The organism is Pontibacter toksunensis (assembly GCF_042686245.1).
Lineage (GTDB): Bacteria > Bacteroidota > Bacteroidia > Cytophagales > Hymenobacteraceae > Pontibacter > Pontibacter toksunensis.
Map to the genome: position 1 here is coordinate 115,344 of NZ_JBHUOX010000004.1, position 57,671 is coordinate 173,014.

Consider the following 57,671-nt stretch of genomic DNA (forward strand, 5'->3'; position numbering starts at 1 on the left):
ACTAGCGTTATCAAGTGATTCAAAAACATCAACTTGTCTGCTGGGCTGTAGTAATGACTTAGTTTACTATTAAGGTCTAACCTGAAATCGGTATTAGAATACTGTATTCTTACAGCTGCATGTGCTAAATTTTCGGCTACTTTTAAAATTACTCTGCTCATGGTTACCCGGTAACACGCTTTAAAAAAATATTAAGAAAATATGGACCTCTCTGTTGAGACACAGCCAGGAAGAAGGGGTAATTGATTTTCGAAGGGTGGGGGTGCCCCCTTTGCTATATCCAGCTCTACACCGACTGATACTTCTTGAAGTTCTCAGCCTGCTCGAATATCTCTTTGAATACTTCGTCTTTTGTTATCGGAGGGTAGTCATTCATAGCCAAGAGCACTATCAAGTCTGCCTTCAATTCCGCTTTGATGTCATCGCGTTGGCTCCAGTCTGTATACTTAGCTTTATCGTCTACTACCTTCTTCACCTCCTTTGCAAGGTGTATCAACTTCTCTTCAGGGTAGGTGAAATCGTACCTGATAGCGATAGCCTTTAGAATATCATAGAAGGCCTTTTCTTCGAAGTCTATACCCATATCTTGGAAGGAGTCTTTCTCCTTTTTCAGGCTGTAGTACAGGTCTATGATTTCATCAGTAAAGTCTTCGAGCACCTCACTTTGCAACACATCATGCTCTTTGCGCTCGTTGTATTTATCTACCAGCGTCTTCAGCTTCTTTGAGAAATCGACACCTTTGGCGCGGTTCACTTTCTTGAACTCTTCTATAGCCTTTGCCAGTAACTGTTGCAGGAGTTTTAGCTTTGTGTTAGGTAGTTTAATCTTGCTGATTTTATTCAGGTAGTCTTCATCGAATATATCGATTTTGCTATTTTTATCATCTCCCAGCTTGAAAATCTCCTCTACACCGTCACTTTGAATAGCCTCTTTTATCATCTCGCGGACCTTCGCGTTCATTTGTGCTGTGTCAGGCGCGTCCCCTTTCGTGAGCTTAAACACTATAGAGCGTACAGCCATGTAAAAATGGATATAATCGCGCTCTAACGGCGTAAACTCCTCGCTGCCACAACTTATATCATACGCGGCCTTTAAGCGCCTCACAAAGCCCATAAAGCGCTTCTCTAAGTCCTGTGTCAGCTGCACATTTTCAGCGGCTTTGTTCAGGCATTCCAGCTGTTCCAGTGGGTGCCCTGAAAAGTAAGGTGCAGCGTCAAACTTATGGAACAGTTTAGCGAGCAAATCCAAGTGATCTTTTACTACTACTACTGATTGAGCAATGTCTTCGAAGTTGGTGCCATCTACTTTAGAGAACTTGTTCAGCGCCAAGTTCATTTGCTTCTTGATACCGATGTAGTCCACTACAAGACCTTTTTGCTTGCCTTCAAAATTGCGGTTTACACGGGAAATGGTCTGTATCAGATTATGTTGCTGTATGGGCTTATCAATATAGATAGTATCCAGGAACGGCACATCGAAACCAGTGAGCCACATATCGACTACAATGGCAATTTTGAAATTAGACTTAGCATTTTTAAACTGACGGTCCAGCTCCTTCCGGTATTCCTTGGAGCCCAATAGGTCATAGAGCTCTTTCTTATCATCCTTGCCACGGGTCATAATCATTTTGATTCGCTCCATGGGCTTGATTTCCTTTTGCTCCTTTTCGGTCAGTTCAGCACCATCTTCGCTGGTTTTCACTTCAGTCCATTCAGGACGTAAGGCAATGATTTCCTGATAAAGGTTGTAGGCAATCGGGCGGCTACTGCATACTATCATAGCCTTACCTTTCACGGTAGCCCCTTCTGATACTCGTTTCTCGTAGTGGTTAACAAAATCCTGTGCCACGGCACGAATACGGTCGGGGTCCCCAATGATGGCGTTCATCTGCGCTGTCGCTCTCTTGCTTTCCTCTATCTGATATTCGTTAGCTCCTTCTTCAGAACAGCGGGCATAGTACGCTTCAATCTCTTTGAGCTTGCTGTTATCAAGTAATACTTTGGCGGCACGTCCTTCATACACGATTCTAACCGTAATTTCGTCTTTCACGGATTCCGTCATAGTGTAGGCATCCACTACGCCCCCGAATACTTCTAACGTAGCATCTATCGGAGTACCAGTAAAGCCCACATAGGTGGCATTTGGGAGTGAGTCGTATAGATACTTGGCAAAGCCGTAGGTACGCTCTACCCCTCTCTCTGTAATCTTTATCTTTTGCTCCCGGTTCACTTGGCTTCTGTGGGCCTCGTCTGATATACAGATAACATTGGTCCTATCTGTGAGCAAGTTTATATCCTCTGTAAACTTATGAATGGTAGTTAGGAATACGCCGCCGCTATTTCTGCCTTGCAGCAACTCCCTCAAATGCTCCCTTGACTCTACACTGATAACGGTGTTATCCCCAATGTACTTCTTGGCGTTGGTAAATTGGCCTGAAAGCTGGTCATCTAAGTCAGTACGGTCGGTAATCAGTACGATGGTAGGATTTGAGAAATACTCACTCCTCATTAACAGACGGGTCAGGAAAAGCATTGTAAAACTCTTCCCACAGCCTGTAGCCCCGAAATAGGTACCTCCTTTACCGTCACCTTGCGGACGTTGGTGCAGCTTTATATTCTCAAATAGTTTGCGGGCCGCGTAGTACTGTGGGTAACGGCATACAATCTTCTCGTTTTTCTTGGAGCTGTCAGGCAGGTAAATAAAATTCTGTATAATATCACGCAGGCGGTGCCTGTTTAGCATACCCTTTACTAAGGTATAAAGCGAGCCTATGCCGTCTGCCTCTTTCTCAAGGCCTTCTGTTTTACGCCATGCATAGTAATACTCGTAAGGGGCAAATAAAGAACCAGCCTTATTGTTTACGCCATCGCTGATGATACAAAAGGCATTGTATTTAAAAAGCTCAGGAATATCGCGGCTATAGCGAACAGTAAGCTGTATATAGGCATCGTGAATAGAACAGTTATCGCTTATTGCGCTCTTAAACTCGAGCACGACTAAAGGCAATCCGTTTATATAAAGAATACCGTCAGGAATACGCTTTTCGTAGCCTTGTATCTCAAGCTGATTGACTATTTTGTATATGTTATTATCCTGCTCAGAATAATCTATAAGCTGAATAAACAGGTCTTTAATGTTACGGTCTTCCCGTTTAAAGATAAAGCCATCAGACACCCGCTGCATAATGGCTTTGTTACTTTCATATAGGTCGAAAGCAGAGTAGTTCTCCAGCTCTTTTATGATTGCATTCACTTCAGAAAGAGTCAACCCATCGGCTGCATAGTGCTCCAGCAAGAAAGCTGTTAAATCTTCTTTAAAAAGGACCTCCGCAGCATCACGCTCTATCAGTTGACCTGAAAGATGGGGAATATCTTCTACTGCTAATAGCTCAATAAAGGCCTGCTCTAATTTCTGTTCAGTGAATTTCATAATACTTCTGCTTTCTCGACATTTGCAGCCTTTGAAATCTTAGATAACAGAAGAACTGAGAGATTTTGCAATGTGTTGTTTTGCTCTTCCATCAAGAATTTTGTGCTGAAAAGTGTTGTCATAACTTTCGCGAATGAATCTTGTAATTCTTTTGAAGGTACAGCACTAATTAAATCATAGAAATCATCACGACTTGTAGAAGGGATGGCTGAACCTGACTCAAGTTCATCTAAATTCAGATGAAGAATTTCATAGTATGCCCACTTTAAATTCAGCTCCACTTTAGGGAGAAGAAAAAATGCAGTATCTATAACGTAAAAAGGAAGGTTTGAAAAATGCACACCTCGATATACACCTTTTCTACCAATAATTATACCTTCAGAATCTACAAGTGGGCGAGTAGTCCAACCAACCTGACCATTTGTTCCATACACAGGAACTCCACCCTTACCATTCTGATAACTCCTTAATCCTTTCCCATATTCTAATGATGAGATTTTGCCCCACTTACAGGCTTTCCAACCTTTAGGAATCTCTTTATCCAACTCAGAATTGTAAAGCATTTCACCTCCACTTGACTTATAAGGTTGACCATTTTCATCAGGAAACTCAAAGTCTACAAACCATTGCTTATATATTGACTGAGCGGTTTCTTCAAGCTTTTGGATTAGTTGCTCGTTTAACTTAATATGGTTAACTATAATGTTATATTCCTTTACAATCTCCCGTTGCTCGTCAATATGTGGAACAGGAAGCTGCATTTCACACAGAGAGTCCCAGCTAAAGCCCCCTCTTACACTGTTGTCTGTGGTAAACCATACATTTCTATCAAACTCTGACCTTCTACACCACATCATCAAATATTCAGGCAGCAGCTCCCCCTCATCAATTACTTCAAAAACAGTGTAGGCGGGAGATACTATCACTCTCTCATCTGCCTGTAACAAACTTATTGGCAGCACCTCGTCACGGCCAACGTGCATCGGATTGTAGGCAAACTGGCCTCTCTCAACAATTTTATACTTTGTTAAGTCAGTACCATTTGTGTTTGCTACTGAAGGCATAACTTCCTTATTGATGTTTATACCTTTCAGCAAGGATACAGATAAGCCCTCATTACGTGTATTAACCTGCTTTATGTATTTACCGAGTGGCTTATAGTTCGATTGCATATCCAAGTTCTTTGAAAACATTCAGCAAATCGTTTTTAGATTGTGCTTCGGCACGAAGCAGGTCTGTAAATTCAATTTTTAGCTGTGCCATTTTTTCATCAAAGTCTATATTCTCATCGCGGTTGATGAACTCAATGTACTTACTTGGCACAAGAGAGTAATCCTTAGCTTGCACATCCTCAATGCTTGCAGAATAACAGAACTCCGCTACATCAGAATAATCCGTTTCAAAACTGTTTTGCTGCCAAGTATGAAACGTATAAGCTACCTTTTGCACCTCCTCAGTTGAGAGCTGAATGAACTTCTTCTCAAATGGAACACCCAGCCTGCGTAAATCCATAAAAAGGATTTCATCTTGACGGTCACGGTAGTTTTTAACCACACCGTTCTGCTCAATAATTCGGGCCTGCTTATTGTTGTTCAAAATCCAAAGGGTAACACTAATATCAGTGGTATAGAACATTCGCATTGGTAGCACCAAGATGGCTTCCACTAATCGATTCTCAATCAGCTTTCTGCGAATCTTGTACTCCTCACCACCACCTGAAAGGGCACCATTAGCCAGGATAAAACCAGCTACACCGTTTGCAGATAGCTTAGATACCATATTCAGAATCCAGCCATAGTTAGCGTTTCCCGTTGGTGGCACATCATACCCACGCCAACGCGGGTCATCTGTCAGTTCATTGGGGCCTCTCCAATCCTTTTGGTTAAAAGGGGGGTTAGCCATAATAAAATCAGCTTTCAGGTCAGGGTGTTGGTCACGGCCGAATGTATCGGCTGGCACCGCTCCCATGTTAGCAGAAATACCCCGTATAGCCAAGTTCATTTTTGCCAGCTTGTAGGTTGTCGCTGTCTGCTCTTGCCCGTAAATAGATACCTCTTTCTTATTGCCGTGATGGCTCTCTATAAACTTGATAGATTGCACAAACATACCACCCGAACCACAGGCAGGGTCATAGATGATACCTTTGTAAGGTTCAATCATTTCAGCTATCAGGTTTACTATACTTTTTGGCGTGTAGAATTCGCCCTTACCCTTTCCTTCTGCCAAGGCAAACTTACCTAAGAAGTATTCATACACTCGACCTACAACATCCTGCTGTTGGTCCTTTAGCGTGTCAATGTTATTAATAGTGTCTACTAAGGCTGCCAGCTTACTCGGCTCCATGTTCAGCCTTGAGAAGTAGTTATCAGGAAGGGCACCTTTTAGCGTAGGGTTCTTTTTCTCTATGGTTGTTAAGGCTGTATCAATGATGATGGCTAAATCATTTTGTTTTGCTTTGCTTATGATATAGCTCCAACGGGTTTCTTCAGGCAAAAAGAAAACGCTATCCTTTGCGTAGAACTCGGTCATCTCGGCAAATTGCTCCAGCCCCTTCTCTATTAATTTCTCCTTGTGATTTTCAAACTTGTCGCTGGCAAACTTCAGGAATATCAAGCTCAATACTACGTGCTTATATTCTGAAGATTCAACGGTGCCCCTTAGTTTATTGGCAGAATCCCACAAGGTCTCTTCCATGCTCTTTTGCTTCTTCGCTGCTGTCTTCTTAGCCATGAATATGTTGTAACTTTAATGTTTATGTAAATATAGGAATGTCTTATATGGAAGGAACTATAAAAATACAGTGCATATTGGTTCTACTGGTTATAATGATCCCAAGCATCATCATCTTCTTCAAAAGCTTCCCTATATGCCATTTCTTCCCAACTGTCATAGCCATAGGCTTCAGGCCCACTTTCTCGGTAACCCTCCTCCCTATCATCCGGCTCTGATGATAGCTTATTTAATTTCTCCCGGTTAATTTCCTTTACTTTCTCCTGAAACTGGTAAGCCTCTCTGTTGATGCACGGGGCATATTCGAATATACCCTCCCCTTTTCTTATGACAGTAAAACCTTTAAAGGCAGCAACCTTGCTCTCCTCCAACAAAGCAAGTTCTTCTGCTGGAATACAGAAACTGCCAACATTATGAATACACCAAGAAATATATTGCGGGTCTCCTCCTATTATATGTTCATTGCCCTTGGTCTTATTGAACTCTATAAGAGAATGGAAGCCCCCTATCTCAGTGCCCAATCTGATATTGCCTATAGTCAGATAACTTTGCAGGTCATCTTCAAGATTATAGCTGATTGGCACACAAATAAGCTCAGGATCGTCAGTACCGCGAGTAGCCTCGCTTTCAATGTAAATATAAGCCTTGATTTCACTTTCAGTCACTATGAATTCATCTGTAAATTCAAGTTTTAAACAGTTGATAGCTCTTTCATAGTGATGTCTTGCTTTTGTATTCAATAGGTGGTTTACATATTCCCTCAGTAAACATCTATCTATATTTAAAGTGCCTTGGTAAACATCTATCAACCTTAACCCCTTATATTTACCAAATTCGAACCTGTCGTTAATATTCATTGATCTTTTTTTAAGAGAGCATGTATGAACACTATTACCTATAAGGCAATATATAATATTAAAAATACAAAATAAAATAAGTTACTTAGCAAACAGAGCAGCAATCGCTGAATCTAAAAGTAGTAGCTACATGTGATGTTCTGTCTTACAACACGCAATGGGGAAGTGGTTGTTCTAAGGGTGGGGTTTGGCGCCGACGAAAAAACACCTTTTTTAACTTCTTATTTTAACTTCTTAAAAAAAAATGGCACAATTTTCAAATTTGGCATCTGACTCAAGCTGCTTTTTGCTGGTTCAGAGCTACCTCTTTCACCTTCCTATCAAGTTCGATAATTAGTGGACTTTCTAATCTCAAGTAGAGGGCTTCTGCGACAGATTTCAACTACACCCTCATCCATGTTGCATTCTGATGATTCCATCTCTCTAATTGCCTTCTGAGGTTAATAATCTGCTTGACCACTCGAGCGCCCCTAATGCTTCTACACCTTTAAGTAATATGTAGATTATAAATTCTTTAGGAGTCCGAATTATTCCTATGTATAAGGCAGGAATTGGGGAAATATTTCTAAGAGGTCAGAGGGGTAGGGGCACCAATTTATTTATGTACTACTATATACGGTGTAGATTTCTACCTCCGCTTTAATATTTTTAATTATCAGTAAATTTGGTGTGACATCAAAAGCGACAATAGAGCCTGTAAATAAAGTGAGATGAAGGATAGAACAAACCTAAAAGAATTTTTATTACTCGTAGAAGCAGGAGAACTTGATAGATTAGCCATATTAGAGTATGTGGACCAAGCTACAGGTAATTACAAGATGGACAGGCTCAAGGCACTTCTGGAGGAAGTACACTACTATACTTTGAACCGTAAGGATCAAGTAGAGGCAAGCTATTCTAACAGAATATTCGAATTGGAAGAGCAATACGTCCAGCAGGGAAAGGAGCTGCCTTTTAAAGCTATTAAATTTCCTAATGGTAGTGAGGAAAAAGTACCTGACACAGACAAATTATTGGACGGTGCCATAACTTGGGATTTATACCCATTATATGAACTTCAGAGAGAAATAATAGCCAAGATAAAAGAGGTAGCACAATATAAAGTACACCAGCAGCAAATAATTACAGAACAGCAACATAAAATCCCCGCTACAGTTACAGAGTTTGACTTTTATTATCTCTTAACAGATGAGGGGAAAAAAATATATCCTATCATACTAGAGCTGTACACAAGTGTAAAACGCAAGAAAGAATATTCAATAATGCTAATCGTATTGAATGAGCTGGGGTATCTAATTGATAAGCATTTTACAGGACAAGAAGAGTTACAGCGAGCCCTTAAAACTACCTTCAAAAATGTTGGCACAAGGCAGCTTCTGTATAAATATATTAGCAACTACAGTGAATCAAACGCAAGTGCACTTGAACGTCAAGAGGTAGTTCGTCACAAACAAAGATTGCTCGATGCTATAAAGAAAAACAGTAGCAAACCCATCTGCAAATAATTAGCAAATTTTGCAAATACACTCTTTCAGACATTTGTACCGAATCAAATGAAAGAGGCGTATGACAGAAAATCCATTTACAGTTATCGAGAAACGTATAGAGCGATTAGAATCTATACTACTGAGAATCGAAGAGCAACTCGATCAAACAGATAAGCAACAATTCACCGGAAGTTTAATGACTATCAAGGAGGCTTCTGCTTTCCTTAACTTATCGAGTGCTACAATTTATAGTAAAACCCGCAACAGAGAAATCCCACACTCTAAAAGAGGAAAAAGGCTATACTTCTCTCAGAAGGAACTTGCCGATTGGGTGAGAGAAGGTTACCAGAGAACTCAGGCTGAAATTGAGACTGATGCATCTGTATTTATGAGGGTCAGCAGAAGAAGAGCTTCCTAATTCTAAATGGATGCACAGACAACAGAGCTCCTACCTCAGCAGTTCTCTTGGATACCTATTAACCTATTACACCACGCTCAGCTGAATGAATTAATAGAAGAACTAAGATTGTACATAGCACTCAAGCTCTACTTTTCTGGCAAAATCAGAGGCAAGAAGAGCATGTTTAAGCCGCTGAAGGAACTGCACGGGGCCAAGAGCCACCATACGTTTGATAAGCGCTTAGAAAGGCTACAACAGCTGAATTGGATAGGCTACAACAGCACCTCAGACTACTATTTTATCAGAAGTTATGAGAGAGTATGCTCGGACCTTGGTATACGCTCAGAGACCTGCGCAGAGTTCGAGACTAAGCACCTTAAACACTTCAGGATATTTGTTTTTGCCGCCATAGTGGGTAAGAAGATCAAATCAATGGAGTATGCAAAAAGAAAAAGGAAGGGAGAGCACAGGCTCGTGCCTAAATATTGGGAGCGCACCAACCCAAGCCTGCCTCTCCCTTTTCCTGACTATGTTGGATTACCTGTTAGCACTTTAGTGGAGATGACAGGCAAGGCCAGGAGTTGGTGCTCTGAACTCAAGAATCTTGCAGAAAAAGTAGGCCTCCTTAAGACGAAGGAGAAGCTTATAACAGTAGACATAGTACCTAAGAACCCTTACATCAGGGAGGGTCTAAAGGAATTATATCCCAATTGTTATGGCAGGTTCAGAACCAAGATCATAAGCAGAGGCAAGTACGCTGGGATGGTCAGAATTCTGGAGCAGCTGCCCGATGAAATCACACCTCTCATTAGATACAGGAAGAGGAGAAGGTAAAACGTGGCATTCTACCGGAACATAGTATTGGGTGTTATAGAGGGGATTTATAGAAGAGTGAACACACAGTGAAAAAACAGTAAAATTAAACAGATTAAAAATTGATTCATTAAAAAAGGAGGTAAAAATGGAGAAAGGAAACAACATGAACCAAGCAGGAAAAGAAAAGCTAGCATCACACAGTATCGCTGGCAAGGCTGCCACAACTACAACAGTACTTGCTGAGAAATTTAGCTACAACCACAATTATCTTATGAAAAAAATCAGCAACCTCGCTTGTAGCACAGAGTTTAAGGAGCAAAATTTTCACAAATGGTTTTACGTTGACAGGGAAAACGATTGTTTAAGAGATGAATATTTAGTAACGCTGAGCGGATTAACAGCACTTGGGATGGGCTACCGCAAGCATAGAGAGTACTCAAAGGAGTTAGAGGAGCTTGTAAATGCATTCGCTCATCAACAGACGCGTCTAAACATGTTTCGAGCAATAAGAAGGGTGAAAGAACAGATTGACCTCTAGTATCTGATATAGTCTAATTCAGCAGATTACTGTACTTCAACAGTTTAAAATTGAGCGGATAATATATGCGCCTTTATGAACGGAAATAGGTACCCCCCTCTTTTTATTCCTAAGGAGGGGGGGCTACTTTACCTCTCTGATAAAGACTTTTTCACCTTACTAATTGTGGCGGGGGCTGCTCCAGTGATAGCCTGTATCTCCTTATAGCTCCTACCCAAGTTGAGATACTTGATAACTTGCTTGTGCTTTGAGAGAAACTTTTCTCTGGACTCAGAGCTATTAACCATACGCCCTACATGAAGCCCCTGGGCTTTTCTACTTCTTAATCCCGACTTAATTCGATAAGACAGGTTCTCACTCTCCAATCTTGATATATCTGAGAGTATCGTTATAATGAGCTTGTTAAAAATCCTGTCTTTCTCAGTGTCAGCACCGAGTGTAATTCCCAAGTTCTGTATATGCAGGCAGATACCTTTCTCTTCCAGCTCTTTTATGAGCGTAAGTGTTTCCTGTGTATTTCTACCCAACCGTGATATTTCGGAAATGAGGATACACTCTACCTCATTACTGTGCACGTACTTGAGCATTTCCTGTAATACTTTCCTCTCAACTACTGACTTCGTAAAGCCGCTGATATTTTCTGAGAAAACCTTTATGACCTCAAATCCCTCAGCTTTCTTAAGATCATTCACCTGACGTTGCGTTGTCTGTTCTTCCTTAGATACTCGGGTGTAGATTACGCTCTTCATAAGTTTTACTTCATTTTTAACTAGTGACAAATATGAAGTAATTTTAGTGAAACAATATATAATAAGCAAGCAATATAAATACTTTTTGAAGTAGGGATTAAAATGAAGTGACTCTCAAGATTAAGAAATGAACAAAAGGCCTCACTATCAATCAAACATCGTGTATTATTATACTCGTGTTATATTATATAAGACCTTAATTTAAAGAAGTGATTCAGTACGGATGGAGAGAAACGGTAACTATTAAAGATAGTGAAGCTGTGTTATAAATCTGTAGTGAGGCTTCATACTAGCATAAGTACAGTATGAAAAGTTTGAGAGACAGATTTATATATCTTTGATATTATAGCCTATTCAAATTTGTTACGATTTATTAATGAATATCAATAGAAAATATTCAATAAGACTTCACTTAACAATGGTGATTAAGCTCGTTTCTTGACAGAATAAATTAGTCGACAATTAACAAGCATTTAAACACTTAAGTGTTTCTATTTAGACTCCTCGCTAGGATACTATTGATTCTGCTACGCTTATAGAAAATTCTTTTTCGAATAATGTACTGGTATTACAGTTATTATTTCTCTTGAGAGTACTCTTTTGATTGAACCTCAAAAATCTGGTTATTTAATAAAGGAGATTTATCGAAACCCGTCTCCTCTACATCTGGGCCAAGAGCTGGAAATATACTTAGCTGCTGACCTATCTCACTTTGTGTCGGCATATGTGGCGGCTCCATAACATGAATACGGTCATTGGCATACCGTTTTAGATCTTTATCAACAGAGTATATAACCTCCACCCTATTAGTTATTGCTATAGCCACAAGCATACAATCATATTTTATTGAACTCTTCAATACTTTGTGTTCTTTCCTAAAAGCTTTTAAATCTTCGTCATTGTAAGAATCGTAAAGAAGTTCTGCACATACCTCGGCTGCTAAAGTATCAAAGGGTGCAACGCGAAAACGCTTATCAAAAAAATCTTTCACAGCTCGCTGCTCATCTGGGGGAACACCAGATAATAACTCTGCCATCAATGGGGCTGGCAAAAGTATTTTACAGTCATGTATACTTAACCAGTCGATAAACCTCTTACTTGTTTGAATCTTGTCCTCTTGCCCAAGAGAAGCTTGTCCTTTTATCCCCCAAATAAAAAGTTGGCTATCTATCATTACAAGCCTGCTCATACCCCTAGCTGTTAAATGAATTTAAACCCTTTATATTTTTGAAAGTACTGCTATACAGTTGGCCTAATTCCTGAAACGTCTTCTGAATATCAGTCTGCTCGAGGTAAACTATGGCATCTGCCCTAAAATCTAATACTTTATAAGTTTTCCTATCCCATCTTGCATTGCCACGAAGTCCAACCTCTTTATAAAGAAGTTCAGCTAACTTTACAGCTATATCTCGTTTCACATCAAAACTTACAGTATAATTATCATCAATTTTAAGAGTGACACGAGGATTGTCTCCTCCAGCTTTTAAGACCATCCCATAAACTGTGGTATCTCCTCTCAAAGTTCCTGCATCACTATGGGTAACTTCTGTATTCTGGTCGAACTCAGCTAGCCTTGCCCCATCTTGAATAAGGAAGCCACTACATTTGTGCTTTTTTGAAAATTTAGTAATTTTCCTTAGATGTTCAAGAGAGGCTGAAGGCAGATTATTGAATTCTGCATTCGTGAAGGAGGTAGCAACTAGAGCAAACGCGGGTAAAACAAGTTTAGCGGAATGTGCCAAGCATTTAATACTTAAACTTTTATCCTGTATAGCGTCAAAACTTATCAAGACCTCGGCATCTTCGAACTCATAATTATTATCCTTGACAACAGCCAACAATGCTGCCTCAAAGCTGGTTATCAGCTCTGCAACCTCACTGGCTCTAACCTTTGAGGGTTTTATGCCATTCCCCTCAAATTTTAATTCAATAGAATGTTGTTCGTTGCCCATTGTCTTGCAAACTAAAAAATAATCCAATCATAGCGAAATTATTTTATGTTATACGTAAACAGTAGTCACTAAATAGGCTGAACTTATTTTATGCTGAGAAAGAATATATTTTCTTTCTTAGAAGGCTATCTATAACATAGCTTTTTCTTAATCAAATACTTAGCCTTGCTTATAAGAAAGCTTCTAAATACATTTTATGGAAGTAAACAACTGCATTAAAATAAGTTTTGGAAAATAAGCACCACAATAGTAGATCGTTTGTGAGACAGAGAACTTTAATAGCTTCTAATCTTACTGGATTTGTTTTGATTGTATCTGCATGTGCTATTGCTTTACTTGTACCATGCCCTACCAATGCTCAGTATTTTATCCTCTATGCACTTATAGGAATAGGAATTGCACTTCTCTTGACAAGAAGTGCCAACCGATCGAAAGCTAATTTTAAAATATGGAACATTAGCGTTATTCTTACTGGCGGAGTAGCCCTGCCCTTCATTTTATTTTTCACCAACCCCATAGGTGCATTTAAGCCCGATGATTGTGATACACCAGTTGATGTTACAATTTTTGTTCATGGTAAAAAAAGTAGACAGGATGTAGTCTTACGGCAGGAAGGGCATGTAATAATGGATGTGAAAGGAGAAAGAAAAAGGAGCGCAATAAGTGAGAATGGAGAAGCAAATTTTAAAAACCTGCATGTTGGAGATAGTGTCAGATTAGAAATAGATTTTTCAGAACCATATAAAGCTACATATCCTGACTCTGTATATGTCATCACAAGGGAAGGCATGATTTATATGCCAATTGCCTTACAAGGTGTAGATAAAGTTGCAGGAAAAGTACTGTATAATGATGCACCATTAGAAGGTGTTATCGTTGAAGTTGGCACAGTGATAGATACAACTAATGAAACAGGTAGTTTTGATATCTTAATTCCAGAGTATCTACAATCAAAAGAATATAAGGTATGGTTTATTAAGCAGGGATTTAGAACAAAATCAGCTCCGGCTTTTCCACAGACCGGACAATCTTTAGAAATAGTTATGGAAAAACTATAACCCTTTACGTATAACTTATATACTAAACATAACTTCATTTCCTATAAAAGTGTATGAAGGTTGTATTTTTCCTCCTCTTCCTATTAATATTTTTTCAGACGATAGCCCAACAGAGTAATGTAGTGGGCGTGGTTTCTATTTTTAACAGTGAGACCCGCACAGGTAAGCGTCAGTATGTAGCTAATGCACAAGTAGAGGATAATAATGATAGAGCAACTCCAACGGTTACAAACAGTAATGGGCAATTTCGGCTTATATATGTAGGAATACCGGAGAAAGAACCTGTCTCGTTTCAGATAAAAAAATCTGGATTAGAAATAGTTAATCATGATGCCCTGTCAGCCATAGCTGGGCAAAATGAGTTGGTGAGGATAGCCATGGCTCATCCAGATAGTATAAGTGAATACCGGCGATCAATTTACAGGATTGGTAAGACGCAAGCAGAAAAACGACTAGAAAAGCTGATACAAAGCAAAAGTAAGCAACTTGCGGAACTGAAAAAGAATGACCTTCAAAAAAATGAGAAGATTAAGCTAATAGAAGAGGAATTGCTAAAGTTAGAAGATCAAAGAATGAAGATTGAGGAACAAATTCAGGAACTATCACGCAGATATGCCCCTGTGAATTTAGATGATGCCTCTCCTCTTTTCAGAGATGCTTTTTTACTGTTTCAGAAAGGATCCTTAGATTCAGCTATGACTATCCTAAACAATGCCGACTTAGAGAAAAAAGTTAATCTTATACTACAGGAGCGTGAAAAATCAACAGCTTTACAAAAAGAGCTTTTAGTTCGAGATTCATTACAGAGGCAGAGAACTGAAGATACTGGCGGAGCACTTAAATTAAAAGCCGATTTACATACAACACGTTATGAAGTTGATAGTGCTACATCAAGCTATGAACTGCTGATAAAATTAGACTCATCAAATCCAGAATACTTCTTTTACTACGGTACTTTCCTATCTTGGCTTAATCAGCTAGATAAAGCCATAAATTATCTAGAAATATCTAGCCGCCTTTCCAAAACCAATTCGCAGGTCGATGAATCAAACATAGCATTGATTCAATATAACTTGGGAAACTTATACATGGATAAGAATGAATATAACAAGGCAGAGGCAGCTTACTTAGAGGCTTTTAAGATGTACAGGCGGTTTGCTCAAGACTACCCTCAAATCTTCGAACCAGATATAGCTAAACTCCAAAACAGTTTGGCCTTATTATATACGTCCAAAAGAGAGTATAGGAAGGCTGAGACAACTTTTTTACAGGCTTTAGGAACATACCAAAGTTTAGCTAAAGCTGAACCTAAGAAATACGAATCAGGCATAGCAGTGATTTTAGATAATCTGGGTAGTCTTTACCAAAGCAAAAGAGAATATGTTAAGGCCGAAAAAGCTCACTTAGAAGCTTTAGAAAAATTTAGAAAACTATCTAATGAAGAACCTCAAACCTACGAACCTGAAGTTGCACGAGTTCAAGTTAACTTGGGCAGCCTGTATGGTATAAAAGAAGATTTGATCAAAACAGAGGCAGCTTACATAGAAGCTTTTAATATATACAGTCGTCTGTTCGAAGTCAACCCAAAGACTTTTGAACCAAGACTTGCTGAAACTCAAAATAATTTGGGCATCCTGTACCATGCAAAGAATGAGTTTATAAAAGCAGAGAAAACTTTTTTACAAGCTTTAGACATATACAATAGTTTAGCTAAGGCTGATCCTCAGACATATGAACTTAATATTGCGACAGTGTACCACAACTTGGGTAACCTGCACCGAAACAAAAAGGAATATACCAAGGCAGAGGAAGTTTACTTAGAAGCCTTCCACCTAAGAGACAAGTGGGCAAAAATTTACCCCAAAATTTACGCACCAGTAGTAAGTTTAACTGCTATAAACTTATTGAAACTTTATTCAGAAACTTTAGACAGCTTGAACATAGAAACTGGGAAAAGTGCTTTAGAAAAAAAGTTAAATTCGATTGATAAATATATCAATGCTTTATCAGAAAATGATGCAGATGTATTAAGGCAGTATTGCGAATACGTAGAAACCCGCTCTTGGCAACTACTGTTGGCTTTCAAATTTAAAGAAGCAGAGGTATTAATTATAAAGTGCTTAAACAAAGATTTATCTCAAATATGGCTTAGAATAAACCTTGCCCATTCATTGCTCTTTCAAAATAGATATAGACAAGCTTTGGATATATATCGACATTTAAAACCTTTCCAATACGCAGATGGTAAGCGTTTTGCTACTGTTTGCTTAGAAGACTTAGATGAATTAGAAAAAAGAGGTGCAGTAAGCAAGGATATAAATAAAGTACGTGAGTTTCTAAAAAAGTAGCGTTGTAGCGATATTACCATCTAAATTATGAGGGCAGTAGCTATGCTTTTGAATCATTTCATCATATTGAACAATTTTTAAAGCGATAACAATATATTAATTAAAGGCTTTAGCTATTACTTCATAAGTCTCCTCATTATAGAGAAATTTTAATAGCTTCAGTTTCATATTAAAAAAACTTGCAAGATGAAAAAAGCTTCTTTGCACCTTTTAAGTTGAGATACAATACACTACAATTTCTTTAATATTCGTCGACTTCTAATGTTGGAAGAAACTAAAAGTTTAAACTTTAATTAAAGGTTTATTCTTTTACACTTGTAAAAGCAGTAAGTTGAGTTGCATATTGCCGCTTTACATTGTCTTCAAAGCTGTCTAAATAGCTCTCAGTAGTTTTCATATTGCTATGCCCCAAAGATTCTGATATAAACTCCATCGGAGCACCAGCTCGCTTCATCACTGTTGAGAAAGAGTGTCGGGCTGTATAAGTAGAGACATTTTTTTCAATACCAACAGCTGATGCTATGCGTTTTATATACTTATTAATGGCTTTTGTTGCATACCTCACCTTTGCGAGTTCTTCTTCTGGTGTGAGACCTTTAATAAGAATTGGAAACACATACGAATCATTTTCCCTTGGTTTGTTACCCCATCGTTCTATTATTTGCTCCGCCACCGGAGTAATAAAAGCTACAACTGGTTTCAAGTTTTGGCGGCTAGTGCGTTCGGTTTTTGCTCTCACAAATACAATCTGATTGTCATTTATGTTGCCGTACTTCAATCGGGCAATATCTTTAACATTAATCCCATTACATAAATAAGAGAAAACAAACAAGTCACGAGCTTTAGCCTCTCCATCATGAACAGGTTCATAGTTAAATATCTTCTCTATTTCATTCAGTGGAAGAGCCTTCTTTATGTTTCGACCTGCTGGAATCTGATATTTTCTCTTTCCAAATGGGTACAGTTCTGAATTAGCCTCTCCTGATATTATAGCATCATTATATACTGCACGTAAGGCACGTAAATATATCCCCACAGTAGTTATTGATTTGCCAACTCCTATCATCCACTTCTCATAACTCTTGAGATAGTCCACAGTTACTGATGAAAATAATAGTGTCTTCCTGTCTGTAAAATCCAGTAACGACCGATATGCACAATCATAACTACTCGCAGTCCCTGCTCTACCTTCCTTTGAGAGTTGATTTATCTGCTGACGAAATGCAGCGAATACATCGTCTTTAGAGTTGCTGCTTAAGAACTTATTTTCAAAGGTTTCGAAGCTGAACACTGGTAATTTTTCAATTACACTTAAAGCTCTGCTTTCAATTGCAATCAGGCTCAGATTATCATCTTTATGATTCCCTCTGGACTTGGAATCACGAACTTTGGTAAATTCAGATTCAGTATATGTATAGGGTTCCCCCCTATCATTGATTGCCTGATAATATTTCTGCTTACGCTGAAAGGTGAGTCTCAATTTAACAGGATATTTACCGTCTTTTAAAACTCTTCTAGTGTCTAGAATGATGGAGGTAGAAATTTTATTCTTCATATATTCAGCATATGCATTTGCATACAATTTGCATACATTTGACATGAATACCAAATAATAACTATAAACATATATCACATAAATATGGTCATACGCAATAAAAACAAACATTTATAATAAGCTATAAACATCGATTATATAACAGGTTCTGACTACGAATCAGAAGGTTAGGGGTTCGACTCCCTTCGCGACCACAACAAGTAAATGAAAGCCCTTAAGATGCAGCATCTTAGGGACTTTTTGTTTGATATTATTCTAACTCTATAAAGCTACCAAATGAAGCGGTAGCTTTATAGAGTTAGAATAATATACTTCATTGCCTAAAGGGATACTCCTCTTTTCCAGGGGATAAAATCATCCTGCCCGTGCCGTACGGCAGAAACTTCTTCTTCTCCACTGGCCACCGCAATCACATAGTCCAGTATTCTTTCCCCGGTTTGCTGTATTGTTTCTGTTCCCTCTGTAACAGTTCCCGTGTTAATGTCTATGATATCCCGCATCTTATTGAAGAGCTTTGTGTTACTTGCAATTTTCACCACGGGCGCAATGGGGTTACCGGTTGGTGTGCCCAAGCCTGTCGTGAAGAGAACCACAGTAGCACCGGACGCCACTTCTGCCGTGGTGGATTCCACGTCATTGCCAGGCGTGCAGAGCAGGTTCAGGCCTGACTTTGTTACTTTCTCCGGATAGTCCAGCACTGCCACCACAGGCGAGGTACCGCCTTTTTTAGCCGCTCCCGCCGACTTGATGGCATCGGTTATCAGGCCATCCCGGATATTGCCTGGAGAAGGATTCATATCGAAGCCCGAGCCCACTGCCATCGCTCTGTTATTGTACGTTTTCATCAGTTGGGAAAACCGCTCCGCGTCTTCTTTTTCTATGCATCGGTCGCTTAAGTTCTGCTCGACACCACACAGTTCTGGAAATTCTGAAAGAATGACCGAACCTCCCAAAGCCACAAGTAAATCAGAGGTATAGCCAATGGCAGGGTTGGCAGATATACCGGAAAACCCGTCGGAGCCACCGCACTCCAGCCCGATGCATAGTTTGCTGATTGGAGCGGGCGCACGTTTCGCTTCATTCGCCTGCATCAGTCCGGCAAAGGTGCGCTTTAGAGCTTCTGAAAGCATATCTGTTTCTGTACCTATTACTTGCTGCTCTAATACATAAAGTGGCCTGTCGTAATGAGGAGTCCGTTTTTGTATCTCCTCCTGCAGCATGGCCACCTGTGCATGCTGGCAACCAAGACTCAGCACGGTAGCGCCCGCCACATTGGGGTGAGTGATATAGCCTGCCAAAAGCCCGCACAAGGCCTGCGCATCATCCCGGGTGCCACCACAACCGCCTGCGTGCGTCAGAAACTTGACGCCATCTACATTGGGGAACAAACGCTGTGGGGTCTGGTGCGTGCCTTCTACCTGCAAATCTGTCTGAAGAACCTGCTCTATACTGTAGCCAGCCTTGTAGAGCTCCATCAGTTGCTTTGCCTGCGACTCGTATCGTCGGTTTCTGCCATAGCCTAAGTTATCCACCAAGGCCTCCTGCAATACCTCCAGATTTCTGTTTTCGCAGAACACTAGGGGCACTACGAGCCAGTAGTTTGCTGTGCCAATACTTCCGTCTGACCGGTGATATCCGTTGAAGGTTTTACGTTCCCATTGCGAGACATCAGGCTTCAGCCATTCAATTCTACGGTCGCCAGTGGAAAAGTCGTGAGTGGCGTGTTTGAGGTTGTGCGTGGTGAGCAGAGCGCCCGCCGCCACATTTGCTACGGTTTTCCCTACCAGCACCCCATACATGGTCACTTCTGAGCCTTCGGGCAGATCCACAGTCGCAAATTTGTGCTTGGCCGGAACAGTGGTCGTTAACAGATACTGCTCTTCATCATATGTTAATATTTCGCCTGCATGCAGGTCTGTTAAAGCTACTGCTACATTATCCTGAGGATGTACTTTTAAAATTTTATGAACCATTGTTTTGAATATTCTATTCTTGTTCATCATCTGTCTGAGTCGCAGGAATCAGGCTAGTTCAACCATTGCCTTTATGACGCCTGTTTCAGGCTTGAGCCAGCGGGCAAATTCCTGCTTTACCCGGTCAAATTTCACCCGGTGCGTAATGAAAGCCTCCGGGTCTATTAATCCGCTTTCCATAGCTGAAATGATTTGCTCAAAATCTTCACGGTTGGCATTGCGGCTACTCATCAAGGTAGCCTCCCGCTTATGAAACTCTGGGTGGCTGAAGCAGATTTCGCCTTTCTGTAAGCCTACCAGCACATACCTGCCGCCATGCGCCAGGTACTGAAAAGCGTTATTGATGGCCATTTGGCTGCCTGTAGCATCTATCACCACAGTAGGCATATCACCGTTTGTAATTTCTGCCAGCTGTTCCGTTACTTTACTTCCGGAGACATTGATGGTATAAGGTATGTTTAATTTTTCTTTACAGAAAGCCAGGCGGGTATCGTTTATATCCAAAGCAATCACGGTGGCCCCGGCGATTCGCGCAAACTCCATTACACCTAAGCCTATTGGACCTGCGCCTACCACTAAAACAAATTCCCCAGGCTTTACCCCCGCTCTGCTGACGCCGTGGACACCTATCGCTAGTGGCTCCACCAGTGCCAGAGCGTCATAAGACAGGCTGCCCCCGTGCACAAGGGCATAAGAAGGTACTGAAAGGTACTCTGCCATGCCGCCGTCTATGTGCACCCCACACACCTGTATTTTGGTGCAGCAGTTTGGTTTTCCGGAACGGCAGGCAATACAGACGCCGCAATGAAAGTAGGGAATAAAGGTTACAGCCTCGCCCGTTTCAAAACCCGGTGCGTTGTCAAACTCAATTAACTCCCCAGCCAGTTCATGGCCCAGGACACGCGGATACTCAAAGTACGGCTGCGTCCCCTCGATAGCATGCAGGTCGGTGCCACAGACACCAATCCGCCTGATTCTGATGATTGCATTTCCTTTAGTTAATGCAGGCTTTTCAGCTTTAGCATATTCCAGGGTTCCGGGAGTGGTGCATATGAGTGTTTTCATAAAGTCTTTCTGAAGCGGTGGCTGTTGTCTTTTCGATTTAGCATAACAGCCGCCCATGTATATAGCATTTAATCTTGTAATATGTTAGATTTAAATAAACTCAGCAGGATCACAGTATGAAACCCCAGTTACTCAAGGTTGCCACAGAGCCCACAAGCTCTTTTTGCATTCGCAAGAACGTTATTCCATACATGAACAACAGGTGGCATTTTCATCCTGAGGTTGAGCTGATACATTTTCATAAAGGCCGTGGGCTGCAGTTTGTCGGTGATAGCATCATGCGGTTCAGCCCGGGCGACATGGTGCTGGTAGGCGCCAACCTGCCGCACTACTGGCGCTTTGACGATATGTACCTGCACGACCATGACCAGTCCGTGGCTTATAGCACGACCATTCACTTTACAGAGAACTTCTGGGGAGACCGCTTTCTCCACCTGCCCGAAAACAGGCAGCTAAAAGCGCTGCTCGATAAAGCCAAAAGGGGCATTCTGGTTTCGGGTACAGCAGGAAAAAGAGCGGGCAAGATGATGCAGAAAGCATATCAGGCCTCGGGTGTGCACCGCATCATTGCCTTGCTAAAGTGCCTCACAACCATTGCAGAGGAAGACCAACTCACCCTGCTCTCCTCTATTGGCTTCCAAACCGACCTCTCCGTTGCGGAGAACGAGCGCATCAACGCCATCTATGAACACACCCTCTCCCACTTCAAAAGGAAAATCCCCCTTGAGGAAATTTCCGATATCGCCGGCATTACCCCTAAGTCCTTTTGCCGCTATTTTAAGGACAGAACCGGCAAGACCTACTCCCAGTTTCTGACAGAGATCAGGGTGGGCTTTGCCTGTAAGCTACTTGTGGACAACAAAATGAGCATCAAGCAGCTGTGCTTCGAAAGCGGGTTCAACAACTTCAGTTGCTTTCATAAAAACTTCAAGCAGATTATGGGTAAAACCCCGCAAACCTATCAGAACGAGTACCTGAAAGTAGAGGCGTAAGCTTATGGCTCAACCTCCCCCTGTGTTTCTATCTTAAAAGCCACGGCCATATCGTCCACCTTCTCAGATGGCGTTCTCAGTGACAGGCCATTGTCCTGCCATTCATACCCTATTTTATCTGATGAACCCAGCATCGATACTTTGCTGATTTTCAGGTCTCCTTTCAGCTTGTCTTTTGCAAAAGACTCCAACAGCACCTGCTGATTGCTACCGGGCCAACCCAGAACAATGGCATAAATGGTATTGCCTTTCGTGGTGTACCGGATGTCCTGTGGCGAGTATTTAACGGCAGGCAAAAAATGACCGGCTTTTTCCAGCTTTGTAGGGCCTTCTCCGTACACCACCCAAGGCCGGGTCGCATAGATGGCTTCTCCATACCTGTTCAGCCAGTCCCCTATTTGCAGCAGGGCCTGCTGCTGGTCCTGCGGTATTTCGCCGTCTGCCTTCGGGGAGATGTTCAGCACCATTACGCCGTTTTTACTCACAATGTCGGCCAGCACATGAATGATGTCGGCAGTAGGCTTAAGCTTCAAATCATTCGTATAGCTCCAGCTCCCCGTGCTGATGGTTTCGTCTGTCAGCCATGTGTCCGGGGTAATTTCATTCATCCGCCCCTTTTCGAAGTCCTTTATGCTCACCTCATCCGGAAAGTCATCGCTTTTGTGCGTGATAACCACCTGCTTTCCCTGTGCATTCGCATGGTTAAAGTAGTAAGCAACAAATTCCTGCTTATACTCCTCGGGTATCTTCCCTTCCATGCCGTCGAAGTAAATGATATCCGGGCTATAGTTGTCGATTACCTCAGACAGCTTTTCCTTCCAGTTTTGATAGAACTGCTCTGCCGGAATATTGCCGTAAAGCAGCCTTAGTTTCGGATCGGTGGAAGAGGTGGGCATATCTGCCTCATAAGGGAAATAGCTTTTGTCTGTTTTCGCCTCCGGGTTGTCAGCGTATATCTGGAGGTTACGGGCCATGTGGAAAGTCGTCATGAGTTTCAAGCCCCTGCCATGGATCGCCTGCTCCAGTTCGGCCATGACATCCCGCTTTGGCCCCATGTCTTTTACATTCCAGGGATTGACCTTGCTTGCCCACATAGAAAAACCGTCGTGGTGCTCTGCCATCGCGCCCGCAAACCGTGCACCCGACTTCTGAAACAGCTCCGCCCATTTATCGGCTTCAAATTTTTCTGCTTTGAACATCGGTATAAAATCATGGTATCCGAATTTTGATGGGTGCCTGTATGTTTCCAGGTGATGCTGGTACTCGGGCGAGCCTACTACGTGCATGTTCCGGGGGTACCAATCGTTGGCAAAGGCCGGAACGGATAAGATGCCCCAGTGAAAGTAAATACCAAATTTGGCGTCTTTGAACCACTCCGGCTGCTCATTGTACTTCCCCAGTGATGCCCAGTCGGCAGTGTATTCTACAGGAACTGAAGTGGTCTCGGGCGCAGGAGCAGACACACCCGCAGGTGAATTTGAACCAGCACAGCTTCCCACCAACAGTCCTGCGGCAAGACTAAGCGCTGTAACAACGTTTCTCATATATTTTTAAAATTTACCGGATACAAATCAGGCCCTAAAGTATAAGCTTAATCAGTAGCCCTGGAAGCGACTGATTTAAAATAGAGGGTTGTCTTAAAGCTTAAGACAGCCCTCTACTTCAGTATCCTGGGTTTTGAACCAGGTTAGGGTTTGCGTTCAGCTGTGCCTGCGGAATCGGGAAAATAGTGACATAGTCAGGTGACGTGTTTGGTTTGAAATCCCACGGCTCTGTATAGGCATCAAAGCGTATCAGGTCGTTTCTGCGCCAGCCTTCACCCGCAAACTCCCAGCCCCGCTCTGCCAGAAGCGCATCGAGCGTGAGTGTTCCCGCAGTGTACACATTATCTTCATTTCCCTGGAATGCCCGTGAGCGCACCATGTTGACCAATTCAACAGCCTCGGGTGTGGCAGCGCCTCCGTTCTGGCGCATCAGCGCCTCTGCTTTCATCAGGAGAATATCCGCATAGCGGAAGAGCACATAATCATTGGACAAGGTAAAGTTCTCTGCACCCGTATAGTCATACTTCGCCAGGCGGGCGCCCTCATTTTCCCAGGCCTGCTCCAGAGAATTGATCTCCACTGTATAAACCAGCGGTATTCCGGCCATTTCCGCTGTGTTATAAAGCATCTCACCGCTGGAAGAATACTGCTGCCCCACGAGCCAGACGTTCCGGCGGGTATCTTCAGGGTCATAGGAGGTGTAGAAGGAAGGAACCGCTGCAAAGCCGTTCCAGCCGCCCTGCTGTGTGTTAAAGGCCCTGGTGCCATCACCGTGCAGCGTCCACAGGTAATGCGAGAACATGCGGGAGGTGATGCCGCCGCTTCCCCAGTCCTGCGGCAGGTTGACATCAAACGGAATCACAAAGATGTTCTCCTGCGACCCTTCGTTCTGCACCGCAAAGTTGGAGTAGAAGTCACTGGACAGTTGGAACTCACCGGAGTTGATGATGGTGTTGCAGGCCTCAACACACTCTTCGTACATCGGTTCCCCGGTATACACCTCTGCGTTAAGGTATAGTTTCGCCAATGTAGCGTAGGCTGCCCAACGGTGAAAACGGCCATATGTCTTCATATCCGTTGAGACAGGCAACTCAGGGATCACGGCTAAAAGCTCACTTTCAATAAAGCGGAACACCTCTTCCCTGGATTGATTAGCCGGAGCGTAATCGGCGGGAACATCAAAACGGTCTACGATCGGAATGTTGCCGAACAGGTCCATTCCCAGAAAGTAATAGAACGCGCGCATTCCCCTGATTTCCTTCATCACAGCAACCAAAGCATCGCTTTTGTTCTCTATTTTCTCGAACTGAAAGAGCAGTCGGTTACAGGTATTGATGTTATTGAAAACGAAAACCCACGCATTGTTGATGAACCCCTCCGACGGAGTCCACTCCTGCCTGTGCAGGCGCTGGAAAACCCCTCCGTTATACCAGTTGTTCCCCCTTGTAGGAAGCACAATTTCATCGGTGGTAAAGGTGTTCAGCCCCCACACGCTCTCCGGGTTCTGGTAAGCCCTCAGGTTAGAATAAACAGGGCCGGCTGCTGCCAGCGCCTGTCTTTCCGTCTGATAGAAGTTGTTACTTTCAATAGAGTCGAAAACTTCTTCATCTAAGTCTGTGCAGGAGCTAAAACCCGCTAAAGCAAGAATAATAAACAGTCTTTTTTTCATGATCTCCAGGTTCTTAGAATGTAAGGTTAACACCAGCTGTATACATGCGCGTGCTCGGGTAATCAAACCTGTTGTCGCTGCCTGGCTCGAGTCCGCCAATGGCCACCTCAGGGTCCACACCGGAATAGCCTGTGATGACAAACATGTTGTTGCCTGTCAGGTAGAAGCGGCTTGATTTAATCCACTTGCTTTGCAGCGGCAGGTTATAGCCCAGCGTGATGTTGTCTATTTTAACAAAGTCGCCGTCTTCCACATAGTAGCTTGAGAAGTCCGGGTCATCCCACAGCGGAGAATCCATGGCAGAACGCATGATGTTGCGGGGCAGGAACTTCGGGTTGTCATGCCAGATGCGCTTTGTGTTGATGATCTGGTGCCCGAACATTCCCCTGGCCATCACGGTTAAATCGAAGTTGCCATACTTGAACGTGTTGGTCAGGCCCAGGTAGTAGTCCGGGATGCCATTGCCGATATCGGCTCTGTCGTTGGTATTGATCTGGTCATCCGACTCACCTGTTCTTGGGTCATAATCGCGGTATATCCATCGCCCATCCTCCGTTAAGCCATCAAACACTAAGCCGTGGATAATGCCCAGGGGGGCTCCTTCACGCAACTGGTGAGTCCAGGCGCTGATACCGGGAGGGCCTATATCGCCGATATTCCGGTAATCAAGCGAGTAAAATTCATTGGAGAGCGACAGTAGTTTGTTTCTGCGGTGATCGATGTTGAAATCGACGCTCCACTGGAAGTTTTCTGTCTGCACGGGCAGCGCGTTTATAGTTAGCTCAATACCTGTATTGCGGAGCGAGCCCACGTTAGCGAGCGTGGAGGTAAACAAGTTTGGAGGTGTCGGCACATCATAGTTGAGCAGCAGGTCGCGGGTGTCGCGCAGGTACCAGTCAATGGTACCGCTGATTCTGTTGCCTAATAAGGCCCAGTCCAAGCCCACGTTGTACTCATGCTTTGTCTCCCATTTCAGGTTTGGGTTAGCGTTACTTACAGGCTGGTATCCGGGGATAAACTCTCCGTTGTAGAAAAACAAGCCGGAGGCCCTTAAGCGCTGCAGCGACAAGTAAGGGTCGATACCCTGGTTACCTGTTACGCCGTAGCCGGCACGCAGCTTCAACAGGCTCAGCTTTGAGAAGTCGCTCATGAAATCCTCCTGCGTAATATCCCACCCCGCGGACACAGCCGGGAAAGTACCCCATTTGTTGTTTGCCCCAAATTTAGAGGAGCCCTCACGCCGCACACTGGCAGAGAGAAAGTATTTCCCGTTAAAGTTGTAAGCACCGCGGGCAAAAAAGCCCACCAAACGGCTTTCATTCTTAAAGGAGCCCATACTGGCCCTGCCATCCGTCAGGTAAGTTCCTGAGCCAAGGTTGTTGTAGGCAAAACCATCGGTAATGAAGTTACTGTTTCCGGCATTGAATCCTTCCGCCCCGAACTCCTGAAAGGAGTAACCACCAATCAGGTTTATGCTGTGATTCGAGAAGGACTTCATCCACTCTATCGTTGACTCCAGTGTTTTGGTGGACCTCATCTCTGAGTTACGTGAGGCAAAACCGCCAAGGTTTGCCAGTTCCTGTGGGTAAGAATAGCTCGGCTCGTAGTATCCGTTTAGTGTACGGTATGCCTGCAGGCCTGCCAACACTCCGACCCTGAGTTCATCCGTCAAATCAAAGTTCACCCCCAGGTTACCGAACAACCTGGACCCGGTATCGTCCCTTACACGCTCTGTTAAAATACCGACTGGGTTGTCATACTGCCATGCCCCAACGAACTCCAGCAGGTTGCCGTCTTCATCATAGACAGGCTCCGTCGGATTACGCTGCACAACCTGTCGCATGGCGTTGTAGTCTACCGGGTTCTGCGTAAAGTTAGACAGGCCCAGCTGAGCAGTGAACTGCAGCTTATCGTTTAGGGCGCGCTGGCTCATGTTCAGGTTTGCCCGGTATTCCTCCTTATTTGAGTTAAGCAGAATGCCTTCATGATCCACATAGAAAAGAGACAACCGGTAAGTCGTGTTCTCCATTCCACCGCTTAAGGACAGGTTGTGCAGGTGGCTAAGCGGCGTTCTGGTAATCTCATCATACCAGTCGGTAGAGGCGCCGTAGTCAATCATACTGTTGGCAACATCCGGTCTTGTTACGCTTAGCCGCTCTTTCATTTCCCTGTACTCTGCAGCATTTAGCACCTCCACCCTTCTCAGGGTAGACTCGGTGTAGGCTCTGCCGGAATAGGCTACCTGCATAGCGCCCTTCCTGCCCTGCTTGGTGGTAACCAGTATCACGCCGTTGGTACCCCGGGTTCCGTAGATAGCTGCCGCAGAACCATCTTTTAGGATATCGATGGAGGCAATATCATCAGGAGAAATAGCTTCCAGGGTACCTCCAGGTATCCCGTCTACTACAATAAGCGGCGCCTGTCCTGAGCTGGTGAGGCTGGAAGTACCTCGCAGGCGCACCTCCAGGCCAGAGGTAGGATCGCCGCCATTTGTACGGGTAACAGAAAGCCCTGCAACTTTACCCTGCACCAACTGCAGAGCGTCTGTTACAGCCCCCTGGTTAAAGTCTTCCGGCTTTACGGACGCAACGGCACCTGTCACCTCCCGCTTCTTTTGCGAGCCGTAGCCGATAACCACCACCTCATCCAGCGCCTCTGTATCTGGTGCTAACGAAACGTTGATAGCTGCTCTGTTATTTACAGGAACCTCCTGCGGCCTATACCCAATGTAAGAGAAAACCAAGGTGCCCGTGCCATTGGGGACTGTTAGCCGGTAGTTTCCGTCTACATCTGTCGTAGCGCCTGTATTAGTGCCTTTTAGCATAACGGTCACCCCCGGCAGCCCATCGCCATTCTCACCTGTTACTTTACCTGAAACAGTGACATCCGTCTGCCTGCCCATAAGCTCTGTTTTAAAGACTTTACCCGGAGGCAGGCCTGCTGGCTGGCTGTAGACTGCTCCTGAGGAGCGCGGCAGTGCCGCCGCCACAGTTTGTGCCCTGGCAGGCGCAAACCCCAGTAGCAGCGATGCCAGCACAATGCTTTGCAAATAATGTGATGATTTTTTCATTTTGTTAACAGTATAAGTGAGTGCATTGTATAGGATAACCAGGTAGTTGAAACAGGGGTGGCTGCTTGCCTTCATTAGACTAAGCTCGCAGAAAAAGCACTGCGAAGTAGGCCACACTGGCTGCTGGTGAGGTAAAACCAAAGCAAAACGCAGCGAACACTATTCTTACCTTCCTCCTTAGATATAAAAGAAGTATAGCTTACTCCCATCATGGTAACATTGCTTAACTCATAGCAAGTAAGCCAATATCAAGAGCGTGAGTACTAACTCATATGTCTTGTATATCAAAGGAATGGTATTCTGATTTTTCTTCCGAGCAGCTTTTTACCATATTATTAAGGAACATTAACATCTTCCTTCGGTTTATCCTGTTTTATAGGATAAGAGGATTGTTAACATCTTCAGTCATGTGCCATCCTGTTTCAATGGCGCAGCATTGGGAGAAAATCCCGAAGATGGAATTTGCATATTTTCTCTTCGCTGCTATTGAAAAAATGCTTTAGCCAATGCTGCTATGCCCCTCAGGCGTAAATAATTTGCCTGCTCCGCGATGCCTGTGCCTTTACACGCTGCCGCTGCTTAAGTCTGCACATTTTTTCGCTGAATTTTCAGAAAGCGAAGCAACCATTCTGCTGTACATGACGTGATGGGGACGCACCTGTGCCATTCGGGAAGCCAAAGAAAGGTCCCGTAGCCTGACACCCTTTAAAGCATGTGCAGCCGAAAGCTGATCCGGCCTGTATCTGTTTTTTCATAGCTAGTATGCAGGGGAGGCTTTTTATCACCCTGGAGCTTCCCCTGATACTTTTCTTTTCACCCTCTGTGATGCTAGTATTAACTAAGGCAGATTATTTTCCATCACTTAACAGACATGATTATGAAAACAATGACAAATTCATCAGGTAACTATTTATCCGGTAGGTTTACTCCTTTACCGAAACATTTCACAGCGCTGTTACTCTGCGTAGGCTTAATGTTGCAAGGCTGTGACCCGGATGACCATTTTTCCTTTCCGAAAGCGGTGGACCTGAAGCTGATATCGGACGGTATGGTGTCGCCTATCGGATTGGCAGCGGCTCCCGACAACAGCGAGAGGCTGTTTGTCATCGATCAGGTCGGGAAGGTGTGGGTCATCAACGAGGCAGGTACCCGACTGGCTGAGCCTTTTCTGGATGTGAGCAGCAAAATGGTTGAATTACGCCCTTCCTATGATGAGCGTGGCCTTCTGGGCATGGCTTTTCACCCTGATTATGCCAGTAACGGGCGTTTCTTTGTATACTACACTGCGCCTCCACGTTCCGGCGGACCAACACCGGATGCTTCCTGGAACAACCTGAGCCGCATTTCAGAGTTTAGGGTTTCTGCTTCAGATCCGACAAAGGCTGATATGAGTTCTGAGATGGTTATACTAGAAGTAGACCAGCCACAGGGAAACCACGAAGGGGGTACTATAGCCTTCGGACCTGATGGGTATCTGTACATTTCCATTGGCGACGGAGGTGGCGCCAATGACGTGGCACCAGGGCACGTGCCGGACTGGTACCCTGTAAATGAAGGAGGCAACGGGCAGGACATTGAGGCGAACCTGCTGGGTAACATCCTACGCATAGACGTAAACAGCGGAAGCCCATATGGTATTCCTGCGGATAATCCTTTTGTGGGCGACAATTCCGGTTTGGACGAGATTTATGCCTATGGTTTCAGAAACCCCTATCGTTTTTCATTCGACATGAGCGGCTCGCGCAGGCTCTTTGTCGGCGATGCCGGGCAAAAGCTCTATGAGGAGATAAGTGTGGTGAATAAGGGCGGCAACTATGGCTGGAACGTGAAGGAAGGAACCCACTGTTTTGATGCTTCCAACAACTTGAATGTCCTGGCCTCGTGCCCCGACGTGGATGCTTATGGAAACCGCCTGATTGATCCTGTTATTGAAGTAAAAAACTACGCCAATCCGAACGGAGGCAAGTTTGTAGTAATAGTAGGTGGCTATGTGTACCGGGGCAACGACATTCCTAGCCTGCATGGTAAATACATCTTTGGTAACTTCTCTGCTGATGATGAAGCAGCAGAAGGAGAGGTTTATTTTTCTAACCCAGCTGGTCCAGGTTTATGGTCCTACGAAAAAATGGAGCTTAAAAGCTTCCCTGACAACCTTGGCCAATATCTTAAAGGGTTTGGCCAGGATTTAAGTGGAGAAATGTATGCCCTGACCTCAGACGAACTGGGCCCTTCCGGGAATACAGGAAAGCTGTATAAGATGGTGCAGGTTAGTAAAGGCTGGAAAGATAAATAACTGATTGGGCACGCTCTACAGAGGCGGATGAGCTTTAATAGCGGTTGCATTTTTTTGTAATAAGATTGTCGCTATAGTTTACAGCAAAAGGAACCGCCCTGACGAGCCAATTGGATTTACCGGAGCCTATACAACAGGAGTATGGCAGGGGTTACAAAGCGGTGTAGATATTTCTGCACCGCTTTATGGTTTTAGTTAGCTGTGAAAAAGGACAGTGACTTCTCCTGTTAGCTATACTTGTACCTTAGGGTGCGCTCGAGCTTTTCTAGTATGCAGATAAACTCAAAATTTTCACTTTAAGTAATGTGGCTGGAACGTGAAAAAGAACGGAGACACAGATGCAATTGATATATCCTATAGGAATGCTGACTTTTTTCTGCCTAAGCTGCCGTGGGTACAGCTTAGCCAGCGCCTCATTAGCTGCCTTTTGCATCTCCTCTGTCTCTGCTCTCCAGGCCGAGAGGCCTCGTCTTTGGGCATCGCGCTGTGTAACTGAAGCTGCCTTCGCTCTGCTACGGCTGCCTCGCTGCGCTCAGCACCGCAACATTTACAAGGCGCTTAACCCAAAGACTGGAAACTCCTCACTCCGTGCCAAAGAAGAGAAAATTCTTGGTTTGATGGAAGGAGCCTTAAGTAATGTGGTATTTCCTGCAATAAACAGAAGGCTTTCGTCTGGCAGGCCTAATTCTTTAACCTGCCAGACGAAAGCCTTCTGTTTGAAAACCAATATCAGCTCCAGAAGAGCCTAATACTGGCCGCCAATCCTCAACAAATCTGAATAAACGCCTCTGGCAGTCACTTCGGCGCCAGCGCCGGCGCCCTGAATTACAATCGGCTGAGTGCCGTAGCTTTCGGTGAATATCTCGAAGATGGAGTCGGCATTTTTGATGCTGCCCAGGGGAGAATTCTTGTCTGCCTTTACCAGCGATACGGTTAACTTATTCTCGTCTACCTCCAGGTCGCCGGTGAAGCGCAATACCTCGTTTTCCTTGAGACTGCCTTTAATTCGGGCGAAGTAAGCATCTACTTCCTCTATCTTTTCCAGGAAATCGGAATACTCTTTGGCGTCGGCAGCAAAGTCCGGCACAAGGCTCTCGATGGAGACATCCTCCAGCTCTGACTGCAGCCCTACTTCCCGGGCAAGGATGATCAGCTTGCGGGCTACGTCTGTTCCGCTCAGGTCTTCCCGTGGGTCCGGCTCTGTCAGCCCTTTTTCTTTTGCTTCGGCCAGTACCGTGGAAAAGGCTTTGTCCTGCACCGAATAGTTGTTGAAGATATAGCTGAGCGAGCCGCTGAACACGCCTCTTATTCTTTTGATCTTGTCTGCGGAATTGTGCAGGTGCTTGATAGTGTCTATGAGGGGCAGGCCAGCGCCTACGTTGGTTTCGTAGTAAAACAGCTTACCTCTTTTCTTCAGGGTATTGCGGAGGTTTTGGTAGAAGTCGTAGGAGATGGAGTTGGCCTTTTTGTTAGAGGCTACAATATCGAACCCGCTGTTTACAATCTCCGGGTACTGCTCCGTGAGTTCCTGCGAAGAGGTGTTGTCTGCTATCACGATGTTTTCCAGCCCCGATGCCTTCAGGCGATGGATGATAGCGCTAAAGTCGCGCGCCTCCTGACTTTCGGCCAGTTCCTGCCGCCAGTTCCTACCCAGGCCATCCTCGTTGAAAATTATCTTCTTTGAGTCGGCCACACCCACAATATTGATTTTCAGGTTGCGGCGCTTCACCACCTCGTCCCCTGTCTGGATGATCTGGTCCAGCAGCTTACCTCCTACAGTACCTTTGCCAAAGGCAAACAGGTTAAGGGTTTTAATGGCACCAAATACCTGGTTGTGCACCACGTTCACCGCCTTCTTCAGGGATTTATTATCAACTACCAAAGAGATATGCTCGCCGTTGATGCTGTTGCTGATCAGGTGCATCCATATCCTGTTTCTTCTCAGGCCATAGATGGCTTTCTCGAGCGCGTAGTTATGGCGGCCAACAATGGCAATGATGGCCTTGTCGCTGTCTATCTGGATGCGGGATACGTCACCGCTTACCAGTTCATCGTGGAACTCCTCGCTTAGCACTTCCTGTGCCGTGGCCGCATCCTCTTTGTTGATGACAAAGCCTATTCCCCTCTCAGAGGATGCCTGCGAGATAAGCCGCACGCTGATGCTCCTGCTGCTCAGGGCACTGAAAATGCGGGCATCTATACCCACTTTTCCCAGGAGCCCGCGTCCTTCTATGCTTACCAACGAAACCTCTTCGATGGTAGACACGGCCTTGATTCCCTTGCCGGCTCCCTTCTCATCAATCAGCGTTCCCTCCAGTTCCGGTGCAAAGCTGTTGAAAACCCTCAAGGGTATACCGCTTTCCATAAGTGGAAGGATAGTTTTGGAGTGCAGCACGTTCGCCCCGAAGTTCGCCAGTTCATTGGCTTCGCGGTAGCTCAGGTGCGGAATCCGCTGTGCGCTCTTCACATACTTCGGGCTAGCAGTGTACACCCCATCCACATCTGTCCAGTTCTGTACCTCTTTCGCCTTGATAAAACTGGCAATCAGAGTAGCGGTGTAGTTGCTCCCGTTTCTTCCGAGGGTAATCGTTTTACCTTCCGGGTCAGACGCGATAAAACCTGTTATCACTGGTACCTGTTGTGGTTTCAGTGACTGAAAGAACTCCCGCGTTTTTTTCTCTGAGCTTTGGAAATCCACAGCTGCTTCATTTACATCCACAGTAACACTGATTAGCTTCCTTGCATCAACAAAAACAGCTTCCAGTTCTTCTTTCCTGAGAATACCAGCTATTGTCTGGGCGCTGAATACTTCCCCAAAGGCAAGCACTTTGTCTCTTGTCCGCACACTTTCCTCCCCGATTAACCGGAGTGCCTGGAGCACGGTTTTTAACTCCTGGTAAGTTGCATCCTGTACTTCCTCCAGGCCGTGAACATACTGCAAATTCATAAACGCGTCGAGTTCCTTCTCTACGTCTTCGCCTCTCACCGCTTTCGCGTAGAGTTCCAGCAGCATGTCGGTGCTTTGGCCTCTTGCAGAAACAACCACCGCAATTTCACCTGCGCTGGCTTCCTTTTTTATTATATTGATAACGCTTTCAATTGGCCCGCCATTGCTCAACGACTTGCCTCCAAACTTTAACACCTTCATGCTTTCAATCCTTTTTACTATCGGTTCTCTGACTCACTGCCCCTCTAACTACCTGCTGTTTCAATCTATAAGGCAAATTCCCATTGTTTTACCGGTAAAACAAGAAGAACATCGTTAAATTAAGTAGCGGTGGGCTTTCATATAGCGTATCACAGATTGTACTACATGTTATGATTCCAGGCTTTAGGCTGACTCGTTTTTCATTTCCCCTGTAGCACAATAGTTTTAAAAGTCAATTTGAAGTTTAACCTTTTAGGTGCCATCTTAACCGTATGAAACAAAAACTTACACTTATATTATCTTCATGGGCAGCACTTCTGCTGCTTTCTGGTTTGTTTTCAAACACTGCCCATGCCCAAAGCGATCAGCGCACAAAAGATTACAATAACAACGGCTGGTACATGTACATCGGAGACCATAAGGTTTCTGATAAATGGAGCATTCATACAGAGGTGCAGTTCCGGAGGTACAACATCATCAAGGACCCGCAGCAACTGCTCATCAGGCCAGGCATTAACTATGACCTGTCTCCGACTGCGATGATTACCCTGGGTTATGCCTTCATCGAAACACACCCTTACGGCGATTATCCGGCGGCAGGCATTTTCCCAGAGCATCGACCTTACCAGCAACTACAGCTAAAAGGTAACTTGGGCAGGGTCGGGCTAACGCACCGTTACCGCCTGGAGCAACGCTGGATAAAACCGGCTAATGCCACAGATTACACCTATCTGAACCGTGCCCGCTATATGCTGAAGGCAACGCTACCGCTCGCCGGACCAACACTTGAGGAAAGGGAGCCCTTTCTGGCAGTGTATGATGAAGTCATGATTGGCTTCGGCGAAAACGTCCGGAAAAACATCTTCGACCAGAACAGACTTTACGCGGCGCTGGGCTACAAGATAAGCAACACCGCCACGCTGGAACTCGGTTACCTGAACCAGATTGTGCAAAAAGCAAGCGGAGATGTTTTCGAGCATAACCACACTTTGCAGGTCACCCTTTTCCACAACATGAACTTCGCACGGCAAGAGTAGCCGAAGTGCAGTAAAGCAACCATAGTCACGCAGCACCTTTTTATTCCTGAGTCCCAGCGGGACGACCTGTTATTATCCTAATCGTCTATAGGAATTCTAAGCTCCAGCGGAGCGATCTTTAAAAAGATTAACAGGCCTCTCCGCTGGAGCTTTAGAAATTCTGGAATAGGTTTCTATTAACAGTCCGACCCGCTGGGACTCATTGTGTAGAAGCCAAAACTGTATGTGAAGTAGCTAAACGCACCTATATGAAGAACCCATTTTCTTAACTCGGAGCAAAGCCGTTTCCAGTTTTCATGTGAAGCGCCTTGTAGATGTTCCGGTGCTGAACGAAGTGAGGCAGCCCGTAGTGGAGCGAGAGCAGGTTCAGCTACACAGCGCTGAGCAGGAAAACGCGCCCCCGCGGGAGTGGAGCGCACGTAGTGAGCAATGAAAAAGGCCAACAATGAGCCGCTGGATAAGCCACCACTACGCCAGCTTAGACAAACATTTTACAACTTCGAACTTCACGAAAACTTGAATAACAAACCCACACTTCTAATACTAGCCGCAGGAATGGCTACCCGATACGGCGGCTTAAAACAACTGGAACATTTCGGACCACACGGCGAAAAAATACTGGATTATTCAGTATTCGATGCCGTAAAAGCAGGCTTTGGAAAGGTGGTGTTTGTTATCCAGGAATCCATTGAAGCAGAATTCAAACAAGCGACAGCACATAAGTACGCTGACAGTATAAAAGTGGACTATGTACTACAAGACTTGAATAACCTTCCCCATGGCTTTACCTTACCTGAAAACCGGGTAAAGCCATGGGGAACAGGCCACGCCGTCTGGGCAGCCGCCTCTACCATAAAAGAACCTTTCGCGGTAATAAACGGGGATGACTTTTACGGGAGGCAGTCCTTCCAGTTGATGGCTGACTTTCTTAGGTCCTCACCGCCGGAGCGGCAGTACGGGATGGTAGGGTTTCAGCTGAAAAACACCTTATCGCCGCATGGAGCTGTGTCAAGAGGCATCTGCGAACTGGACGGCCGGAATAACTTAGTCAGTGTAACAGAGCAAACGCATCTTGCTTTATCAGACAAAGGCATTGTGGCCCAAACTAACGAGCAGCAGGAAGTGCTGTTTACCGGCGAAGAAATGGTTTCTATGAATTTGATGGGTTTCACACCAGGCGTGTTCCCTTATTTTAATTTGTATTTCAAGGACTTCCTGGCAAAGCACCCCTATAACCTGGAAGCAGAATTTTACCTGCCGGATGTTCTGAACCGCCTGGTGCAGTCAGGCGAGGCACAAGTAAAGGTGCTGGCTTCGGCTGAGAAGTGGTTCGGCGTTACTTACCCCGCCGACAAAGCGGTAGTTATCCGGAATATTCATAACTTAATCTCTGCCGGAGTGTATCCGGAAAACTTATGGCCGCAAGAATAGCATAACCTCCAAGATAAGATGGCACCAGGAAACAAGGCAGCGTATGATTTACCCCTGATTGCAAACCAATTTGCGATGCAAGGAGTCGCAGCCGCTACAAAACCACATGGTTCGGGGTACATCCACGATACGTTTCATGTAGAAAACATCCAGGCCGCTCATCCCGATTACCTCTTGCAGCGCGTCAATCACCAGGTTTTCAAAAACGTGCCTGCCCTGATGGAGAACATACAGCTGGTGACGGCCCATCTCCGGAAAAAGCTTCAGGCCATACCCGGTGCCGATCCGGGTAAAGAAGTGCTCCGCCTGATTCCGCTAAAGGACGGCAGGCTCTACTACCAGGACACCGCGGGGAACTACTGGCGCATGTATGAGTTTCTGCCGAACACCCGCAGCTACGACATTGTACACACCGCACAGCAGGCCTATGAAGGAGGCAAAGCCTTCGGCACGTTTCAGGCGCTGTTGGCAGACATGGACGCGAACCTGCTGCATGAAACCATCCCGGACTTTCACAACATCGCTTACCGTCTCCGCCTCTTCCGGGAAGCCATTGCCCGCAACCCGCTAAACAGGTTGAAAGAGGTTTCCAAGGAGATTGCCTTTGTGGAGGCACGTGCAGAGGTTATGGCCTCTATCCTGAAACTAGGGCAGGCTGGTGAGCTTCCGCTCCGCATCACCCACAACGACACTAAGTTCAACAATGTGCTGCTCAACCAACAGGACGAGGCGCAGTGCGTAATTGACCTAGACACCGTAATGCCGGGTTATGTAGCCTATGATTTTGGCGACGCCATTCGCACAACTGTGAACACCGCCGCTGAAGATGAGAAGGAACTGGATAAGATACAGGTGAACATGAACCTGTTCGAAGCCTTTACAAGAGGCTTCCTGAAAGAAACGGCTGGCTTTTTAACTGATACGGAAGTGCGTTCGCTTGCGATGGGTTGCCTGCTCCTGCCCTTTATCATGGGACTGCGCTTCCTGACCGACTATATTGACGGGGACACCTACTACAAAATCAGTTTCCCGGAACACAACATCCAGCGGTCGCGGGCACAGTTCAGGCTGGTGCAAAAGCTGGAAGAGCAGTATGAGCAACTGCAGCGCATTATTCAGGATGTTGCGAAGACCCGTAAACAGGAAATACTAAGAAGGTAAGGCACCAGTATATGACTAAAATAAAAGCATCCTTTATAGCTGCAATAGACAGGCACAGCTCGCTTACTGATATTTCAGATTCGCTTGACAGGCTGGAGAAACACACGATAGGCCACCACCTGTGGCCTGCCTCTGCTGCGAAGCCTGATGTAAAATTCTCCATCGCCCATCATTCTGACTGTATCTTCCTTAAATATTATGTCACGGAGAGTACATTGCGTGCTGTTTGCCTGCAACCGAATGACCCTGTCTACCAGGACAGCTGCGTCGAGTTTTTCATTTCCTTTGAGGGGGATGAAGGCTACTATAACCTTGAGTTCAACTGCATCGGCACCTGCCTTATGGGCTATGGTGCAGACCGGCATAACCGGCAGCTATTACCAGCGGATGTTATTACCCGGATAAAGCACTTGGCTGTTATACAAAGTGCCTCACCCTCATCAGCCTCAGTGCTCTTCAGTTGGCAGCTCACCCTCATGATTCCCACAGAGGTATTCAGCAGCATCTCATCTTTACAAGGAGCAAGCGCCAAAGCTAACTTTTATAAATGCGGTGATGAGCTTCCAGAACCACATTTCCTGGCCTGGAGCGAGATTGAAGCCCCAGCACCGGACTTTCATCTACCGGAGTTCTTCGGGCAGCTGGATTTTGAGTAAGGGTTTTCAGGTTGTAGGGTTATACTACTGCTGATAAATAATCTACCACTTTCCCCTATCTCTCAACGCCGTAAAGGGACGAAAACCAAGAGTTAAGCTGTCATTTCGAACAGGGTGAGAAATCTGTGTTATTCCGTGGTCCCGCAATGTTTTAGATTTCTCCCTTTGGTTGAAATGACAGAAAGAGGATGTCAGCAACCCCTTTTATTTTCCCACAACATAAGCTATCTTAACAGAAGGAACAGTGGTACTCTTGCCCCAGAAGACCTTAGACGAACCACAACTACAGATCAAATCCGATAGAGCCCATGAGTACGAACCGCAGAGAATTCTTGAAACGCACCGGACTGGCTAGTCTCAGTGTGGCCGGTGCTGGTTTAGTGAGCGGCTGTGCCACTTCAACGAATGCTTCATCCAACCTGGACCATATCAAGGCAGCTTCTCAGAAGCCGCACCGGCAGCAGTTTAACATGAGTGGTTATGTTGCTCCAAAGCTAGATACTGTTAGGATAGGCTTTATTGGTCTTGGCATGAGGGGACCGGGCGCTGTGACCCGAATGAATCATATTGAGAATGTGGTGATAAAGGCGCTGTGCGATCTAAGGCCGGAGCAAGTGTCAGCTGTGCAGCAAAAGCTGGCAGGCACCTCCCACAACCCGGCTACCTATTCCGGGACGGAAGAAGCATGGAAGGCGCTGTGCGACAGAGATGACATTGACCTGGTATACATTGCCACACCCTGGCACCTGCATACGCCTATGGCGGTGTATGCCATGGAGCAGGGCAAGCATGTGGCGGTAGAAGTACCGGCTGCCACTACTCTGGAAGAGTGCTGGCAACTGGTGGAAACCTCTGAGCGCACCCGCAAACACTGCATGATGCTGGAAAACTGCTGCTACGACTTTTTCGAGCTGCTTACGCTAAACATGGCCCGGCAGGGCTTCTTCGGAGAGATTGTGCACGGCGAAGGCGCGTACATCCATAACCTTGTAGACCTTAACTTCTCAAAAGACGGCTACCAGGACATGTGGCGCCTGAAGGAAAACACCAGAAACGGAAGCCTCTACCCTACCCACGGCCTGGGTCCGATATGCCAGATCATGAACATAAACAGGGGCGACCAAATGGATTACCTCGTTTCCGTTTCCAGCAACGACTTTACGATGGGGGAAACAGCCCGGAAGCTGGCAGCCAAAGACAGTTTCTATACGCCGTTCGTGGCCCATGCATACCGCGGCAATATGAACACCACCACCATCCGCACCAAAAAGGGCAGGACGATTATGGTGCAGCATGATGTATCGTCGCAAAGGCCTTACTCCAGAATACACCTTGTTAGCGGCACACAGGGCACCGCCAGGAAGTGGCCTTTGCCAGCCAGAATTGCCACCTCCCACGAAGGCTGGGTGTCGCAGGAAGAGCTTAAAGCGCTGGAAGAGAGATATACGCCTGAAATAATAACGAAACTGGGGGATATGGCCAAACAAATCGGGGGCCATGGTGGCATGGACTTCCTGATGGACTGGCGGCTCGTGGATATTCTGCGCAATGGCCTTCCCTTGGACCAAGACGTGTATGATGCCGCCTTGTGGAGTGCTGTCGCTCCGTTAAGTGAGTGGTCTGTCGCCAGCCGCTCTAATTCTATTGATGTGCCTGATTTTACTTCCGGTGCCTGGCAGAGCAACACACCTGTGGACGTCTCGCTACGTGGAGGAGGTACTACAACAGTGAAAGCATAAGCTTCCGCGAAGCATATATCCCTCTGTACTGCTGCATCTAAATTGAAGCCTGGGGTTTACCTGATTCAGGTATGGACGGGTATGCCTGAAGCGCAGGATCTAAATTCTGTTACCAGGAAATTAGGAGGTTACTGGCATTAGGAGAAGGCCAAAGCAGCCTATATGGCGTTTATAGGAAAACAGTAAAGGAAGGATTTAACACAGTCTCTAACCTATGCTTAAAAAAGTCATACGTCCTTAGCAAAGCAGTTATCCTATCTTGCGCAACATTAATACTCATTACCAGATTGGGAGACGTGTACTTCCTGTAAAAGAAGGTATATTTTTCAATATTCGGCAGCTCAATAGCAGCCAAGAGATCAAAGCTGGACTCAAAGCTTTCAATGCTTATGGAGCCTTTACCCTGGCCAGCTTCATCAAAGTATAAGGTGTTATTCTTGATCAGATTTAAAACGATTATGTTAAGCTGAGTCATATTGCGTTATTATTAATGTGCAAAGATAACAACTCTTAATACCGTTTACACCATCTACTCTTCATTATATTTAATATCTATTATATATTATAAATTTATCCCACTCTATATTTAATTAAGTTGTATCTGATTATATCTTTAAAGCGCTACATTATTGAAAGTATATAGGCAATGCTGCTCTACACATATAGATTCTTCTACAGAGGGTGTTAAGCGGGATGGGGACAGCATGATTCATATTTGTAAAAAATGCTTCCAGTTCTAGCCAAGCCTCAAATTAAGTGGGCAATAGCAATATACTATCGACTTTGGAGAGTTTAAGTGGCAGGTGGTAGTACCTTGAAATGAGCAATTCTTTCTACAAAATAAAACAAAAAAAGCACCCTACAGAGCAGAGTGCCTTTCCAAGCTATGAAAACAAACTTAATGGTCTAAAGTAAGGTAATGGTTTTGACAAAGCAAAACTTTATATGCAATTTATTATATATAAAACAATAAAATATTTTAAAACTCCCCTGTAAGGCGTTCTGCCTTAGTGAAAGCAAATATTCAGCCAGAAAACAATCCTTATTTCTTCAGGAATCGCAGCTACTGCCGACACATCATCGCAGCAATGTTCAGTTTAATTAAAGCTCATCCATCGTTACGACCGGAACATCTTTAGTTACCGCCTGCTTCAGTTCACGGAAGCCCTCCGCGTTGTATTGGTAGCCGGTTTCAGTAAGTTCCCACAGCATCGGCGCCAGGTTCAAAGTAGTGGCTTTAAAGCCCTGCATAATGGCGCCCATGTTGCCAGTGCCCTTCGACAAAGCCGCCTCGTTTTCAATTTCAAAAGGCCCCGTAAAACCTTTCTCCTTCAGTGTATTCACAAAAGCCCGCCAGTCCATACTGTCAGAACCGCCGAAACCGGGCAGCATCGCCTCATAATTATGGCGGTCCCACTCATTCTTGCTGATAGGCACGCCTGCACGTTTCGCCAGATCAGCGTCCACCAGTTGCACCGGGTACATGTTGCCCCAGTATAGATTGTTGCCCCTGCGGGTCGCCTTTACATGAATGCGGTGCAGGCGCTCCATTTCAGTGTACCGGATTACCTCACTCGGGTTCACGTGCTGCCACACATCGTGCGAGGGGTCGTAGATTTCACCGTGCGCCATGCTCGGAATCAGTTCGTACATCAGCTTGCGGGCAGCCAGCACCCCTGTCAGGTTATTGAAGGTGCCGGTGTAGCCTGACGGGCGCCAGCCTTCCATCGGGCAGTTCTCATACAGCACGGTCACGCCCAGGTCTTCGGCATACTTTATAATAGGAGTAAAAACACGGGCGTATTCCTCTATGTTTTTTTGAAAGCCGTGCTCCTGGTTGCCAAGTTCATGGTTGTAGCCCACAAAAGTGCCCACCTTCACATCGTTCGCATCCCCTCCCAGCAGGTGCGCCATCCGGATGAGCCGAAGCAGATGGTTCTGGTTTTTCACGCGCTGCTCCGGGACACCTCCTATCAAATTGTCAAAAGCGCCTATGGAAAGCTGCAGGCGAGCACTGTTGAACTTATCCAGCAGCCTTTTGGCATCGGCAAGTCCGAAGTTTTCATAATCGAGGTGCGTCGCCACAAAGACATCCCGCGTGCCGTCCCTGCGGAACACGCACACATCCAGCCCCTGCACACCTGTTTCCTGTGCTTTTTCAATTACTTCATCTAAACCCAGCTTATCAAACGCTGAGGTCATTATCCATATCTGGTTGTTCATTAGTTAGGAAGGGGTTTAAATAGTTGCTACATCATTTCTGAGGCGGCAGACATCTCCCGGAAGTGCATCCTGAATGTATGTTGCCTGCTTCCTCAAATTAGCAGATTCTTCTCCTTCCTCCAAATTGGAAGTGGCAAGCGGATAAATAACCTACAGCTGAAACTGCAATGTGACGTAGTAGTTGCGGGCATCGGATGGAATGATACCCGGGCCCGGGTAACCGGTAGCGCGGCGCGTGAAGTAACGGTTGTCAGTGAGGTTATTGATGCCGGTTTCTAGGGTAACACGCTTATAGGTGTAGCTGCCTGAGAGGTCCATCACCCAATAGGCGGGAATGACACCCACTACAGCCGTAGGCTCCAGCAGGGAGTTCGGTGCGTCGGTGTATTGCTCGGCGGTATAGGCATACTGGTAAGCCAGCTTAAAATCGTTGCGCTTGAATGAGAGGCCGAACTTGGCAATAACTGGCGGTGCCAGTTCCACCTGGTTGCCATCAATATCTTTTAGCGGGCTGCTGTACTTTGTGTTTACCAGCGTGACGTTAGAAAAGGCGGAGAGGCTGGTAGGGTGCTCTTTGCCATAGTATAACTTCAGCAGGTCAGCCTCTATGAAAGTCTCTAGGCCAAAATTGCGGGAGTCACCGACATTGGTGCGGATACGGTTGGTGGTGCCAGGTATGTTCTGGAAGTTAATACGGTCTTTATAAGCCAGGTAAAAAAGGCTGGCATCATAATTCAGTACACCGCTGATATTGCCCCGGAAGCCCAGGTCTGTGCTGTATCCAGATTCATCTTTCAGGTTCTGGTCCACAAACTGGTTCGGGTTAATAACGCGCATGTCGTTGAAGTTGATAGCACGGTAGTTTTGCGAGAAGTTGGCGTACACCTCCATCTGCTCGCTTGGTTTATAACTCAGGCCCAGCCCCATGAGCAGCACGTTGCGGGAATTGCTGCGGTCTTCCGGCACAACCTCATCGCGGATAATATTACCTGCCTGGTCAGGTACTACAGCACGGTAGCTACCATCAGCGTTGGTGTTTATCCACTCGTAGCGCACACCCGGAGTTAAACTGAATTCAGGAGTCATGTTGAAAATATTCTCGGTAAAAAAGGCCACATTACGACTGAGGTAATCGTAGCTGGAGGCATTGGGCGCACCGGTTTCAGAGTAAAACCTAAAATCGGCGTCTGCGGCAATAGTTCCGTCGCCCTGTTGCTGGTCGGTAAAGCCACGGTAGTAACGGGCACCTACTAGCAATGTAGAGAAGGCGCTGCCCAGGTCGTAGCGGTGGATCAGGCGCGTTTCATTACCGAAATTATTGAACTGGTCCTGCAGCAGCGTGCGTGGCTGCGTAATATCGTCGGGGCGGCTAATCTTACCCATAAAGCCCAAAGCATCGCGTTGTGCCAGCAACCCGAAGTTGCGGATGTTCAGCTTTGTGCGCTCGCCCAAGCGATAGTCAAACGTCAGGGCCATCAGGTTCCAGTTCACTTTAAACCAGTTGCGATCGCGGATGGATTGCTGCGCGTCCTGTTCAAAGTCCTTATCTGTGAGGCCGCCTGGCTGCTGTGCCAGGTAATCCATAAAGGTATAGTTAAAGCCTATCTCCAGCTTTTCGTTCGGCTTGTAATGCAGTGATGCAAAGGCAGTATGGGCATTAAACTCAGAGTTGTCCCGCCAGCCATTGCCGCGCTTGTACTGGTAAAATCCAAAGTAGTGCAGCTTGCCTTTGGTGCCGCCAATGCTGTTAAAGGTATTAAACAGGCCCCAGGAACCAACTGTCTGGCGGGACGTCAACTCAAATGGCTTGTCCTCCGGCCCTTCCTTCATCACAAAGTTGATCATGCCACCGAACTGGGTGCCATACTGCAGCGAGGCCGCCCCGCGAACCACCTCTATCTTATCCAGCGCCTCAACAGGCGGGGTATAATAGCTTTCAGGGTAGCCGAGGGCATCGGCCGAAATATCGTAGCCATTCTGGCGGGTGTTGAAGTTAGAAGTACGGTTCGGACTGAGGCCACGCCCCCCAATGCCGAGTTGCAGTCCGGCGCCGTCGCTCTCCCAGATATTGAGGCCAGCTACTTTGGCAAAAACCTGGCGGCTGTTGTTGGTGGCTTTGTTCGCAGTGATGTCGCTAATCACTACTACTTCGCTCTTTTTCCCCTCATATATGGCGGCCCCCTCCACAGAATTTAGCCGGGTTATACCGAAGGTTTTCTCCCGCTCGCCCTTAACGTTTACCTCCCGCAGTTGCCCTTCCAGCGGTTTCAGCGAAAAATTCAGTGCAATGTTGCTGTTGCTGATAGTTACCTGCTGCGTAGCTGAGCCCCAGCCTACGTTATAGGCAGTCAGGGTATAGGTGCCGGGTGCCAGGTTGGGGATAGAGTAATTCCCCTGTGCATCGGCCTTGAACAACACTCCGGTGTTAGTGAGTAGCACCTCGGCCTGTGCCACGGCTTGCTGCGAGGCAGTACTGGTAATTTTACCAGTGACAGTAAACGTTTGTGCCAGTGCAGCCACATAGCTACAAAGCACCAGGGCGATAGTTAGCGTTATGCGCATTATGAGTTATTTCTGCCCGACCGCCTCTTGCGGTAAAGCTGCTTCATCTAAAGGTAAAATCCAGGGCTTCGGCAGGAAGCTCTCTTTTTCGGCCGCCAAATTAACATTCGGGTCGATAAAAAGCCGGCTGCCACGGCCATTCATAGAAACGTACACCTCGGCACGCACCTGCGCGCCGGGTATGCCGCGGGAGGCGAAATCCTGCTGCAACATGTGGGCATACTGCAGCAGCATGTCGGGCTGCATAGCCATCTGCTTTTCCTGCGTAATGGTCAGATAGTCGCGGTTGTTGATTTCTACTTCATAGCCTGTTTCAGGGTCGCGCACATAGAAAAAAGCTGTTCCGGCTTTCTCCATCAGCATCACGCGCCAGGAAAAGCGGTAACCCTGCTCGGTCCAGAAAAGCTGGCCAGGGTACAGCAAAAAACGCCAGGGCACCAGCACCTGCAGCACAAAGTACACCGCCAGCAGGTTTAAAAGCAGCGGCTGTGCCTCTATCCTTGCAAAGGCAGGAACGGCAGGCACACGCACTTTTGCCACACTACGGAACCAAGCTAGCAGGCGCTCGTGGAAGCTTTCGGAGAAGAAGATCAGTGTGCTGACCATCATAATGTAAGGGAACATTCCTATCTGGAACAGCACCGCCGTAAGCACATGGAACACCACCACTGTGAGGTAAGCCAGCCCCCTGCTCCTGCACCAGCTCAGGAAAAACGGAATGGTGAGGTCGTAGAAAGCGCCAAACCAGCAGAAAACAAACGCTACCCATACTTCATCGAGCAGCGGGCCGATGAGCGGCAGGTGCGTGTGAGCCGGCAGCCAGTAGCGCAGCGGCATCGCCTCCAGCAGCCAGTCGGGGTTTAGCTTGGCTATGCCGGCATAGAAGTACACCAGCCCCAGCTGCAGCTTAAAAATCAGCACAGCCCAGCGCGGCACATGGCTTACCCAGCTTTTGGGCTCACGCAGCACGTCCAGCGAAAAGTGCTGGTGCGCCGGCACCAGCACCAGCAGTAGCGCCACCACGCTCACAAAGTAATAGTGGTTAAGGTAGTTGGTTTTGTCGATGAGTTCGACGTAGGTAAAGCTGAGGAAGAACAGCAGCGCCGACAGGCGGTAAAACAGCCCAACCATTATCCCCAGCGCGGCCACCGCCATCACGGAAAAAAGGGCATACATGCCTGTCTCGCCCAAAGGCTGCACCCACTCAAAGCCATAGTAAGGAAAGTATACCTTCGGCTGCACATACAGCTCCGTCACCCAGCCTTTGCCCATAAAACGCAGGATACTGGCCAGCATCATTCCGCCGAAAATAACGCGGAACACCGCCAGCGGTGCTGCGGAAACAGGTGCGGTGAGGTATGGCTTTAGCTTGTGAAGCATTGCGGTGCTTTAAACTTTTGGACTACTTTATAAAAGCAGTTTTACCTATAATTCAGGCTTTACATATGTACTGGATCTCTCCTACCGTCGTGATGACAATTCCCTAATCGCCGTCGCTGTCGGTGTAGTTGATGGTAACACCCAGCGCGGAAGGCATGTCTGCTTTTGTCAGCACAATCAGCTTCTGCAGCTCGTCGTAAACCTTTGTCACAGCCTGTGGCTGGGTAGTAACAGCTTCTGACAGTGGCCCCTGTACGGCATCTACGGCAGCGAGGGCAGCATTAAATTGTGCCTCAATGGCGTCAGACAGCTTTCCATTTCCGTAAGGTGCGTCCACGTGGTCCAGGTAATCGTCCAGGCCTGGTCCGTTGGTGCCGCTTGTTGTCATCCCCATAAAGGCAGCCTTTTCGGCGCGAATAGCCTGCTTCAGCAACTCCAGCGAGGTCTGGCTGTAATAGGCCTCCACCTTTTCCGGCAGTGCACTGCCCGCTGTAAACCTGCCGCTCGGGAAGCCCACTTTGGCGCGCTTGGTCAGGTCTATATCAAAGTTTAGCTGATTCACGAGGTTGCCCACCGCACTGCCCACGGCCGTGCCTGGTGCATTTTTAAAGGTAGCCGCATAGTTGCCGCTGGTCCAGCCGTTATAAACGGCAGTGGCATGCTGATTCACGAGGCTGCTCAAATCCTGCAGGTACTTTTTGCGGTTTGCAGCACTGGTGCCAGTAGTATATTGGTCTACAACGGCTGCCTCTGTGCCGGATCCATAGAGGAGGTAATCCAGTGCCGGGAACCCTTTGGCATCCAGGTTATCAGCGGCTTGCAGATCATAAGTACCTGCCGTGATGTTACTTTCTATCTCAGCGGTGGAGGTAGGGTAAATGTTGAGGTTGTTGCGCAGCAACTGTTCCTCTGCAGGGCCGAACTCATACATGCTCACATCCTGCCAGGCTTTGTATGCCTCCTGGTAAGCAGTGCGGGCAGTTGCCAGTGTAGTCGCAGCAGGTGCCGCCACAAAAGCGCTGATGGCGGTGTTCATGGCTTCTGTTTTGTTTTTGAATACTGTGTAACCGGGTACAATCAGGTTGTCGGCATAGTTGGCCACCATCGCCTGGCGGTCGTATTCTGTTTTCGGGTCACCTCCATCTTTGTCGGAGCCACAGCTGCTCAGTACAGCAAGGCAGGCAAGAGCCATTACAGTATATTTCTTAAACACTATCATGTGGTATACTTTAAAACGCGAAAGGCAGCAGCTGTGGATTGGCATTTCCGCAGCTGCTGCACTTTCAAAAACTAACAATAATACTTTAGGGTGCTATAGCTGCCCTTTGATGTTATCCATGCCATAAGCTGTGCTCAGGATATTGATGGCGGTGTTAATGTCGTCAGCAGTTGTATCGTACAGGCTCGTGCCAATGGCGCTAAGTACCTCATCATACTTTGCCTTTGACAGCTTGCTGTCAGACTTGTACTGCAGGCCCATCACGAAACCAATGGCTTCAGACAAATAGTGACTTTTCTTGGCTTGGTCAGCAATGTTGGTTTTGGCTGCATTCAGCTCATGAATGGCAGAGGCAGCTACTAAACGCTCCCACTCGTTGCGGATAGTGGCGGCGGCTTCGTCTTTACCCTTCATATCTTTGGCAGAGATGGCAGCGCGTCCTTTCAAAAAGGCATCCATCATGGCTTTATTGCTACCCAAGGCTGCGTTTACCTGATTGCTGTAGTTCGCCCAGTACTTTAGGCCTGTGGTATTTGTCGGGAAATCAACAGGAGCTCCGAAGTAGCCGAAAGCCTCATCCCAGTGGTGCTCCATTCTAGTGCCTTCACCTGGCGTTACAGTGGTATTATCTACAGAAGCTCCTATTTTTTCCTCAGTTAGGTAGCCTTCCACTGCCTGGTTAAAGAATACAGCGCTCATCAGACCTTTCTGAATCACCTGGGCATACTCCACTCCGTTTCCATTTACCAAGTAGCTTTTACTTCCATCTGCTGTACTAAGCAAACCTGGGAGACCTTCAACAGCTGGAACACCTGAAGAAAGACTAGCAGCAGCTACGTCTTCGAAAAAACCTTCGAACACAGGCTGAGCTGTCAGGATAGTTTTATTTTTGAGCTGCTTACTTGTGGCTGCGTTCAGGCTGGCGTCAGAAAAGGCGTTGTTGGTGTTCGCATACATGTCCTTCATCTTCTGAGCATCTAATCGTGCACCAGTATGACCTGTCTTAATATAGACATCCAGTTCATCCAGCATTTGCATGCGCTGCGTCTGGCCGGTGTAGCTAACATTCTCGAAGTTGTAAGTTTCCGGTACATTATAAGAAGGACTACCCTCCTTTTCATCTTCGCAGGAAGAGAAAACCACACAAGCCGCTACTGCAAGCGTAAAGGTTCTGAGCTTAGAATTGCTAAACATGGATATCATTTTTATACTTAGTTTTTATTTAGACTTATTATAAATAGATGTGCAAAGCTAACTTGAAGAGGTATATAAGGCAAGCCTTATTTAAAATAATTTTAAATAAGGTGGAACTAAATTTAATCAGGATAAACCAAGGTCCGCGGAGAAGGAAAGAAACATTTTATCTGCTTTAAAAATTAGTCTTCTGATTATCTATGCATAACACAAACATTGATATCAGGAGACCTAAAACTGATGAGGAAAAGCTGTAAACCTCCATTTGATAAGCCAGCGTGAGCGAGGGTAAAAGACAACCTAGTTTACATTTTTCCTTATATTTGGTAAAATTCATATAAAAATTTAAGCACTATGAAAAACGTAAAATTGTTTGCATTCCTCTTCTTGTTCATGGTACCATTCCTGTATTCCTGCGAAGAGGGTACAGATGTAGTAGAGTCAGGCACTTACCAGGGCACTGTGGATGAGGTAGAGCCAGAGAAAACTGAGATATATGTAAAAACAGCGGATGACCAGCGCCTGGAGCTGTATTTTAATGAAAACACCACGCTAACCAGAAACGGAGAAACAGTAGCATTCGACCAGTTGCAGGAAGGCCAGCAGGTTGAGGTTGAAGTGGAAAAGGTAGGGCAAAGACTAGAGCCAATAGCTGTTAGAATCCTCGAGTAGCATGTTTGAAACCACCTTCTGGCGAACGGAGTTGTGGCATCCGCTTACCCTGCATTTCCCCATTTCCCTTCTGCTGTTGGCAACAATCACCAAACTGATGGCCCTCTTCCTGCGGGAAGGTCAGGCACATTTCTGGCAAAGATCAGGTGCTTATTTGCTTTATGCCGGCTGCCTAATGGCTTGGCTGAGCATCTATACCGGTGATATGGCCGATGGGATTGTAGCACGGAAGTTGTGTGACCCAACCATATTGAAGGACCATGAGATAGCAGCCTATAACCTCGCTTACCTCTTTTCCGCTGCCACTGCGCTGGATTTGAGCCTGCGCTTTAACCTGGTCAGGCTAAAGACAAAGTGGCTGCAGGCAGTAGTGGTACTTTTGATGGTAGTGGGCTCTGGTTTCCTGATTTACACCAGCCATCTGGGGGCTTCTGTTGTGTATAATCAGGCCGGTGGTGTACTTGTTCCTACCAGTGATTGCGCTGGTTTTTAAGCCAGAAGTAAAGGTGTACTTCTATAAAACATGTAAGCCCCTGCTGTTCAGCAGGGGCTTACATGTTTTATAGAAGTACTGCCACATGTGCCTCTGACAAACACAGGAGAGACTAAAAAATTAACCACTGTGGTTTTGTTATCATCAGATGTTAAATTTATAGAGTCTGTAGCAGCTTATTCACCGGCAGTTTTCTGATGGCAGCAGCTTTATACAACTCGCACAGCAAAAATTGTGTAGAAAAATGGTAGTTAACTGTCTTCATCCTTGGCATCGGCTTCCTTCAACCAGCCTAAGCAAGGCTTTTGAATCAAAGTAAAGGTTGATTGTCCTTTAACAGTGCTTAGTTACATAGCCGCCTTGAGCGACTGAACCTTCATGCATGGAACAGATTCTCGTTTTCCTGACACTTGGAATTGCACTGGCACTTTTTGTCTGGGAGAAGCTGCGCTATGATATTGTAGCGCTTCTTGCCTTGTTCGTACTGGTTATTGCTGGCATTATACCGGCTGAGGATGCATTTACAGGTTTCAGTCACCCCGCCGTAATCACCGTTGCTGCAGTGCTTGTTATCAGCCAAGCATTGCAGCACTCGGGGCTTATTGATGTGGTCGGTCGCCTGCTGGCCAAACTCGGCACAAATCTCATGCTTCAAATTGTGGTTCTGTCTTTTATCGTTGCCATTGCCTCTGCTTTCATGAACAACATCGGCGCCCTTGCTATTCTCATGCCGGTAGCCCTGCACATGGCCAGAAAGAACGGAAACCCACCCTCATTCATCTTAATGCCTATTGCCTTTGCCTCTATACTGGGTGGCATGATAACGCTCATCGGAACTCCCCCCAATATCATTATCGCCACCTTCCGAGCTGACGTTGCCGGAGAGCGTTTCGGCATGTTTGACTTTGCCCCGGTTGGAATATCACTAGCCCTGGTGGGGCTCGCATTTATCACGCTGCTGGGCTGGAAGTTGCTGCCCCAACGGAAAACGCAGACGTCGGCCAATCTGTTTCATATAGAGAACTATATCACAGAAGTTAGGGTAACAGAAGAATCCCGGCTCAACGGCAGAACGATTGCTGAAATGAACAAGGTGGCAGATACAGAAATACTGGCTTTGGGCCTCATCAGAAAGGGTGTAAGAATACATGCCCCATCTCCTTCCGAGGAAATAAAACCCAACGACATCCTGATTTTGGAGGCAGACACGGACGATTTGATGGTGTTTATAGACAATACGGGGGCCAGGCTTACCGGGGGAAAGCCGATTCGGGAAGAAGCCAAAGGATCAGATGAAATCCACACAGCGGAAGCCATTGTGATGGCTGATTCTCCGCTTATAGGCCAGACCGCCGCCAGCCTCAACATGCGCAACCGATACAGGATAAATCTTTTGGCCGTTGCAAGGCGTGAGAAACAATTCTGGCAGCGCATCGGCAAAACCCATTTCAAAATAGGCGATGTGCTGCTGCTTCAGGGAAGAACCGTTAACATTAACGATGCCATCACCGCCATGCAGTGCCTTCCGCTTGCTCAAAGAGGTCTGACGATAGGCAAGCCCCGGAATATTCTGTTCGCGCTTAGTATTTTCGTGGTTGCCATTTCAACGGTGGTGCTTGGGGTGCTACCGGTCCAGATTGCCTTCACTATTGCAGCCATTGCCATGGTACTGTCAGGCATACTCCCTTTAGGGGAAATGTACACCAGCATAGACTGGCCAGTGATTGTTTTGCTCGCTGCCATGATACCGGTAGGCGTAGCTTTTGAGACAAGCGGAAGTGCCGACATGGTTACTAACCAGATACTGAGCATGGGCGACCGCCACCCCACCTGGTTGCTGCTGGGCATTATGATGATTATCACCATCATGCTGTCTAACGTGATCAACAACGCCGCTACCGTTGTGCTAATGGCTCCCATTGGTATAAATATCGCACGTGAACTAGGCGTTTCAGCGGATCCGTTCCTGATGGCCATCGCAGTAGCCGCTTCCTGTGCCTTTCTAACTCCCATTGGGCACCAGTCCAACACGCTGGTTATGGGGCCAGGAGGATACAAGTTCAGTGATTACTGGAAAATGGGCTTACCTGTGACAATTGCAATGGTGTTGCTGGGTGTGCCGCTCATTATGTATTTCTGGCCGCCTTGAGCCATAGTTAGGTTACCTCGTGCAATGCTGCTCAATTTGCCGTAACAACTCCTAATCCAGCAACCAATGGACACCCTTACCCATAGCTTCTGGCTCAGCGCTCCGCAGGCGAGAGGCATTTTTCCTTTGAACGTTATTGGGGCGGGTCTCTGAGAATATCCGGGAGAAATGTAAGCTTTGCAATTATGGAAGCATATTTACAAAGCCGTCATCCATGTGATCAGTATAGTCTAAGCATTCGCCATCGCCCTGTCCAAATGCACATACCCACCATCTATATGTATCAGTTGGCCGGTGGTATGGCTTGAGCGCTCCGACAGCAGGAAGGCGGTGGTGTTGGCGATTTCCTCTGGGGTGGTCATTCGCTGTTCCAGCGGAATCCGGCTTGTGATTTCTTTTAGCTTCTCCTCCGGATTGGGCAGCGTCTTTATCCATTTGTCGTAGGCAGGCGTCCAGCTTTCGGCCACGATGATGGCGTTCACCCGGATGCTGTACTTGGCCAGTTCTACAGCCCACTCCCGGGTGAGGGCATTGCGCCCGCCGTTTGCCGCTGCGTAGGCAGAAGTGCCTCCCTGTCCGGTCTCGGCCGTTTTGGAGCTGATGTTCACGATAGCGCCTCTGGACTTCTTTAGTTCGGGCAGGGCGTAGTGGGCCAGCAGGTAGTAGTGCGTCAGGTTGTTGTGCAGCGAGGCCATAAACTTCTCGTAACTGCCATTCTCCAGCCCCACGCCATCATTAAAGCCAGCGTTATTCACCAACCCTTCTATCCTGCCGAACTGTTCCAGGGTCATCTTCACCGCCTTCTCGCACTCTTCCGGCCGCGAAAGCTCAGCGACAACCTGAAAGGCCTTTCCTCCCTTTTCTTCTATTTCGGCTACCGCACTTTTATTGTCCTGCTCGTCTCTACCTATTACTACTGGTATAGCTCCCTCTGCTGCCAACACACTCACAACGCCGTTGCCAATGCCTTTTGCTCCCCCCGATACTATAATTACTTTGTCTTTCAGTTCTAAGTTCATACTATTGATTTCTGTTAAGAAAGCCTATAAAACCGACTGGCGTTGCCGCCGAAAAACGCTGCCTGCTCTGACTGGCTGAAGGAGGAGAAATATTCTTCTACTATGCCCAGCACCTCGGCATAGCTTGCCGCCACGAGGCAGACTGGCCAGTCAGAGCCGTACATGATTCTGTTTGTTCCAAATGCCTCCACTACCACATCCAGGTAGGGCCTGAAACCTTCTTTCTTCCAGTTCTGCCAATCCGCTTCCGTTACCATACCAGATAGTTTGCAGTGCACGTTCACGTGTTCCGCTATTGCCCTGATGTCCTTTGCCCAGGTCTCTATTTCCTGCGCTTTGATATTGGGCTTTGCCAGGTGGTCTATCACGAAAGGCTGATCAGGGAAGCCTGCTGCCAACTCTTTTGCAAACCGGAGCTGGTCCGGGTAAATGAGGATGTCATACGTAAAGCCAAACCTGCTTAGCTGGCTGATACCTCTCTTGAAAGCGGGATGCAGCATCAGTGCCCTGTCCGGCTCCCCCTGCAGCACGTGCCGGAACCCTTTCATCTTCTCAAAACGGGCATAATGCGTAAGATGCTCCTGAATGTCCGCTGCCTTTAAGTCAATCCAACCCACCACGCCTTTTATGAAATCATAGGTGTCTGCATAGCCCAGCAGGAACTCATTCTCCGCCTCCGACTGGTCCGCCTGCACGGCTACGCATCCATCGAACCCGTGCTGCTGCAAAACAGGCTGCAGGTCCTCCGGTGTAAAGTCGCGGCGGATGCTGGCCATGTCACCTGTAATCCAGCTGTTCCTGACCGGGTCAAATTTCCAGAAATGCTGGTGGGCGTCAATCCTTGGCATAGGCCTTTACCTGCTGCTTTGAAGTTCCGAGTCCGTCTATTCCCAACTCCACCACGTCCCCCGGCTTCAGGTAAATTGGCGGGTTGAAGCCCAGGCCCACGCCGGCTGGTGTTCCGGTTGAAACCACGTCGCCCGGGAGCAGCGTCATGAACTGGCTCAGGTACGATACCAGTTGCGGAATCCGGAAAATGAAGTTGGCGGTGGTGCCGTCCTGCATCGTTTCGCCGTTTACCTTCAGCCACAGGCGCAGGTTGTCTACATCCCCCACCTCGTCTTTGGTAGCCAGGAAGGGACCGATGGGTGCGAAGGTGTCGCAGCCTTTGCCTTTGTCCCAGGTGCCGCCGCGCTCCAGCTGGAACGCCCGCTCCGACACATCGTTGTGCAGGCAGTAGCCTGCCACATAATCCAAAGCTTCGCCTTCGTCTACATAGCTGGCCTTCCTGCCCATTACAAACGCCAGCTCTACCTCCCAGTCTGTTTTCTCTGAGTTCTTCGGAATAATGATGTCATCGTTAGGCCCCACCACCGCCGTCGTGGACTTCATGAAAAGAATCGGCTCTTCCGGTATTTTTGCTCCTGTCTCTTTAGCATGGTCGGCATAGTTCAGGCCGATGCAGACAATCTTGGACGGGCGCGCAACAGGACTGCCCAGGCGGCTGTTTTCCGGGATGCGCTCCAGCTTCCCTTTATTGGCTTCCACAAATTGCTGCAGGCGAGTGAGTCCGTCTGTCTCAAAAAACTGCTCATTATAGTCTTCTCCAAAAGCAGAGGTGTCATAATAAGTATCGTCCAGTATAACACCGGTTCTCTCCTTGTTCGGTTCTCCGTATCGTATCAGTTTCATGTTCTATTTTTTTAGCTCTTCAAGGATGAAGGGCTCGTTTTATAAGTAGTCTTTACAGGTTGTTCCTCATGCTGAAAACCTTCCCCCTGCCCCTCCAAGCAGGGGAACTCTTAATCTTGCAGGGATTCCCCCCGGAGGGGCAGGGATGGGTTTTATTTCCACAGCATTTATGATGCTTTCTCTTATTCTCCTCAGCTGTTCAGTTTAACAAAGCCTCCGTCGATGGGATAGTCGGTGCCGGTAATGAAGGAGGCTTCGTCGGAGCAGAGGTAGAGAATAAGGTTCGCTATTTCCTCTGGCTCTGCCATCCTGCCGATGGGCTGCGTTTTCGACAGCTTTTGGAACACTTCCTCTTCTTGCCCGGGATAATTTTTAGCCAAGAAGCCATCCACGAAAGGCGTGTGCACCCGGGCCGGTGAGATGCTGTTGCAGCGGATATTGTCCTGCAGGTAGTCTTTGGCAACGGACAGTGTCATGGCATGCACGGCACCCTTGCTCGTGGAGTAAGCGAAGCGGTCGTTAAGACCAACAAGAGCTGCAACAGAGCCTAAATTCAGGATAACGCCGCCCCCGTTGGCCTTCATCAAAGGTATGGCAGCAAAAAGGCAGTTGTAGACGCCTTTCACGTTCACCTGGAACACGCGGTCAAAATCCTCCTCTGAGGTGGTGTCGGCTCTGCCGATGTTGGATATGCCGGCGTTGTTGACCAGTATATCCAGCTTCCCAATACCCTGAAACACCTGCACCACTTCCTGCTGTTTTGTGACATCGCAGATGTGAAAAGAAGCGTTACCTCCTGCAGCCTTTATCTCCTCAACCGTTTTCCCCGCATTCTCCGTGCTAACATCCAGCACATGCACCGTGGCTCCCTGCCGGGCAAAGGTCAGTGCGACAGCCTTGCCGATGCCGCTTCCGCCACCCGTAACCAGGGCAATCTTGTTATCTAACTGGAACATAAAGTTTATCTAGAATTTTAATTTCTAACCTACAGGGAAAACATCCTGTCCATCAGCACCCACTTCTCTCCTTCACCAGCACCCTGAATACCCTGCTGGTATTTCCACATCAACTGTTCCCACTCCTGCACTTTAGGGTTTGCCCTGTCCATCGCTGCTTTTCTTTCAAAGCTAAAGGAGTCGTCTGTCTCCATTATCATAAAAAGCCTGTTGTTGAACCGGTAAATGTCCATGACCTTGATTCCAGCGTCCTGAATGCTCTGCCTGATTTCCGGCCAGATGTCCTGGTGCCAGCGCTCATACTCCGCTATCAGCTTTGGGTCATCTTTCAAATCAAGCGCAAAACAATACCTGTTCATTCCTCTGTTGCTTTATAGATGATGCCGTAAACATGCTCTTAAGGTATCAAAAAAAGATTAGCAGAAAAAACTCCTTTGCCTCTCCTTCCTACTTTTCAAGGGATGATGGGTTAGTTTAACTGGCAGTGCTTCTGCATGCTTTGTGGTGCATTAAAATCAAAATGAGAAAGCAGAAATTAAATATCCCTGCTTTCCCATCATCATCACTTCACCTCATTTGTGATAATACAGTGTGTTATCTCAGCTAACTACTACCCCTATCCCACCTTCTGAAATGCGTCGGCAGGCAGTGCTTCCGCCTCTCCTCCTGCCCTGTTGACGCTGTTACGCTCCAGCTTTCCTGCAACAAGAGCGTAAAAAGCCACCACCACAAAGCACACAAAAGGAACGTAAAAAGCCAGGCTGATATCCTGTGTCAGGTCAGAGATGTAGCCCTGCAGGGAGGTGAGCACGGCACCTCCCAAAATAGCCATTATAAGGCCCGAACCTCCTATTTTGGTATCATCTCCTAACCCTTTGATGCCCATAGCATAGATGGTGGGGAACATCAGCGACATAAAGCCGGATATGGCAACCAGGGCATACACCCCCACCAGTCCGCTGCCATAAATAACAACAAGTGTGCAAACGGCAGCTGCCACGGCACTCAGCAATAGCAGGATCCTTGGGCTTACATACCGCATGAGCGCCGTAAAGATGAAGCGGGAAACCATGAACAGAATCAGGGCAGCCATATAGTAACTGGAAGCCCCGTCTTCGTTGAGCTGGATTTCCTGCATCACATAGCGGATGGTATAAGACCAGATACCAATCTGGGCGCCCACGTAAAAAAACTGCGCCACCACCGCCCACATATAATGCGGTGTTTTCACCAGTCTCTTGAAGGTTGGGAGCAGGTCCAGCTTTCCACCTGCATCGGAGGCCTTGGGCATGTTGGTGAATTTAACCGCCAGCCAGACCATCACCAGAAACAAGGCAGCTCCCACATAGGGTCCCATCACAGCCGTCAGCTCCTCCGACTGTATGGCTTTAAGCTGCTCCTGACTCATAATAGCCCGCTCTTCCGCGCTGGACAGGTTCAGCTCAGAGAGGATGAAAATTTTACTTAGCAGCACTCCCGTAATAGAGCCGATGGGGTTGAAGGACTGCGCCAGGTTCAGCCGCCTTGTACCTGTGTCCTCCGGCCCCATGGCCACGATGTAGGGGTTAGCGGCCGTCTCGAGTATAGACAAGCCTCCGGCCAACACGTACAGGGCAATAAGAAAGTGCCCGTACGCCATGGTGATGCTGGCGGGGTAAAACAGCAGCGAACCTAAGATAAACAGGCCCAGCCCCACTAAGATGCCGGTTTTATAGGTGTACTTCTTGATGAGGATGGCGGCCGGCAGGGCGAGGCAGAAATAAGCCCCGTAGAAAGCCATCTGTATCCAGGAAGTCTGGAAATCAGACATGCTCATGATGCGCTTGAAGGCTGCCAGCAGCGTATCCGTCATGTTGTTGGCCAGTCCCCACAAAAAGAAAAGGCTGGTGATGAGGATAAAAGGCCAGGTGTTACCAGAGCGTAGTAGGGAAAGTCTTTTTGTGGCTGTTGTCATCGTCCTTGCTATGATGTATCTTTTTAAGCTGCCCCGGGTGAGACTCCTCCGGAACTGGCAGAGCAGGCACTCTACCGTTCATGCTGATTTTTTCTTCAACAGGTTTGCCAGGGGAATCTGCTGTGACACTATAGCGGGAATCCCTGATGACCTAAAACAGCTAAAATGACACTCCCAGTAAGCCCTCACTCATTTTAGCCTCCCTAAATATAAGGTTTATTCAGGAAAATTCTAACTTAGCGAAAAGACATAAGCATCCGCACAAAGAGAAGCAGTTTTTCGGCCATAAGCACGGGGCTGGATATCACGCCACCTCTTATGGAAAAACAACATGCTTTTGTTTCCAGACCTTACCATTATTTAAACCTGTATGAAAAAGCAATACGCCTTCTTATCACTCACCCTGCTACTGAACCTGTTCCTGGCACAGCTGGTGCAGGCCCAAAAAACTCAGACACCT

45 protein-coding genes (2 of these 45 cut by a window edge) are annotated in these 57,671 nt (G+C 46.5%); 18 read left to right on the forward strand and 27 right to left on the reverse strand.

Annotated features, from left to right (window positions below; all coding sequences use genetic code 11):
- The 5 genes from ACFS7Z_RS07025 to ACFS7Z_RS07045 all read right to left on the reverse strand — a co-directional run.
- A protein-coding gene (locus tag ACFS7Z_RS07025) for a hypothetical protein (protein ID WP_377482745.1) crosses the window boundary here: on the reverse strand, positions 1-161 show its 5' end (the start). 529 nt of this gene lie to the left of the window's left edge; the window shows 161 of its 690 coding nt (coding positions 1-161); its start codon is at positions 159-161; the stop codon falls past the left edge of the window.
- A gap of 125 nt (positions 162-286) precedes the next feature.
- Entirely contained in the window at positions 287-3,430 is a 3,144-nt protein-coding gene (locus ACFS7Z_RS07030; protein WP_377482747.1) for a type I restriction endonuclease subunit R, read from the reverse strand.
- Entirely contained in the window at positions 3,427-4,623 is a 1,197-nt protein-coding gene (locus tag ACFS7Z_RS07035) for a restriction endonuclease subunit S (RefSeq protein WP_377482750.1), read from the reverse strand. Before ACFS7Z_RS07035 ends, ACFS7Z_RS07030 begins: the two co-directional genes overlap by 4 nt.
- Complete coding sequence (locus tag ACFS7Z_RS07040) at positions 4,586-6,160, reverse strand: type I restriction-modification system subunit M (RefSeq protein WP_377482752.1); 1,575 nt, start codon at positions 6,158-6,160, stop codon at positions 4,586-4,588. The genes ACFS7Z_RS07035 and ACFS7Z_RS07040 overlap by 38 nt, the downstream gene beginning before the upstream one ends.
- A gap of 83 nt (positions 6,161-6,243) precedes the next feature.
- On the reverse strand, positions 6,244-7,017 hold the full coding sequence (locus tag ACFS7Z_RS07045) for a hypothetical protein (protein ID WP_377482754.1): 774 nt from the start codon (positions 7,015-7,017) through the stop codon (positions 6,244-6,246).
- Between the two features lie 710 nt (positions 7,018-7,727).
- Here ACFS7Z_RS07045 and ACFS7Z_RS07050 point away from each other — a divergent pair.
- The 4 genes from ACFS7Z_RS07050 (at position 7,728) to ACFS7Z_RS07065 (ending at position 10,258) form a co-directional block, all read left to right on the forward strand.
- Entirely contained in the window at positions 7,728-8,522 is a 795-nt protein-coding gene (locus ACFS7Z_RS07050) for a hypothetical protein (RefSeq protein WP_377482756.1), read from the forward strand.
- A 61-nt stretch (positions 8,523-8,583) separates the two neighbouring features.
- On the forward strand, positions 8,584-8,922 hold the full coding sequence (locus ACFS7Z_RS07055) for a helix-turn-helix domain-containing protein (protein WP_377482758.1): 339 nt from the start codon (positions 8,584-8,586) through the stop codon (positions 8,920-8,922).
- Positions 8,923-8,928: 6 nt separating this feature from the next.
- Positions 8,929-9,738, forward strand: a complete 810-nt coding sequence (locus ACFS7Z_RS07060; RefSeq protein WP_377482761.1) for a hypothetical protein — start codon at positions 8,929-8,931, stop codon at positions 9,736-9,738.
- A gap of 127 nt (positions 9,739-9,865) precedes the next feature.
- Positions 9,866-10,258 carry a hypothetical protein gene (locus tag ACFS7Z_RS07065; protein ID WP_377482763.1) on the forward strand — a complete coding sequence of 131 codons (393 nt, stop codon included), beginning with the start codon at positions 9,866-9,868 and terminating at the stop codon, positions 10,256-10,258.
- A gap of 128 nt (positions 10,259-10,386) precedes the next feature.
- Here the strand turns inward: ACFS7Z_RS07065 and ACFS7Z_RS07070 are convergent, their stop codons facing one another.
- The 3 genes from ACFS7Z_RS07070 to ACFS7Z_RS07080 form a co-directional block, all read right to left on the reverse strand.
- Positions 10,387-11,007: a recombinase family protein gene (locus ACFS7Z_RS07070; protein WP_377482765.1), complete on the reverse strand. Its 621-nt coding sequence runs from the start codon at positions 11,005-11,007 to the stop codon at positions 10,387-10,389.
- A gap of 577 nt (positions 11,008-11,584) precedes the next feature.
- Complete coding sequence (locus ACFS7Z_RS07075; RefSeq protein ID WP_377482767.1) at positions 11,585-12,196, reverse strand: hypothetical protein; 612 nt, start codon at positions 12,194-12,196, stop codon at positions 11,585-11,587.
- A 4-nt stretch (positions 12,197-12,200) separates the two neighbouring features.
- On the reverse strand, positions 12,201-12,959 hold the full coding sequence (locus tag ACFS7Z_RS07080; RefSeq protein WP_377482769.1) for a hypothetical protein: 759 nt from the start codon (positions 12,957-12,959) through the stop codon (positions 12,201-12,203).
- A gap of 260 nt (positions 12,960-13,219) precedes the next feature.
- Between ACFS7Z_RS07080 and ACFS7Z_RS07085 the strand changes: the two genes are divergently transcribed.
- Both ACFS7Z_RS07085 and ACFS7Z_RS07090 read left to right on the forward strand, forming a co-directional pair.
- Positions 13,220-14,017 carry a hypothetical protein gene (locus tag ACFS7Z_RS07085; RefSeq protein ID WP_377482771.1) on the forward strand — a complete coding sequence of 266 codons (798 nt, stop codon included), beginning with the start codon at positions 13,220-13,222 and terminating at the stop codon, positions 14,015-14,017.
- A gap of 53 nt (positions 14,018-14,070) precedes the next feature.
- Complete coding sequence (locus tag ACFS7Z_RS07090) at positions 14,071-16,365, forward strand: tetratricopeptide repeat protein (protein WP_377482773.1); 2,295 nt, start codon at positions 14,071-14,073, stop codon at positions 16,363-16,365.
- Between the two features lie 301 nt (positions 16,366-16,666).
- On the opposite strand, the gene ACFS7Z_RS07095 is transcribed toward ACFS7Z_RS07090, so the two are convergent.
- From ACFS7Z_RS07095 to ACFS7Z_RS07105, 3 genes are all read right to left on the reverse strand, one after another.
- The gene (locus ACFS7Z_RS07095; protein ID WP_377482775.1) at positions 16,667-17,920 is read right to left on the reverse strand and encodes a tyrosine-type recombinase/integrase; all 1,254 of its coding nucleotides are present in this window, start codon (positions 17,918-17,920) and stop codon (positions 16,667-16,669) included.
- Between the two features lie 320 nt (positions 17,921-18,240).
- On the reverse strand, positions 18,241-19,893 hold the full coding sequence (locus tag ACFS7Z_RS07100; protein WP_377482777.1) for a UxaA family hydrolase: 1,653 nt from the start codon (positions 19,891-19,893) through the stop codon (positions 18,241-18,243).
- Positions 19,894-19,941: 48 nt separating this feature from the next.
- On the reverse strand, positions 19,942-20,958 hold the full coding sequence (locus ACFS7Z_RS07105; protein WP_377482780.1) for a zinc-binding alcohol dehydrogenase family protein: 1,017 nt from the start codon (positions 20,956-20,958) through the stop codon (positions 19,942-19,944).
- A 191-nt stretch (positions 20,959-21,149) separates the two neighbouring features.
- On the opposite strand from ACFS7Z_RS07105, the gene ACFS7Z_RS07110 reads away from it, so the two are divergent.
- Entirely contained in the window at positions 21,150-21,950 is an 801-nt protein-coding gene (locus tag ACFS7Z_RS07110) for an AraC family transcriptional regulator (RefSeq protein WP_377482782.1), read from the forward strand.
- A gap of 2 nt (positions 21,951-21,952) precedes the next feature.
- Here ACFS7Z_RS07110 and ACFS7Z_RS07115 read toward each other — a convergent pair whose 3' ends face one another.
- From ACFS7Z_RS07115 to ACFS7Z_RS07125, 3 genes are all read right to left on the reverse strand, one after another.
- Positions 21,953-23,494: an alpha-L-fucosidase gene (locus ACFS7Z_RS07115; RefSeq protein WP_377482784.1), complete on the reverse strand. Its 1,542-nt coding sequence runs from the start codon at positions 23,492-23,494 to the stop codon at positions 21,953-21,955.
- Positions 23,495-23,612: 118 nt separating this feature from the next.
- Positions 23,613-25,163: a RagB/SusD family nutrient uptake outer membrane protein gene (locus ACFS7Z_RS07120; protein WP_377482786.1), complete on the reverse strand. Its 1,551-nt coding sequence runs from the start codon at positions 25,161-25,163 to the stop codon at positions 23,613-23,615.
- A 13-nt stretch (positions 25,164-25,176) separates the two neighbouring features.
- Positions 25,177-28,233: a SusC/RagA family TonB-linked outer membrane protein gene (locus ACFS7Z_RS07125; RefSeq protein WP_377482788.1), complete on the reverse strand. Its 3,057-nt coding sequence runs from the start codon at positions 28,231-28,233 to the stop codon at positions 25,177-25,179.
- 877 nt (positions 28,234-29,110) lie between these two features.
- On the opposite strand from ACFS7Z_RS07125, the gene ACFS7Z_RS07130 reads away from it, so the two are divergent.
- Positions 29,111-30,526, forward strand: coding sequence for a PQQ-dependent sugar dehydrogenase (locus ACFS7Z_RS07130; protein ID WP_377482790.1), 1,416 nt, complete (start codon positions 29,111-29,113; stop codon positions 30,524-30,526).
- Positions 30,527-31,271: 745 nt separating this feature from the next.
- Here ACFS7Z_RS07130 and thrA read toward each other — a convergent pair.
- Positions 31,272-33,674: a bifunctional aspartate kinase/homoserine dehydrogenase I gene (thrA, locus tag ACFS7Z_RS07135; protein WP_377482792.1), complete on the reverse strand. Its 2,403-nt coding sequence runs from the start codon at positions 33,672-33,674 to the stop codon at positions 31,272-31,274.
- Positions 33,675-33,946: 272 nt separating this feature from the next.
- On the opposite strand from thrA, the gene ACFS7Z_RS07140 reads away from it, so the two are divergent.
- The 6 genes from ACFS7Z_RS07140 to ACFS7Z_RS07165 all read left to right on the forward strand — a co-directional run bounded on the left by ACFS7Z_RS07140 (position 33,947) and on the right by ACFS7Z_RS07165 (position 39,698).
- Complete coding sequence (locus tag ACFS7Z_RS07140; protein ID WP_377482794.1) at positions 33,947-34,711, forward strand: DUF2490 domain-containing protein; 765 nt, start codon at positions 33,947-33,949, stop codon at positions 34,709-34,711.
- A 298-nt stretch (positions 34,712-35,009) separates the two neighbouring features.
- Positions 35,010-35,144: a hypothetical protein gene (locus ACFS7Z_RS07145; protein ID WP_377482797.1), complete on the forward strand. Its 135-nt coding sequence runs from the start codon at positions 35,010-35,012 to the stop codon at positions 35,142-35,144.
- Positions 35,141-36,142 (forward strand): nucleotidyltransferase family protein, encoded by a 1,002-nt coding sequence (locus ACFS7Z_RS07150; RefSeq protein WP_377482799.1) that lies wholly within the window; start codon positions 35,141-35,143, stop codon positions 36,140-36,142. Before ACFS7Z_RS07145 ends, ACFS7Z_RS07150 begins: the two co-directional genes overlap by 4 nt.
- Before the next feature lie 18 nt (positions 36,143-36,160).
- Entirely contained in the window at positions 36,161-37,303 is a 1,143-nt protein-coding gene (locus ACFS7Z_RS07155) for a phosphotransferase enzyme family protein (RefSeq protein ID WP_377482801.1), read from the forward strand.
- 11 nt (positions 37,304-37,314) lie between these two features.
- A complete protein-coding gene (locus ACFS7Z_RS07160; RefSeq protein ID WP_377482803.1) occupies positions 37,315-37,959 on the forward strand; it encodes a carbohydrate-binding family 9-like protein in 645 nt (214 codons plus the stop codon).
- Positions 37,960-38,267: 308 nt separating this feature from the next.
- A complete protein-coding gene (locus ACFS7Z_RS07165; RefSeq protein ID WP_377482806.1) occupies positions 38,268-39,698 on the forward strand; it encodes a Gfo/Idh/MocA family protein in 1,431 nt (476 codons plus the stop codon).
- A gap of 169 nt (positions 39,699-39,867) precedes the next feature.
- Here ACFS7Z_RS07165 and ACFS7Z_RS07170 read toward each other — a convergent pair whose 3' ends face one another.
- From ACFS7Z_RS07170 to ACFS7Z_RS07195, 6 genes are all read right to left on the reverse strand, one after another.
- Positions 39,868-40,173: a hypothetical protein gene (locus ACFS7Z_RS07170; RefSeq protein ID WP_377482809.1), complete on the reverse strand. Its 306-nt coding sequence runs from the start codon at positions 40,171-40,173 to the stop codon at positions 39,868-39,870.
- A 626-nt stretch (positions 40,174-40,799) separates the two neighbouring features.
- Positions 40,800-41,921: a sugar phosphate isomerase/epimerase family protein gene (locus ACFS7Z_RS07175; protein WP_377482810.1), complete on the reverse strand. Its 1,122-nt coding sequence runs from the start codon at positions 41,919-41,921 to the stop codon at positions 40,800-40,802.
- 150 nt (positions 41,922-42,071) lie between these two features.
- Positions 42,072-44,483 carry a TonB-dependent receptor domain-containing protein gene (locus ACFS7Z_RS07180; RefSeq protein ID WP_377482811.1) on the reverse strand — a complete coding sequence of 804 codons (2,412 nt, stop codon included), beginning with the start codon at positions 44,481-44,483 and terminating at the stop codon, positions 42,072-42,074.
- A gap of 6 nt (positions 44,484-44,489) precedes the next feature.
- Positions 44,490-45,863: an HTTM domain-containing protein gene (locus tag ACFS7Z_RS07185; RefSeq protein ID WP_377482813.1), complete on the reverse strand. Its 1,374-nt coding sequence runs from the start codon at positions 45,861-45,863 to the stop codon at positions 44,490-44,492.
- 103 nt (positions 45,864-45,966) lie between these two features.
- A complete protein-coding gene (locus ACFS7Z_RS07190; RefSeq protein WP_377482814.1) occupies positions 45,967-47,082 on the reverse strand; it encodes an imelysin family protein in 1,116 nt (371 codons plus the stop codon).
- Between the two features lie 93 nt (positions 47,083-47,175).
- Positions 47,176-48,276, reverse strand: a complete 1,101-nt coding sequence (locus ACFS7Z_RS07195) for a DUF4856 domain-containing protein (protein ID WP_377482816.1) — start codon at positions 48,274-48,276, stop codon at positions 47,176-47,178.
- 354 nt (positions 48,277-48,630) lie between these two features.
- On the opposite strand from ACFS7Z_RS07195, the gene ACFS7Z_RS07200 reads away from it, so the two are divergent.
- The 3 genes from ACFS7Z_RS07200 (at position 48,631) to ACFS7Z_RS07210 (ending at position 51,590) form a co-directional block, all read left to right on the forward strand.
- Complete coding sequence (locus tag ACFS7Z_RS07200; protein ID WP_377482819.1) at positions 48,631-48,948, forward strand: hypothetical protein; 318 nt, start codon at positions 48,631-48,633, stop codon at positions 48,946-48,948.
- A 1-nt stretch (position 48,949) separates the two neighbouring features.
- The gene (locus ACFS7Z_RS07205) at positions 48,950-49,441 is read left to right on the forward strand and encodes a DUF2231 domain-containing protein (RefSeq protein WP_377482821.1); all 492 of its coding nucleotides are present in this window, start codon (positions 48,950-48,952) and stop codon (positions 49,439-49,441) included.
- A 382-nt stretch (positions 49,442-49,823) separates the two neighbouring features.
- A complete protein-coding gene (locus ACFS7Z_RS07210) occupies positions 49,824-51,590 on the forward strand; it encodes an SLC13 family permease (RefSeq protein WP_377482823.1) in 1,767 nt (588 codons plus the stop codon).
- A gap of 230 nt (positions 51,591-51,820) precedes the next feature.
- Here ACFS7Z_RS07210 and ACFS7Z_RS07215 read toward each other — a convergent pair whose 3' ends face one another.
- From ACFS7Z_RS07215 to fucP, 6 genes are all read right to left on the reverse strand, one after another.
- On the reverse strand, positions 51,821-52,609 hold the full coding sequence (locus tag ACFS7Z_RS07215) for an SDR family oxidoreductase (protein ID WP_377482825.1): 789 nt from the start codon (positions 52,607-52,609) through the stop codon (positions 51,821-51,823).
- A gap of 14 nt (positions 52,610-52,623) precedes the next feature.
- The gene (locus tag ACFS7Z_RS07220; protein ID WP_377482827.1) at positions 52,624-53,457 is read right to left on the reverse strand and encodes an amidohydrolase family protein; all 834 of its coding nucleotides are present in this window, start codon (positions 53,455-53,457) and stop codon (positions 52,624-52,626) included.
- Positions 53,444-54,301, reverse strand: coding sequence for a fumarylacetoacetate hydrolase family protein (locus ACFS7Z_RS07225; RefSeq protein ID WP_377482829.1), 858 nt, complete (start codon positions 54,299-54,301; stop codon positions 53,444-53,446). Before ACFS7Z_RS07225 ends, ACFS7Z_RS07220 begins: the two co-directional genes overlap by 14 nt.
- A 191-nt stretch (positions 54,302-54,492) precedes the next feature.
- Positions 54,493-55,257, reverse strand: a complete 765-nt coding sequence (locus ACFS7Z_RS07230; protein ID WP_377482831.1) for an SDR family NAD(P)-dependent oxidoreductase — start codon at positions 55,255-55,257, stop codon at positions 54,493-54,495.
- 29 nt (positions 55,258-55,286) lie between these two features.
- Entirely contained in the window at positions 55,287-55,616 is a 330-nt protein-coding gene (locus tag ACFS7Z_RS07235) for an L-rhamnose mutarotase (RefSeq protein WP_377482834.1), read from the reverse strand.
- Positions 55,617-55,873: 257 nt separating this feature from the next.
- Positions 55,874-57,211, reverse strand: a complete 1,338-nt coding sequence (gene fucP, locus ACFS7Z_RS07240; RefSeq protein WP_377482836.1) for an L-fucose:H+ symporter permease — start codon at positions 57,209-57,211, stop codon at positions 55,874-55,876.
- A gap of 370 nt (positions 57,212-57,581) precedes the next feature.
- Between fucP and ACFS7Z_RS07245 the strand changes: the two genes are divergently transcribed.
- On the forward strand, positions 57,582-57,671 hold the 5' end (the start) of the coding sequence (locus tag ACFS7Z_RS07245; RefSeq protein ID WP_377482838.1) for a ChbG/HpnK family deacetylase. Its footprint extends 828 nt past the window's final position; only the first 90 of its 918 coding nucleotides appear in the window; its start codon is at positions 57,582-57,584; the stop codon falls past the right edge of the window.

Bases quoted from the DNA above. Each gene is read 5' to 3' on its own strand.
- ACFS7Z_RS07030 (WP_377482747.1), bottom strand. From the start codon at position 3,430: ATGAAATTCACTGAACAGAAATTAGAGCAGGCCTTTATTGAGCTATTA.
- ACFS7Z_RS07035 (WP_377482750.1), bottom strand. From the start codon at position 4,623: ATGTTTTCAAAGAACTTGGATATGCAATCGAACTATAAGCCACTCGGT.
- ACFS7Z_RS07040 (WP_377482752.1), bottom strand. From the start codon at position 6,160: ATGGCTAAGAAGACAGCAGCGAAGAAGCAAAAGAGCATGGAAGAGACC.
- ACFS7Z_RS07045 (WP_377482754.1), bottom strand. From the start codon at position 7,017: ATGAATATTAACGACAGGTTCGAATTTGGTAAATATAAGGGGTTAAGG.
- ACFS7Z_RS07050 (WP_377482756.1), top strand. From the start codon at position 7,728: ATGAAGGATAGAACAAACCTAAAAGAATTTTTATTACTCGTAGAAGCA.
- ACFS7Z_RS07055 (WP_377482758.1), top strand. From the start codon at position 8,584: ATGACAGAAAATCCATTTACAGTTATCGAGAAACGTATAGAGCGATTA.
- ACFS7Z_RS07060 (WP_377482761.1), top strand. From the start codon at position 8,929: ATGGATGCACAGACAACAGAGCTCCTACCTCAGCAGTTCTCTTGGATA.
- ACFS7Z_RS07065 (WP_377482763.1), top strand. From the start codon at position 9,866: ATGGAGAAAGGAAACAACATGAACCAAGCAGGAAAAGAAAAGCTAGCA.
- ACFS7Z_RS07070 (WP_377482765.1), bottom strand. From the start codon at position 11,007: ATGAAGAGCGTAATCTACACCCGAGTATCTAAGGAAGAACAGACAACG.
- ACFS7Z_RS07075 (WP_377482767.1), bottom strand. From the start codon at position 12,196: ATGAGCAGGCTTGTAATGATAGATAGCCAACTTTTTATTTGGGGGATA.
- ACFS7Z_RS07080 (WP_377482769.1), bottom strand. From the start codon at position 12,959: ATGGGCAACGAACAACATTCTATTGAATTAAAATTTGAGGGGAATGGC.
- ACFS7Z_RS07090 (WP_377482773.1), top strand. From the start codon at position 14,071: ATGAAGGTTGTATTTTTCCTCCTCTTCCTATTAATATTTTTTCAGACG.
- ACFS7Z_RS07095 (WP_377482775.1), bottom strand. From the start codon at position 17,920: ATGAAGAATAAAATTTCTACCTCCATCATTCTAGACACTAGAAGAGTT.
- ACFS7Z_RS07100 (WP_377482777.1), bottom strand. From the start codon at position 19,893: ATGGTTCATAAAATTTTAAAAGTACATCCTCAGGATAATGTAGCAGTA.
- ACFS7Z_RS07105 (WP_377482780.1), bottom strand. From the start codon at position 20,958: ATGAAAACACTCATATGCACCACTCCCGGAACCCTGGAATATGCTAAA.
- ACFS7Z_RS07110 (WP_377482782.1), top strand. From the start codon at position 21,150: ATGAACAACAGGTGGCATTTTCATCCTGAGGTTGAGCTGATACATTTT.
- ACFS7Z_RS07115 (WP_377482784.1), bottom strand. From the start codon at position 23,494: ATGAGAAACGTTGTTACAGCGCTTAGTCTTGCCGCAGGACTGTTGGTG.
- ACFS7Z_RS07120 (WP_377482786.1), bottom strand. From the start codon at position 25,163: ATGAAAAAAAGACTGTTTATTATTCTTGCTTTAGCGGGTTTTAGCTCC.
- ACFS7Z_RS07125 (WP_377482788.1), bottom strand. From the start codon at position 28,233: ATGAAAAAATCATCACATTATTTGCAAAGCATTGTGCTGGCATCGCTG.
- ACFS7Z_RS07130 (WP_377482790.1), top strand. From the start codon at position 29,111: ATGAAAACAATGACAAATTCATCAGGTAACTATTTATCCGGTAGGTTT.
- thrA (WP_377482792.1), bottom strand. From the start codon at position 33,674: ATGAAGGTGTTAAAGTTTGGAGGCAAGTCGTTGAGCAATGGCGGGCCA.
- ACFS7Z_RS07140 (WP_377482794.1), top strand. From the start codon at position 33,947: ATGAAACAAAAACTTACACTTATATTATCTTCATGGGCAGCACTTCTG.
- ACFS7Z_RS07150 (WP_377482799.1), top strand. From the start codon at position 35,141: ATGAAAAAGGCCAACAATGAGCCGCTGGATAAGCCACCACTACGCCAG.
- ACFS7Z_RS07155 (WP_377482801.1), top strand. From the start codon at position 36,161: ATGGCACCAGGAAACAAGGCAGCGTATGATTTACCCCTGATTGCAAAC.
- ACFS7Z_RS07160 (WP_377482803.1), top strand. From the start codon at position 37,315: ATGACTAAAATAAAAGCATCCTTTATAGCTGCAATAGACAGGCACAGC.
- ACFS7Z_RS07165 (WP_377482806.1), top strand. From the start codon at position 38,268: ATGAGTACGAACCGCAGAGAATTCTTGAAACGCACCGGACTGGCTAGT.
- ACFS7Z_RS07170 (WP_377482809.1), bottom strand. From the start codon at position 40,173: ATGACTCAGCTTAACATAATCGTTTTAAATCTGATCAAGAATAACACC.
- ACFS7Z_RS07175 (WP_377482810.1), bottom strand. From the start codon at position 41,921: ATGAACAACCAGATATGGATAATGACCTCAGCGTTTGATAAGCTGGGT.
- ACFS7Z_RS07180 (WP_377482811.1), bottom strand. From the start codon at position 44,483: ATGCGCATAACGCTAACTATCGCCCTGGTGCTTTGTAGCTATGTGGCT.
- ACFS7Z_RS07185 (WP_377482813.1), bottom strand. From the start codon at position 45,863: ATGCTTCACAAGCTAAAGCCATACCTCACCGCACCTGTTTCCGCAGCA.
- ACFS7Z_RS07190 (WP_377482814.1), bottom strand. From the start codon at position 47,082: ATGATAGTGTTTAAGAAATATACTGTAATGGCTCTTGCCTGCCTTGCT.
- ACFS7Z_RS07195 (WP_377482816.1), bottom strand. From the start codon at position 48,276: ATGTTTAGCAATTCTAAGCTCAGAACCTTTACGCTTGCAGTAGCGGCT.
- ACFS7Z_RS07200 (WP_377482819.1), top strand. From the start codon at position 48,631: ATGAAAAACGTAAAATTGTTTGCATTCCTCTTCTTGTTCATGGTACCA.
- ACFS7Z_RS07205 (WP_377482821.1), top strand. From the start codon at position 48,950: ATGTTTGAAACCACCTTCTGGCGAACGGAGTTGTGGCATCCGCTTACC.
- ACFS7Z_RS07210 (WP_377482823.1), top strand. From the start codon at position 49,824: ATGGAACAGATTCTCGTTTTCCTGACACTTGGAATTGCACTGGCACTT.
- ACFS7Z_RS07215 (WP_377482825.1), bottom strand. From the start codon at position 52,609: ATGAACTTAGAACTGAAAGACAAAGTAATTATAGTATCGGGGGGAGCA.
- ACFS7Z_RS07220 (WP_377482827.1), bottom strand. From the start codon at position 53,457: ATGCCAAGGATTGACGCCCACCAGCATTTCTGGAAATTTGACCCGGTC.
- ACFS7Z_RS07225 (WP_377482829.1), bottom strand. From the start codon at position 54,301: ATGAAACTGATACGATACGGAGAACCGAACAAGGAGAGAACCGGTGTT.
- ACFS7Z_RS07230 (WP_377482831.1), bottom strand. From the start codon at position 55,257: ATGTTCCAGTTAGATAACAAGATTGCCCTGGTTACGGGTGGCGGAAGC.
- ACFS7Z_RS07235 (WP_377482834.1), bottom strand. From the start codon at position 55,616: ATGAACAGGTATTGTTTTGCGCTTGATTTGAAAGATGACCCAAAGCTG.
- fucP (WP_377482836.1), bottom strand. From the start codon at position 57,211: ATGACAACAGCCACAAAAAGACTTTCCCTACTACGCTCTGGTAACACC.